Origin of the sequence: Salipaludibacillus aurantiacus (assembly GCF_900111295.1) — a bacterium.
In the GTDB taxonomy this organism is placed as follows: domain Bacteria; phylum Bacillota; class Bacilli; order Bacillales; family Salisediminibacteriaceae; genus Salipaludibacillus; species Salipaludibacillus aurantiacus.
The window spans coordinates 1-57,671 of record NZ_FOGT01000008.1 but is presented as its reverse complement, the minus strand read 5'-3'; the positions used below and the strand labels follow the sequence as shown (position 1 = coordinate 57,671).

General features: G+C 36.7%; 49 protein-coding genes and 1 pseudogene. 10 read left to right on the top strand and 40 right to left on the bottom strand.

Going from position 1 to position 57,671, the window contains the following annotated elements; genetic code table 11:
• Positions 1-279: 279 nt before the first annotated feature.
• The 3 genes from BMW59_RS11165 (at position 280) to BMW59_RS11155 (ending at position 3,491) form a co-directional block, all read left to right on the top strand.
• Positions 280-1,428, top strand: coding sequence for a YheC/YheD family protein (locus BMW59_RS11165; protein ID WP_177174315.1), 1,149 nt, complete (start codon positions 280-282; stop codon positions 1,426-1,428).
• The gene (locus BMW59_RS11160; protein ID WP_093051824.1) at positions 1,385-2,512 is read left to right on the top strand and encodes a YheC/YheD family protein; all 1,128 of its coding nucleotides are present in this window, start codon (positions 1,385-1,387) and stop codon (positions 2,510-2,512) included. Before BMW59_RS11165 ends, BMW59_RS11160 begins: the two co-directional genes overlap by 44 nt.
• 250 nt (positions 2,513-2,762) lie before the next feature.
• Positions 2,763-3,491, top strand: a complete 729-nt coding sequence (locus BMW59_RS11155; RefSeq protein ID WP_093051821.1) for a hypothetical protein — start codon at positions 2,763-2,765, stop codon at positions 3,489-3,491.
• Between the two features lie 138 nt (positions 3,492-3,629).
• Here BMW59_RS11155 and BMW59_RS11150 read toward each other — a convergent pair whose 3' ends face one another.
• A complete protein-coding gene (locus BMW59_RS11150; RefSeq protein WP_093051818.1) occupies positions 3,630-4,910 on the bottom strand; it encodes an MFS transporter in 1,281 nt (426 codons plus the stop codon).
• A 251-nt stretch (positions 4,911-5,161) separates the two neighbouring features.
• On the opposite strand from BMW59_RS11150, the gene BMW59_RS11145 reads away from it, so the two are divergent.
• The 3 genes from BMW59_RS11145 to BMW59_RS11135 all read left to right on the top strand — a co-directional run bounded on the left by BMW59_RS11145 (position 5,162) and on the right by BMW59_RS11135 (position 7,289).
• Positions 5,162-6,004, top strand: coding sequence for a protein-glutamine gamma-glutamyltransferase (locus BMW59_RS11145; protein WP_093051815.1), 843 nt, complete (start codon positions 5,162-5,164; stop codon positions 6,002-6,004).
• A 193-nt stretch (positions 6,005-6,197) separates the two neighbouring features.
• Positions 6,198-6,419 carry a YjcZ family sporulation protein gene (locus tag BMW59_RS22360; protein WP_093051812.1) on the top strand — a complete coding sequence of 74 codons (222 nt, stop codon included), beginning with the start codon at positions 6,198-6,200 and terminating at the stop codon, positions 6,417-6,419.
• A gap of 231 nt (positions 6,420-6,650) precedes the next feature.
• Positions 6,651-7,289, top strand: a complete 639-nt coding sequence (locus tag BMW59_RS11135; RefSeq protein ID WP_093051809.1) for a hypothetical protein — start codon at positions 6,651-6,653, stop codon at positions 7,287-7,289.
• A gap of 301 nt (positions 7,290-7,590) precedes the next feature.
• Here the strand turns inward: BMW59_RS11135 and celB are convergent, their stop codons facing one another.
• From celB to BMW59_RS11110, 5 genes are all read right to left on the bottom strand, one after another.
• Entirely contained in the window at positions 7,591-8,952 is a 1,362-nt protein-coding gene (celB, locus tag BMW59_RS11130) for a PTS cellobiose transporter subunit IIC (RefSeq protein WP_093051806.1), read from the bottom strand.
• Between the two features lie 19 nt (positions 8,953-8,971).
• The gene (locus BMW59_RS11125) at positions 8,972-9,472 is read right to left on the bottom strand and encodes a hypothetical protein (protein ID WP_093052187.1); all 501 of its coding nucleotides are present in this window, start codon (positions 9,470-9,472) and stop codon (positions 8,972-8,974) included.
• Between the two features lie 10 nt (positions 9,473-9,482).
• The gene (locus BMW59_RS11120; RefSeq protein ID WP_093051803.1) at positions 9,483-9,803 is read right to left on the bottom strand and encodes a PTS cellobiose transporter subunit IIA; all 321 of its coding nucleotides are present in this window, start codon (positions 9,801-9,803) and stop codon (positions 9,483-9,485) included.
• 124 nt (positions 9,804-9,927) lie between these two features.
• The gene (locus tag BMW59_RS11115) at positions 9,928-10,251 is read right to left on the bottom strand and encodes a PTS cellobiose transporter subunit IIB (RefSeq protein WP_093051800.1); all 324 of its coding nucleotides are present in this window, start codon (positions 10,249-10,251) and stop codon (positions 9,928-9,930) included.
• Between the two features lie 343 nt (positions 10,252-10,594).
• Positions 10,595-12,520 carry a BglG family transcription antiterminator gene (locus tag BMW59_RS11110; protein ID WP_093051797.1) on the bottom strand — a complete coding sequence of 642 codons (1,926 nt, stop codon included), beginning with the start codon at positions 12,518-12,520 and terminating at the stop codon, positions 10,595-10,597.
• Positions 12,521-13,296: 776 nt separating this feature from the next.
• Between BMW59_RS11110 and BMW59_RS11105 the strand changes: the two genes are divergently transcribed.
• Positions 13,297-13,686 carry a DUF948 domain-containing protein gene (locus BMW59_RS11105; RefSeq protein WP_093051794.1) on the top strand — a complete coding sequence of 130 codons (390 nt, stop codon included), beginning with the start codon at positions 13,297-13,299 and terminating at the stop codon, positions 13,684-13,686.
• Between the two features lie 503 nt (positions 13,687-14,189).
• On the opposite strand, the gene drt5 is transcribed toward BMW59_RS11105, so the two are convergent.
• From drt5 to BMW59_RS11045, 13 genes and pseudogenes are all read right to left on the bottom strand, one after another.
• A complete protein-coding gene (gene drt5, locus BMW59_RS11100; RefSeq protein ID WP_093051791.1) occupies positions 14,190-15,953 on the bottom strand; it encodes an antiviral reverse transcriptase Drt5 in 1,764 nt (587 codons plus the stop codon).
• Positions 15,954-16,403: 450 nt separating this feature from the next.
• A complete protein-coding gene (locus BMW59_RS11095) occupies positions 16,404-16,928 on the bottom strand; it encodes a GrpB family protein (protein ID WP_093051788.1) in 525 nt (174 codons plus the stop codon).
• Between the two features lie 86 nt (positions 16,929-17,014).
• Entirely contained in the window at positions 17,015-17,377 is a 363-nt protein-coding gene (locus BMW59_RS11090) for a cupin domain-containing protein (protein WP_093051785.1), read from the bottom strand.
• Positions 17,378-17,594: 217 nt separating this feature from the next.
• Entirely contained in the window at positions 17,595-18,656 is a 1,062-nt protein-coding gene (locus BMW59_RS21750; RefSeq protein WP_245733083.1) for an IS3 family transposase, read from the bottom strand.
• Positions 18,548-19,141, bottom strand: a pseudogene (locus BMW59_RS11080) (transposase); the annotation flags it as partial. The pseudogene BMW59_RS11080 and the gene BMW59_RS21750, both read right to left, overlap by 109 nt.
• A 201-nt stretch (positions 19,142-19,342) precedes the next feature.
• A complete protein-coding gene (locus tag BMW59_RS11075; protein ID WP_245733072.1) occupies positions 19,343-20,410 on the bottom strand; it encodes a serine hydrolase domain-containing protein in 1,068 nt (355 codons plus the stop codon).
• Positions 20,411-20,918: 508 nt separating this feature from the next.
• Entirely contained in the window at positions 20,919-22,463 is a 1,545-nt protein-coding gene (locus BMW59_RS11070) for a recombinase family protein (protein ID WP_093051776.1), read from the bottom strand.
• Positions 22,464-22,795: 332 nt separating this feature from the next.
• Positions 22,796-24,298, bottom strand: a complete 1,503-nt coding sequence (locus BMW59_RS11065; RefSeq protein ID WP_177174314.1) for a recombinase family protein — start codon at positions 24,296-24,298, stop codon at positions 22,796-22,798.
• Positions 24,288-25,709, bottom strand: a complete 1,422-nt coding sequence (locus tag BMW59_RS11060; RefSeq protein ID WP_177174313.1) for a recombinase family protein — start codon at positions 25,707-25,709, stop codon at positions 24,288-24,290. Before BMW59_RS11060 ends, BMW59_RS11065 begins: the two co-directional genes overlap by 11 nt.
• Positions 25,696-25,845, bottom strand: coding sequence for a hypothetical protein (locus BMW59_RS21745; protein WP_177174312.1), 150 nt, complete (start codon positions 25,843-25,845; stop codon positions 25,696-25,698). Before BMW59_RS21745 ends, BMW59_RS11060 begins: the two co-directional genes overlap by 14 nt.
• Before the next feature lie 89 nt (positions 25,846-25,934).
• Positions 25,935-26,066 (bottom strand): hypothetical protein, encoded by a 132-nt coding sequence (locus tag BMW59_RS22265; RefSeq protein ID WP_281244263.1) that lies wholly within the window; start codon positions 26,064-26,066, stop codon positions 25,935-25,937.
• Between the two features lie 582 nt (positions 26,067-26,648).
• Positions 26,649-26,882, bottom strand: coding sequence for a hypothetical protein (locus BMW59_RS11050; RefSeq protein WP_177174311.1), 234 nt, complete (start codon positions 26,880-26,882; stop codon positions 26,649-26,651).
• Positions 26,883-26,901: 19 nt separating this feature from the next.
• Complete coding sequence (locus BMW59_RS11045) at positions 26,902-27,204, bottom strand: hypothetical protein (protein ID WP_093051763.1); 303 nt, start codon at positions 27,202-27,204, stop codon at positions 26,902-26,904.
• A 355-nt stretch (positions 27,205-27,559) separates the two neighbouring features.
• Here BMW59_RS11045 and BMW59_RS11040 point away from each other — a divergent pair, with 355 nt between their 5' ends.
• Positions 27,560-29,407: an AAA family ATPase gene (locus tag BMW59_RS11040; RefSeq protein ID WP_093051760.1), complete on the top strand. Its 1,848-nt coding sequence runs from the start codon at positions 27,560-27,562 to the stop codon at positions 29,405-29,407.
• A 144-nt stretch (positions 29,408-29,551) separates the two neighbouring features.
• Positions 29,552-30,406, top strand: coding sequence for a putative phage abortive infection protein (locus BMW59_RS11035; RefSeq protein WP_093051757.1), 855 nt, complete (start codon positions 29,552-29,554; stop codon positions 30,404-30,406).
• Between the two features lie 312 nt (positions 30,407-30,718).
• On the opposite strand, the gene BMW59_RS11030 is transcribed toward BMW59_RS11035, so the two are convergent.
• Positions 30,719-31,528, bottom strand: a complete 810-nt coding sequence (locus BMW59_RS11030; RefSeq protein WP_093051754.1) for an HNH endonuclease — start codon at positions 31,526-31,528, stop codon at positions 30,719-30,721.
• Positions 31,529-31,817: 289 nt separating this feature from the next.
• Here BMW59_RS11030 and BMW59_RS11025 point away from each other — a divergent pair, with 289 nt between their 5' ends.
• Positions 31,818-33,302: a recombinase family protein gene (locus tag BMW59_RS11025; RefSeq protein WP_093051751.1), complete on the top strand. Its 1,485-nt coding sequence runs from the start codon at positions 31,818-31,820 to the stop codon at positions 33,300-33,302.
• Here the strand turns inward: BMW59_RS11025 and rlmD are convergent.
• The 20 genes from rlmD to BMW59_RS10935 form a co-directional block, all read right to left on the bottom strand.
• Positions 33,299-34,675: a 23S rRNA (uracil(1939)-C(5))-methyltransferase RlmD gene (gene rlmD / locus BMW59_RS11020; protein ID WP_093051748.1), complete on the bottom strand. Its 1,377-nt coding sequence runs from the start codon at positions 34,673-34,675 to the stop codon at positions 33,299-33,301. The two genes, BMW59_RS11025 and rlmD, sit on opposite strands and share 4 nt — an antisense overlap.
• Positions 34,676-34,966: 291 nt before the next feature.
• Positions 34,967-35,962 carry a metallophosphoesterase gene (locus BMW59_RS11015; protein ID WP_177174310.1) on the bottom strand — a complete coding sequence of 332 codons (996 nt, stop codon included), beginning with the start codon at positions 35,960-35,962 and terminating at the stop codon, positions 34,967-34,969.
• A 17-nt stretch (positions 35,963-35,979) separates the two neighbouring features.
• Positions 35,980-37,782: an ABC transporter ATP-binding protein gene (locus BMW59_RS11010; RefSeq protein ID WP_093051742.1), complete on the bottom strand. Its 1,803-nt coding sequence runs from the start codon at positions 37,780-37,782 to the stop codon at positions 35,980-35,982.
• Positions 37,783-37,791: 9 nt separating this feature from the next.
• Positions 37,792-38,970, bottom strand: coding sequence for a nucleotidyltransferase domain-containing protein (locus BMW59_RS11005; protein ID WP_093051739.1), 1,179 nt, complete (start codon positions 38,968-38,970; stop codon positions 37,792-37,794).
• The gene (locus BMW59_RS11000) at positions 38,963-39,439 is read right to left on the bottom strand and encodes a lasso peptide biosynthesis B2 protein (protein ID WP_093051736.1); all 477 of its coding nucleotides are present in this window, start codon (positions 39,437-39,439) and stop codon (positions 38,963-38,965) included. The genes BMW59_RS11005 and BMW59_RS11000 overlap by 8 nt, the downstream gene beginning before the upstream one ends.
• 24 nt (positions 39,440-39,463) lie before the next feature.
• A complete protein-coding gene (locus tag BMW59_RS10995) occupies positions 39,464-39,772 on the bottom strand; it encodes a lasso peptide biosynthesis PqqD family chaperone (RefSeq protein WP_093051733.1) in 309 nt (102 codons plus the stop codon).
• Positions 39,769-40,701, bottom strand: coding sequence for a phosphoenolpyruvate carboxykinase (ATP) (locus BMW59_RS10990; protein ID WP_093051730.1), 933 nt, complete (start codon positions 40,699-40,701; stop codon positions 39,769-39,771). The genes BMW59_RS10995 and BMW59_RS10990 overlap by 4 nt, the downstream gene beginning before the upstream one ends.
• A gap of 79 nt (positions 40,702-40,780) precedes the next feature.
• Positions 40,781-40,936: a paeninodin family lasso peptide gene (locus tag BMW59_RS21390; protein ID WP_143051223.1), complete on the bottom strand. Its 156-nt coding sequence runs from the start codon at positions 40,934-40,936 to the stop codon at positions 40,781-40,783.
• Positions 40,896-42,884 (bottom strand): asparagine synthase-related protein, encoded by a 1,989-nt coding sequence (locus tag BMW59_RS10985; RefSeq protein ID WP_093051727.1) that lies wholly within the window; start codon positions 42,882-42,884, stop codon positions 40,896-40,898. The genes BMW59_RS21390 and BMW59_RS10985 overlap by 41 nt, the downstream gene beginning before the upstream one ends.
• A 313-nt stretch (positions 42,885-43,197) precedes the next feature.
• Positions 43,198-43,329, bottom strand: a complete 132-nt coding sequence (locus BMW59_RS21385; protein ID WP_143051222.1) for a paeninodin family lasso peptide — start codon at positions 43,327-43,329, stop codon at positions 43,198-43,200.
• A gap of 37 nt (positions 43,330-43,366) precedes the next feature.
• Positions 43,367-45,304 carry an asparagine synthase-related protein gene (locus BMW59_RS10980; protein ID WP_093051724.1) on the bottom strand — a complete coding sequence of 646 codons (1,938 nt, stop codon included), beginning with the start codon at positions 45,302-45,304 and terminating at the stop codon, positions 43,367-43,369.
• A gap of 92 nt (positions 45,305-45,396) precedes the next feature.
• Positions 45,397-46,431 carry a UDP-glucose 4-epimerase GalE gene (gene galE, locus BMW59_RS10975; RefSeq protein ID WP_093051721.1) on the bottom strand — a complete coding sequence of 345 codons (1,035 nt, stop codon included), beginning with the start codon at positions 46,429-46,431 and terminating at the stop codon, positions 45,397-45,399.
• Positions 46,432-46,495: 64 nt separating this feature from the next.
• Entirely contained in the window at positions 46,496-47,557 is a 1,062-nt protein-coding gene (locus tag BMW59_RS10970) for an acyltransferase family protein (protein WP_342740112.1), read from the bottom strand.
• A gap of 61 nt (positions 47,558-47,618) precedes the next feature.
• Complete coding sequence (locus BMW59_RS10965; protein WP_093051715.1) at positions 47,619-49,559, bottom strand: hypothetical protein; 1,941 nt, start codon at positions 49,557-49,559, stop codon at positions 47,619-47,621.
• 122 nt (positions 49,560-49,681) lie between these two features.
• Complete coding sequence (locus BMW59_RS10960; RefSeq protein ID WP_093051713.1) at positions 49,682-50,671, bottom strand: glycosyltransferase; 990 nt, start codon at positions 50,669-50,671, stop codon at positions 49,682-49,684.
• Between the two features lie 79 nt (positions 50,672-50,750).
• A complete protein-coding gene (locus BMW59_RS10955) occupies positions 50,751-52,544 on the bottom strand; it encodes an ABC transporter ATP-binding protein (protein ID WP_093051711.1) in 1,794 nt (597 codons plus the stop codon).
• Between the two features lie 80 nt (positions 52,545-52,624).
• Positions 52,625-53,812: a glycosyltransferase gene (locus BMW59_RS10950; RefSeq protein WP_093052181.1), complete on the bottom strand. Its 1,188-nt coding sequence runs from the start codon at positions 53,810-53,812 to the stop codon at positions 52,625-52,627.
• A gap of 2 nt (positions 53,813-53,814) precedes the next feature.
• The gene (locus BMW59_RS10945) at positions 53,815-55,071 is read right to left on the bottom strand and encodes a glycosyltransferase (RefSeq protein WP_245733068.1); all 1,257 of its coding nucleotides are present in this window, start codon (positions 55,069-55,071) and stop codon (positions 53,815-53,817) included.
• Positions 55,068-56,489, bottom strand: a complete 1,422-nt coding sequence (locus BMW59_RS10940) for a hypothetical protein (RefSeq protein WP_093051709.1) — start codon at positions 56,487-56,489, stop codon at positions 55,068-55,070. Before BMW59_RS10940 ends, BMW59_RS10945 begins: the two co-directional genes overlap by 4 nt.
• 55 nt (positions 56,490-56,544) lie before the next feature.
• On the bottom strand, positions 56,545-57,570 hold the full coding sequence (locus BMW59_RS10935) for a glycosyltransferase family 2 protein (protein WP_093051706.1): 1,026 nt from the start codon (positions 57,568-57,570) through the stop codon (positions 56,545-56,547).
• Positions 57,571-57,671 lie beyond the last annotated feature (101 nt).

The window sequence follows — 57,671 nt, the reverse complement described above, 5'->3', positions numbered from 1 at the left end:
CCTTATTGTTACGTTCCCAGCCGGGCTGCTTTACGCAAAGTTCCCTCTCTAAAATTTGGCGTCTTACCTACGTATAATCAACTTTTCTTACGTGTCTATCCCTTAAAAAAACTCGCCGCAAAATCCGACTCTTCCCCATACACGATCACCCCTACGACAAGTTCATCAATTTACTCCCACAGCATATAAAAGCCCTGTCCCCTTCCAGAAAAATTAATATATTATAGTAGCACTCTCAAGTGCTATACAGGCATTTATATGAGAAAGGAGAGTAAAAAAATGTCTACCTCTTCACCAGTAATAGGCCTATTATGCAGAGCAAAAATGAAGAAGAGTCTGCTCAGGCAGAAAGTGTCTTTCCGGGCGAGGCTTTCATACAGGGCAGGCCTTCAAACTGGTGCCACCGTTTATTTCTTTACGGCTAAAGACTTCATAAAGCAGAGAAACAAGATCAAAGGCGTCTATTATGATAAGAGCCAAAAGAAATGGAGAAGAAAACTGTTTCCCTTCCCTGACATCATTTTCAGGCTGGGAGGCACTTATACGGCAAATAAATATCCGTCTTTTAATCGTTCTCTTAAATCCCATAAAACCATTGTTCTCAACCGCCTGAAAAGTTTTGATAAATACACCCAGTACAAGGTTTTACGAAAAAAATCCTCTACTGCCTCCGCCCTGCCTATTACGAGGGAATTATCCCTCAGTAAGAAACAGCAGCTATTTCAATTTATCAACAGACATTCCAACGTTTATATCAAAGCAAAATACAGCTTCCAGAGCAGAGGCGTCATGAGAGTGCGTAAAAAAGGAACCAACTCATTTGAATACCTCTATTTTTACCGAAAGCGAATCAAACGGGGAACCGTCTCGAAAACGCAGCTTATGAAAACCTTAACAAGTTTCTTCAAACGGAAAACTCTGTTTATTCAAAAAGAAATTCCGATTTTCACACACAGCGGAAAGCCATTTGATATCAGAGTGGAAATGAATAAAACACCGGAAGGAAAACCAAAAGTGTCAGCCTATTGTGTCAAAGAGCATCCGAAAGGTGTGTTTACTTCAAAAAATTCAAATAGTTACAAGTTGAGAAATTTTTTCCGAATGAAATACAATTACTCCGATCAATACGTGACTTCTTTAATCAAAAAAATTGACCAGGTTTGTTATACCACTTACGAGGTACTGGAATCCGGTTACGGACCGCTTGGTGAAATCTCAGTTGACTTGGGGTTGGATAAAAAAGGGGAATTATGGATTATAGAAGCTAACTTGTGCAGCGGAAAACGCGCCTTCTACATGACTTACGGATCTGCCAATGTTAAGAGATCTTACGTTGAGATGTTTTCTTACGCGGTTAAAAAATTAAATCGAAAGGAGTTCCAGCATGAGAGAGGGAAATCGAATAGGTATTATATTATCTTCGGCTAAATATAAGAAGTTGAGAAACGGAGACACAAATATGCGGAAGGCAGCCCTGCTCTATATGAAAGCTGCCAGGGGAAGAAATTGCTCTGTATGCTTTTTCCGCCTTCAAGATCTGAAAGTCGGGAAGACATCAGTCACATGTCTTATAAAAGAGCGCTGGAGGTTCAAGTTAACGACAGTTCCGGTTCCGAAAGTCATTTACAAACGTGTCGGCCACTCGAGAAAACATCTTCCTCTTTTTAAAAATTTAAAGAGAAACGGAACAATTGTTTTCAAATATTACAATAATAACTATAAATGGAACGTTTGGAAAATAGTCAACAATCACAATACTCTTTCGAAAAATCAGCCGTTTACCAAAATTGCCTCTGTAAGAAGCGTTAAAACAATGATAGCTGATTATCCAAGCGTTATTATAAAACCGAACAGAGGGGAAGCCGGCCGCGGAATTATGAAAATAAATAAGGCTGGAAAAGGAAAGTGGGCCTTATACACTAAAAATAAAAATGGCCTATGGAGAAAACGTTATTTTACCAATCAGCTGCCGGGAATTCTCGTTAAAAGGATTAAAAAACGCAAATACCTCGTTCAGCAAACAATTGATCTGGCGACATATAAAGGCTCACGCTTTGACTTAAGAGTTGCAGTCCAGAGAAACACAAATAATCAATGGCAAGTGACCTCCGTCTTTGGTAAAGTGGCTCAAAAAGGACAATTACTCACAAATATGAGCCAGGGAGGCACCTCTTATACCCTTGATCATATCCTTCAGGCTCATCCGACCTTACAGACTGAAAAAGTAAAACAGAAAGTTCATAACTTAGCACTGAACCTGGCAAAACATTTGGGTCATTATAAGCCTGGCATGCATGACCTTGGATTTGATATCGGTATTTCTAAAGATGGTAAACCTTTCTTATTTGAGGCCAACCACACGAATGACTATCCGTTTTTTTCAATTAAAAATGGCAATCTGCTACACAAAGACTGGTACGCGGTTTATAAAACACCGATCGACTTAGCTGCCTCCTTACTGCCTGGCAGGAATAGTGCCAAACGGAAGCTGTTTTTGAACAGAATAAAGTAAGAAGAAGGCCTAATAAAAAGGAAACAGACATTCTTGCATAATGGATGTCTGTTTTAATAGGACGAAAAACAATTTAACTCTTTCTTTGTTCAATAATGATGAGCATCATACTTCCCAAGAATGTATATGTCATTTAAACGATTATGCTGAGCTTTTGGGGTAGTAATTGAAAAATCATTCTTTGAAGGATAGAATGGAAACCATTGCAGATAAAAGCTGTCGATCCTATTATTTAAGCCGGGGGTAAAATATGTTCTTTTTTAAAAACTACGAACAAAGCATTCTGGAGCTGCCAGTAAAAGAAACATATACAAAGGAAGACTTAATGACTGACTCTTTCCTTTACGCAAAAGACAACAAAGCAGAGGTTTTCTGGGCTCCCTTTGAAGATATAAACAGGGAGGCTAAAGTGATTATACTGGGAATTACCCCAGGATGGACACAGATGGAGCTGGCCTATAACTACGTACGTAAAAACATAGGTTCAGAAGAAAGAGACATATTGATGCGCCATGCTAAAAGACAGGCTAGTTTTGGCGGCAAAGGCATTAGAAAGAACCTCGTTGACATGCTTGACGGCATAGAATTGAATAAGCACCTTAACATTCGCAGCTGCTCAGAGCTCTATGGAGAGATGAACCACCTTCTGCACTCCTCTTCATTACTCAGATATCCCGTGTTTATTAATAAAAAGAATTACAGCGGCTCTAATCCATCTATGCTGAAGCATCCCTTACTTTTTCAAATGATTCATGAACTGTTCGTCCCCGAGTTAAAAGAGGTGAAAGGTGCTGTGATCATTCCAGCTGGTAAAGCTGTGTCAGACGTGCTGCGTTTTTTAGTGGACGAAGGGACGATTCGGAATCAATCCATTTTGTTTGATTTTCCTCATCCATCCGGAGCGAATGGCCATCGTAAAAAGCAATATGAGGAAAAGAAAGAGTGGTTTAAGGAACAGTTAAAGGCACATTTCCATTAAAAAGGAGCTTGGGCTTGATCTATTTTAATTGCTTCGTAAATGGGGAGAGGGGAAGCCAATAGTTAATTTAATAGACTTCTCTGGCCGCATCCCTCTAACCTACCCTTCCCACGGCCGGTACCTTCGCATCCGGGATAGTTATTCCTCAGTCACTTTTTCGGTCGTTTTTTTATGTGTGACCTCCGTCCTCTTTTCCTTAATAGACATCACTCCAATTAAGCCGAACAGTGAGAAGATGACCGGCGTGAAGAAACCGAAGTAATACCCTTGAGCTATATTACCTGCCGTTGACTGAAAATGATCGAGTATATATCCAAAAATGCCCGGGAGCAGTACGGCACTTAGAAATCCGCCTGTGTTCGCAAACCCGGAGACCATGCCCGATTCTTTTACAGGAAAAGAGTGGCGAATCGCTGCGAACGTTAAAGAATTTGAACCAAATCCAAAGCCAATAAGAAAGAAAAGGATAACCAGCAAGTAAAATGGCGGATGGGCTTGAAACAAAAGAAAGGCCGACCATAACAATAGAACCGCAAAATGAAAAACCATATAAGGCCGTTTGATGGTGTTTAAACAGCTTGATATCCAGCCAATTAAAGGGGCGCCAATAAGTGCTCCAACGAGACTGATCATAATCAGCCGGCTTGCCTCTATACGTGTCATTCCATAGATTTCCATCCCGTACGGCACGGCCCACGACCCGATAAATCCGATATACCCTCCGACAAGCCCGAAGTGGCATAAGAATAATCCCCATGCTTGCCGATTCGAAAGCATTTTTCGCAGATTGAGCATCACAGGCACTCTCTCGTGCGGAACGGTGCTTGGCTTCACGACTGCCGATTGGTTTGATTTTTTTATGAGGACAAAATAAAGAAACACGCTGCATAGACATAATAGCAGGCCTGCTGAAAGAAAGGCCCCCCTCCAGCCAAGTATAACAATGAATACGGAGAAAGGAACGGTCGCCAAAAGAAACCCAAGGCTTCCAGTCATCCCCGCAAAACCGATTAACCGCGTAAATTCCTTTTCATTAAACCAGAGACTCAATATTAATATCATATTTACCCATATGGTCGCATCCCCTATTCCCGTTAGTATTCTGGCAAAGAACAGGACAGCTTCATGGGTGCCAAGACTGTAGATAATCGTGCCTGCCCCTGTTAGTGCCGTACCTGTAATAAGAAAAAAATTAGGTCCATAACGGTCCGCGAGGATCCCCATTGGAATCTGTAAACCCGTATATACGAGGAATTGGATACTTGTCACTAAACCAATCGTTGAAGCCGTGACACTGAAATCTGTCATCAGCTGGTCTGTAATTAATCCGGGAGCGGTTCGCTGGCTCGACATTATCAAATAAGTAAACAATACAGAAGCAAATATAACCCATCTGAACTTACTGTTTTGTTTGTCCAATTACATCTACTCCTGTCAGCTTTTACCTTATATATATGGGTTAAAGGGCACAGTAGATGTATTTTCTTAAGTGAAAACTTAAAGAAGCAGCCAGTAAATTCTGGTTGCCGGGGTTCCATACTATGAGGCATATACATAAATTCCAGTTCATAAAATTCATAGGGATGTTTTTTAGTTCCAACCAAAAAGGATAAAGCTTATGTCTAAAAGCAAGCGGAGGCATGAAAAGCAAGCTTGGAATGGAGGATTAAATGATACAAATATCAGGGGCCCCGTTTCAGCCAGATGAAAATTGGAAGCTTGACAGTATTGAAGAATCAATCATCCAGCATATGCTTCACGATCCGACCGTTTATTCTTATGCTTCAGCGGATGAATTATTGTTTGAAGTGAACATGCGAAAAAACATTATCAAAAGTTCTAAAGAGATGAGTGAAAGCGAAGCACAGTTTACGACTTTTGAATATGCTACTTGCAACCCCCGTTACTGGAATTTAACAGCCCAAGGAGGATTTCTTTTAAGAGACGATGTGCAACCTGCTGATGCCATTCTTGATATATACCGGAACAGTTCGCTCTATGCATTTGAATGTGCAACAGCTGCTGTCATTCTCTACTATCATGCAACTTTGAATAGTATTGGCAGAACCTTATTTAATTCATTGTTTCAAAACCTTTATCTTTATAGCTGGAACACTGATCCCGACCTTGGTATTGTTACTTTTTATTCCACTAATTATATCCCAGGTGATGTGGTTTATATCAACAACCCCGATTTTCATGATAATGCCCCTTGGTTCAGAGGCCTTAATGCTGTTCTCCTGAACGATGGCAGGTATTTCGGGCATGGATTTAATATAAGAACTAAAGAAGAAATCATTGATATTCTCAATGACCATAGAAATCCAGGCAGTCAGCAGTCAGCTTATATGACAAATCTAGTGACAAGGCCTTCATTTAACTCTTTAGCCAGTCTAGTCAGCCAGCAAAGAAGCTATAGAGCATATAAAATGTACTATCCGGTCATCCACCATAACGACTCTTCCATTTCTTATGTTAATTATTTATATTATCTCTCTAATGGAGTGTATTAAAAAAGTGAATCCAATGCCGAGTATAAAAGCTATTTCATACTCGGCATTATTTAGTGATAGGTCTTTTAAATATTAATTAGATACCTCGCCCTACCCATTATACTCACCCATTTTTCATATAGACGGGCTCCAATCCACTCGCCGGGAGTAAGATATAGGTATAAGCATACTAACAAAAAAAGGAAGTGTGAAGATGTATTCTAACGTAAATGCACAGCCGAATATCGGAGCAAATATTTCTCCAAATGTTCCCCCAAATATTGGTCCAATGCCGACAATGCCGACCTATACAGCCCCTGCTTTTGGTTATGGATATGAAGCACCTGCGTATCCGCGACATAATTTCACTATCATTGTCGTCCTCTTTATCTTATTAATCATTATTGGCGCAAGCTACACATCAAAAAAGTGTTAACCAATCCTCTATAAGTATTAAAGCTCCTGTACAGTACACACTTGTACAGGAGCTTTTTCAGGTCTAAAAAATGAAATAGTGCCAGCTAAAAAACATTTTCATACTTCTCATTTCAATCATTGTCCAGACCAAATCCCTGTCATACGCTATGAGGCATATACACAAATCCCAGTTCATAAAATGCATATGGATGGTTTTTCAGTTTTTACTCAGAGAGGATGAAGCTCATTCATGTCTAACAGTAATGTGACGCATGGTTATAATGAAGGCTACGGAAATATTAATAATTTCAAATCGCTGTTAGAGGAAAAAGGGTTTGTTGTGCAGGAAGGATTGCTTCGCTATGAAGATATATTGAAGCTATGCAGTTTAGGAATTATAGAGGATTGTTTTGGCAATCATGCCGGTGCTCCTTATGCACTTTACTTACTTCCGCCAGCTCCAAACCAGAACCCATCTAAAGGTCAGAGGCCTCCAAAAGGCTATGACCCTCAAAACCCTGATAATTATCCAGCCAATATAGCCTATTTATCACCTGGGGCTAACTTTAAGCTTCGCCCTGATGAAGCAATCGTGTTAGTTGGAAAGACTCCTCCGCCTGCCTATTATTTCAGTTTTAGAAGTTATATTAGTTTTGTCCAAAACAAACCAGAAAAAGATTACAGCGACTATCTTACAGTCGGCAATGAAGAAATTGGCGAGTATCACAGGCTTCTTAACAGCCTGGGCGATCACTTGTTGGCCCCGCCCACTTGGATGTCATTTGGGACCGCGCCCTCCTTTTTACTAAGAAAAAAGAGTCAAGCCGAGGTACCCGTAAAGGAAAAACTCACAGGAAAGATCTCGCAGACAATATCTCTATCAAAATAAGCAATAAGGAAATAAGACTGTAAAAATAAGAACTCGTTTATGGATTGACAATGTAAAAAAACACCGATGCGCACCGGACACTTTTCACCATTACAAAAAATGCCCCTCAAACGATCAGGTTTGAGGGCACATCTGAGTCTTAACTATTTTGGAAAACCTCAAGGTCAATGGTAAACTGAAGTTTATTTTACTCGCTATATTTAGACAATCCTTTCTGTGTACTTACAAAAAGGATTGTCAAATAGCGAGGTTTTTGTTCTAACTGAACTTTTTGACCGGAAATGAGACTGAACTTTAGCATTTAAAGAATAGCTTCACCCTCACCTTTTTCTTGCTTAACTAACTTCTTATCGTACATTTTAATGAATGGGAACCAAATGATAAATGCAATAATTGCAGAAAAGAATGCCATGAAAGCCGCCATTAAGCTTCCTCCTGTACTGATAAATGCGCCTATTCCTATCGGAGAAGGCCAAGGCATTTGTGCAATTACAGGTTCCATAATTTGCAGCCTAATAGCCCAATAAGCCAGGGATGCTGTTACCATTGGTGCTAAAAAGAACGGAATAGCCAGGAATGGATTATACACAATAGGCAATCCAAAAATCAGTGGTTCGTTAATATTAAAAACACCAGGAACAATAGATGCTTTTCCTAACACTTTTAATTGTTGTGATTTAGCTAAAAATGCAATGAATATAACTAAACCTAATGTTGCTCCGGAACCACCTATAATTACGAAAGCATTGTTAAATTCACCCGCAAGTGGAATATTTGCACCTTCCGCGTTGGCTTGCATATTGGAAAGTATAATTGGTGTTAAGAATCCGACCCAGATTACATTAAACCCATGGATACCTACAATCCAGAGTGCATGGATCAGGAAGTAAATAACTAGTACACCAAACCAAGTATCTGTTATATTAACAACAAATCCAAATGGAACAGCAATTACTTGAAATATATCTGTACCTAACGTAATGAGAATACCATTAATAAATAACACAACAATAGCAACTAAAAATGCTGGAACTAAAGCTGTGAATGATCTTGATACACCTTCAGGTACTGCTTCCGGCATTTTAATAATCCAGTTGCGTTTTACACACAGTCTGTATAGCTGTACAGCTATAACAGCCATAATAATAGCCGAGAATATTCCTGTAGAACCTAAGCGGCTCACACCGCTCCAAGTCATTTCCCACCCATTAATAATCGGGGCCCCATTATCCATTTGTTCAACCAGTGTGATTTGTCCATTGACAAAACCTAATTGAGGGATTGTCATAAACAAAGCAAACATGGATAATAATGCACCATTGATCGGGTTTAGATTTAAGCCTTCTTCTTCAGCATTTATTTTTGTATATTCATAGCCTACAACGAGACCAAAATACAATGCTAATATCCCCATGGTAGCCGAATTTGCCAACATATACAGATCACTGATTCTAAAAAACGTATTATTAAAAAAGCCTTCTAAGAATGTGAATGTCTGTGGCAATACGTTCAATACCAGAAACATGGAACCAACGATTACGAATGGAATGGAAGCCATCCCTGCAGCCATTATTGCACGTACAAAACGCCAAGATGAAATTGTGCTCAACGGTCCCATTAAATACTTTTCCATGAGACCAAATAGTTTGTTTTCTGATGCCATCCTACTCCCCCATTTCTATTTAATTAATAACCTCTTCATATTGCTTGATACGTTTATAATGCTTGTCTTCATTATGTTTAATCTTATTTAAACGTCTAAGAATTTGCGTGCTTAATAAAATTCCAGTCATCAATATAAAGAAGATCATAAGTTTAGATCTTGATTCATTTATAAGAAAAGGATAAAGTTGAGTGAAAGACGATGAAAAATAGACTGGTAAAAGGAGTATGACATTTGTCACGAGCAAGGTTTTATAACAGTACCTCGTATATTTAGCATCATTTGTATGATCGCTATACACTTTTACTTGTTCTGCAATACTGATTATTAAGACAACAAGTAAGATTAAAGGTAGAACAAATAATGCTGATTGACTCATGACTAATGAAACGAACCAGTATAGATTTGTAAAAAAGAACAAGGCTGAAGCATACCTCACCATTAAATACCGATTAAAGTACATTGATTTCAAACTTAATTCTTTTTTATTTTTTTCTATTGTCCTTCCATCGTTTTTCATAACTATTCCCTCACTTGTTTTCGACTTTTTCATAGAGATGTAACATCTCTGAAGCAATATCTTTCAGTGTCATAACAGTCATTAAGTGATCTTGTGCATGAACCATTATGATTTCCATGGTGATGGATTCACCAGAAGAATACTTCTGTAATAATTCTGTTTGCGATTTATGTGCTAACACTATTTCTTCATTCGCTTCTTCTAACTTGTTTTCAGCATTTTTGAATTCATTATTTTTCATCAGAGTAAATGCTTCGTGTATGATAGTTCTTGCTTGTCCGCTGTGCAAAATAATCTCAAACGCTACACTTTGAATTTGTTCCTGCTCCATAGGTATCTACAGCTCCTCTTTACTAGTTGTCAATTCTTATTTAAAAGTAGTTAGAGGGCTTAAACGCAAGGTCTAATCCCCCTAGTAAAAAATGTTCTCTTTATTGTGAATTAACCAAAATAAATCATTCTTCCGGAAGTTCTTGTAAAATGACGTTTGCTAATTTTTCAATTCCCATAGGAACAGGAATGTATGCTTGCGGCGGGATGTTGACAACCGGCTTACCAGCCCGGTCTCCAGTTTCTTTAAGTTTTTTATAGTGCATTTTTGTTTGCGGGCTGATTAAAAACAAATCAAACTCACTATCTTCTATCTTCTGTGTTCCTTCACTGGTAGAAACTGCGTCTACTTTAATATCTTTTCCTTTACTATCAAAATACTCCGTTGTCTTCTTAGCCATTAAAGAAGATGACATACCAGCTGCACAAATAATTAAAGCTTGTTTCATTTTAAATTCCTCCATTGTTCACTTATTTTTTAATAAACATTTCCTGTAGCCAGTTACCATGTGGTTAATTTCTATTGCTAAAATGTGTTCCTTATTTCTATATTTTTAATTTACTACGAAAGCGGTTTAGTTTGTAGAGAACTTTTTTCCGTTGTCAACGGAAAAAGACATAAACAGACACAAAAAGACACAAAAAAACAAATGGGTGCATTGAACAGCACTCCATTTGTTTTTTTGTGTCACGTGTGATTGACACCACTAATCAGCCTGCTTCAATTTCAGATAAAAACATACCTGCACCCCATTCCTAAAAAATTAAAGAACAGAGATTTGAGATGATTCACTACTCCACACTCTTTATGACACTTTTTAAGTGATCATACATTTTGCATTGTAAAAAACTGGTCACTTTGTTCCGATCATCCAGTAGCTGCATCAGTGAATTATACATTGGTTTTAAGTTTTCTTTATTGTTTTTGGCAATATTCAATAAGACAACGATTTGAACGGGCTTATCTATCCATAGAACCGGTTTTTTTAATGTCATAATCGACCAGAATGTCTCCTCAGTCTGGGGGTCAAGGGGGTGAGGAATAGCTACCAGGTTTCCAAAACTTGTTGGTGAATAATTCTCCCGTTTTAGTACTGAATCCACATAGGTATGATCTACTTCGTCAGCCTCCGTTAACTTCTCACATATATATTTAATGACATCTTCATAGTTTTGAAAATCCATATTTAAATAGGTGTACTTTTCCCGCAAATAGGTTTCAACAACGAAATTTTCCTGTACTACTATTTTTTCTATATTCATTATATCGTTATCGCTCAGGATAGTACTCACTGTTTTAACAGGAACCGGCATTTCCTCACGAATTGGAATCGTACTAATAATAAAATCAATGTTATGAAGAGATTGATTTAATAAATTATGATATTCTGTAGTTCCCATAATGTTTAGCTGATTTCCAAATGTGGTCTGCAGTTTATACTTCAGAAGTTGAGCACTGCCCAATCCTGATGCACAAACAATTAAACATCGGGGAATACGGTCCGTATTTTTCTTTTGCCGCTCCTGAGCTACTTCTATATGGAGTGCTAAATAACCAACCTCATTTTCATCTATTTTAATATTTAATTTCTCCAATAATACTTCCTTACCTATTAAAGCAGCTTCAAATGAAAGTGGATACCTTGCTTTAATATCTTCTAACATTGGATTTCTTATGTTCATATTGTATTTATAACGGTTTATAGCTGGCTTTAAGTGTAAACTTAATCCTGATAGCAAATCTTCGTCTTGTTGTAACTGAAGGTTAAACTTCTCATCAATTCTCTTTACCATTTCGGTGACGCTATCTGTGATTTTGTCATCAATCAGCGATTTGACCTCTTCATTTTTAATGTTGGAATTGGCTAATTTTGTACCTTGTAAATGAATGGTTATATAAGCAACTTCATATTTTGAAAACTCAACCTTCAGACTGGACTCTATATCCCTGACAATCTCCATTGCAACCTTATATTTATCCTTTTTTTCCAATTCTTTCATTTCACTTTGAACCATTTGTATAACATTATCTTCACGGATCCGCTTACAAGCTATGGCAATATGGGTAATTAAATTTTGTAAACTTATATCTGAAATGATCGTTTTATGATCCCGCAATTTTGCTAATGTAATATTTTGGATGGTCTTTACCTCTTCTTGAGGCAAAATCTCAAGCCAATCTTCAGAGCTGCCTGCGAAGTTGGATTTTTGATTAAAAATGTATTCTGAGATACAGAAGCGTATTTGTACTTCATTTCCCATTACTCTTATACCATGATGAGGTTTCTGTTCTATATTCAAATCATACTTTTTTAAAATTGTGCGAATGGTTTTTAACTCGTTTTGCAGGGTTGACCGACTAATATACAGTGTTTGCGCTAAATCCTCTACTTTTATATAATCTGAACTGAATAACAGCCTCTCCATCAAAAAACGTACGCGTTCTTCATGTTTAGATGGGATATCTTCACGATTTATTTCACTGTGATTTTCAAGAAAATCCTCGATCGTTTTTTCATTATCAGCAATAAGCTGGTAACCCTTCCCGCGGTAAGATTCTATACGGGCATCTATTTCCTTTAGTTCCTGATTTAATACTTTAATATCATTCCTTACCGTCTTAGAACTAACCAGTAAACTGGCTGCAAGTTCTGAACTTGTAATCGGTTCCTTTGCGTCCTGTAGTTTTTTAATAATGTTTTGCAACCGAGTATCCACAGAGATCCTCCCTTTATAAATTAAAGTGTGATTTGAATTTTATTGTTTTCTGATCCCTCGTTGTTTAAATATAAAAAACTGCAGGACGCCCCTATTCAGGGGCTCCTGCTTATTTTTTAACTATCTGCGAGACGCACTCCACATTTGTTGAGTACAGGTCGCGAACAAAATTATTATAGGTAGTGGTGTTTGCCTAGACAGTGTAACAGATATCCGCAAGAGGATGTCTGTTTTCTTTAATTTTACTTTTAATAATAATTATCTTCCAAAAGTCTAGAAGAAATTAATTACACCATAGTTAGCGGAGTTCTTCACTTTGTCTATACAATGAGCTACAAGCACGGGTTGTAAATGCTCAGCTTACTTTTTTAATTTCCTTTTCACAATAAATAGTGGAACTATCTCAGTATTGATGGAAAGGCATTTATTGAATCAAAGAAATCCTCTACTTCAAACAAATTCTTAATTTCACCCTTAATATAAAAACCATACACCAAATTTGTATACTCATCAATTTAGTAGCCACTTTAATATGTTTTTCCACTGTTCACAACCCCCAATAAAACTCCTATTAAACTGTTGTCTAAAGTCCATGTAAACAAATACTTTACTTGTCAGATATGCCCTGCTTACCAAAGAGATTATTTATATAGTAATTCACAGTAAATGTTAATATTGAGTAGAAAAAATGATCATTTTTATACTAATAAGTGTTGTGATAAGGAATGTCCGAACCTCCACCCTCATAGACTGAGTGAAGAAGGGAGGTGGTCTAAATGATTGCGTGGAGTGTTGGCATTGCAGCTGTTGCATTTGTTTTTCTCGTCGTTTTTTTGGTTTTGACATTACGAAAACTAATGGCAACACTGGCTGAAACAAAGGAGACGCTATCAGACGCCAGGGAATCTGTAAACAGCATTACAGATGAGGCAGAGGAGCTAATACATGAAGCCAACAAAATTTCAGTGGATGTAAAAGGAAAAATGGAATCTGTTGATCCATTAGTTGATTCGGTTCGTGATATGGGGGAGATGCTGCACAGTGCAACAAGTTCAATGAAACGAACTGCTTTAGAAAAAGAAAACCGAAAAACCATTCATACACAGGAGACAGATGATACGCAGGATAAAAAGAAGGTCCGTCCGGTCCGAATTAAATTGAAGTAAGTAGAAAAATTATATATGCCCCCACACTGATAAAGCAATAATGCTATGAGTACTGGCACTTTTCCACATTTTAAAACTAAAAAAGTGTCAGACCCTTCTTAACTACAGGATCTGACACCTTTTGTCGTTCCATTATAGTTTACACATTACTCTTCAATCTCGACTACTCTTGTATTATTACCTCCTCAAGTCTTACACTTTCCTACTTTTTATTTTTTCACTAACCATGAGACACACTCCACATGTGAGAACTGCTGGTCGCAGACAAATTAAGAAGATGTAGTGGTGTTTACTTATTCTACATTCAGACAGTCTTTTCATTAAGCTGTCTGTTTTTGTTTAAATTTATCTAATTCAAATCACACACTACTACTTGTTGAATAGTGGTTCGTTTGTTCATAAGGCTAGGAGATAAATGAAACATTCCAAATCGGAATTGGAAACCACGTTTTTAACCTTCCATACTGTAAGCTTGTTGGATTCGAGCTTACACTGTTTTAAATCTAGAATGGTAAATCATCGTCGTTAATATCATTTGGTTTTACAACGTTCACAAAAGGGTCATTAGCATATCCAATGTTTTCTTCTTCTTCGATTTCCTTGTTTTGGTCCTCGCTTCCAAGCAGGTCGAAAAACTCATCCACTCTATTATTATTTTCAAAGAAGTTAACTCTTTCACGACCATCTGAAAAAATATTTGAAATCTTTTCTTCATCCAAAGTTTTTAAGACCTTTATATAAATCTCCATCATTGGATTAGACCTTGCAACGTAATCGTATGTTTGATTACGATTACTTATTTCATGGCTGATTAAACCTACGAGAGAACTAATTACCATTTCAGGAGCGCTTCCTCGAGCCACCTTCTTCTTAAGTTCTAATAATCCAAAACTATTTTCTTGCACTTCTAAAATAACACACTTTACAGCACTAGTTGAGGAACCATGATTATAAATATTTAATAACAGGTCAGCAATAGACTCGTTTATATTAGTAAAATCAACTATTATTTTTGTTAACCAAAAAAGTTGGTATTCATGAATTAGATTTTGTTCATTTATGTATTTTTTAATAGTAGTTATTACTTCACTATCAAGGTACATAAAATTTCTGTTAATATTATGATAGAGGTTTTTTGTTAGGTGCGGAGCTTTCTCGATTACTAGTTCCACTAGTTCAATCGTTTCCTCTTCGTTAGTTGATAGTAAATTAAGAATTAATTCCATGTCGTCTTCTTGAAGTGTCCTAGCATCATGGAGCTTTTCCTTCAAATAAGTCTCTTGTTTTACAGTTAATTCAGGCTTTACATCATGCAAATCACCTGTATATGAGTCGACTACTGTAGCTCTTTTTTGAAGAAGCTCTTTTTTAATCTCTTCAATTTCTCTAATAACATCTTCCTCAGTTTTTAATATTTGTGATTTCTCTTCATTTAAAGATAAACCTTTTTCACCAATAAGTTGTTGAATTTTAATCACATCATTACGAATAATGTGTTCATCATCAGAAAACAAGAAGATATCATCCATAAAGCGTGCCATATATTCTGATTTTAGTTCTCTAGACTTCTCAATAAAAGTTAAGAAAGAATTTCCTATAATTTTAGTTGGAATTAACCCCTGAGGTACACAACTGGTGCTTCTCCCAAAGTTTATATCCCTTAGGAAAGAACCTAGTTTTTGGGATTCCCTTTGGTTTATAAGCCTTGAAATATAACTTACTAAGTCATGATGATAAATATTATTAAAACAATTAGCAATGTCTAATTTTGCCATATAGTTATATTTTGATTTCTTTTCATAAATATCTTCTTTAAACAATTGGTACTCTTCTCCATTAGAAACTAATTTTCCGTCCTTAAAATAATATCCATAACTTTTTCTATTCTCTAGGGAATGTCTCTTAAAATAAGCCTTGTTCCTATATACAAAATCATATAAAAATATTTGAGAGATAGGGTCTAACAAGAATGTCTGTCTTAAATGGTTTAAATCTTTCGAAGCATAGACCAAGGGTTGGACTAAGAAGGAATTATTAAACTTTTTATCTATTATATTAATGTGTTTTTGACCTATAATGTTTTTAACCTCTTGATACTTATCTTTCTCTAGAATTGATTGTAGCCAATTTTTTTCAAAAATATTGTCGTTGATAAACTTTTTTATTTCTCCTAGACCAAACGTACTTAATACTCTCATCGAGTTTATAGGGAATAAAGTCCTGAAATGGTCTTTATCAATGAATTCGAATAAAGAATTTTCTTGCATAACTTACTATTCCTCCTCGTTAGTACTTAATATTTATACCAAATTCTCAATTAAAATGTGAAATGGCTGAAGAAAGATAAGATAATAAAGTTCCTATTCCTTTTTATTGGGATATACTGTATATTTTATCATATTAATAATGCCCAAAAGAAAGAATATAAGACAATAACAATATAGCCTCCAGTACTATTTGAGATAATAAATCAATTTGTTAGAAAGAAAATAGAAAATAAAGAACAAAAGGAACTGAATAAGTCCCTAAGTAGTTCCGATATTGTGGAGAAAATATTAAATAACAGTTAAAATATCAAGTAAAATCGCACTTACTTTAACACCATTAATAACAGTACAAAAAGCATCCAAAAAAACGCTTGGGATTAAATGCCCAAGCGTCCCGTTTTTTATATCGTCTTCTTCAACTAAAGCTCTCCGTTTGTTGAAGAAGAATGTTTATAATTTACTTAGTATATCATCAACAAACTTCTTCTTTTCATCGGTGTAGGTACGTTCATCCTTAGGATATTTTAATGCCAAACTCTTTTTTAATGCTTCATATTCTCTTGCTTTATCAGGATTATCATTCAAATAATCTCTAAAAAAAGTATGCTCTTTCCACCATGTTCCGTTATGTTCAACTATGTGCATGATATGTGTCTTAGTTAGGTTTTCTAAGTTAGAGAATTTAGCAAAAACTACTTTTCCTTCAAGACGCACTTTCGATAAATGGTAATATCCATTTTCTTTTAAACTCTCTTTATCGAATTTCTCAACTTTATCTAAAGACTCCACTCCAACGAGTATGTCGATAATAGGTTTAGCTTTAATACCTTCAATAGCTGTACTTCCAAAATGTTGAATATCTTTTATGTTTTCTCCAATGATGGATTGTAACATTTCTTTCTCTTCGGCAAATAGATCTTTCCAGTTTGACGAATGAGTTACCAACTTGACTTCTCCTTTATTTACCCCTAACATTCAAGCCCCTCCCTAATAACATTCTATTCTTTAACAAAAGTGTACTGCGCTGGTTTAGTAAGGCTCCCGTTCCTGGAAGTGTGAATTTAGGTCAACTCTTTCTGAGGCATGAAATCAGATGGATTTAGTTCTTCTGATTCTATTACTATTGCAGTAAGCCCTGAATTAGTGAAAGTTTCGTGTCCTTCACCTTCATCCCAATAGACAGCATCACCTGCTTTAACACTTATTTCTGACATATCATCATTCCGTACCCAGCCTTCACCAGTAACAATAATAAGTAATTGAGGAACTACCGTTTTATGAAAGCCAATAATTCCGTCAGGCTCTAAATACATGCAACTAATTTGAGCAGCTGATTCCGTTTTTGTTATTCGAGACATTATAAAATTAGAGTTAAAATGAGTGACTTTTTTTCCAATTTCATTATCGAACCTATAAAGTTGCATATTATAATCCTCCTTGCAATAGACCATTGTTTTTACGAACTCTTGTATTACTAAACTCCTTCATATACCAAGTCACTCTCTTATGGTAATATTTAGAATATTAGAATAACAGCCTGAAATTTCATGGAAAATTATGCTATAATATAACTAAGAAAAAAGGCAGCGATAAACCATGAACAGCCCCCGTCAAGTAGACCGTGGAAATAATAAAAATGTATTAAGCGGCCTTAGCTCTGTATTCACAGGGGCTGAGGCCGTTTAGTTTTTCCTGGTAACGATCATGGTTATAAAACTGTATGTAATCATAAATATCTTTTTGTAGTTCTTCGAAAGACTGGTACGAACCAAGCCTGTACTTCTCGCATTTTAATTTACCCCAGAACGACTCCATTGGGCCCTTATCAATACAACGCCCAACACGGGACATGCTTTGCTTCATTTTTGCCTTATCGACCATTCTCTTAAAGTGGCGGGAGGTATATTGAAAACCTCGGTCACTGTGGATCAAAGCCTTTGAGTTAGGTGCTGCCTTCAGAGCTTTTCTTAGTGTTTTAAATACAAGATCATTGTTGTTCGATTTCCCCAGTACATAAGAGATCACGCTGCCATCATGGAGGTCCATAATAGCACTAAGGTAAGCCTTGCGGTTACCATACTTCATTTCCGTCACGTCCGTTACCCACTTCTCGTTGGGCCGGTCTGCCTGGAACTCGCGATTCAGTACATTTTCGGCTGTGTGAAGAGGAGAAGAGTATTTATAACGCCGTTTCTTACGACGAATGATAGACAAGAGGTTGGCCCTTTTCATGAGACGCAGAATACGTTTATGATTCAACGGCTCCTTAAAAATCCGGTTCATCGACATTGTCATTCTCCGATAGCCGTAAATCCCTTTCAACTTACGTTGAAGAAGGGTGATCTCGCTCATCACCCTCTGATTTAATTTCTCTCTGACTGAAGGTCTTCGTTTCCTCCACTTGTAATAGCCCTGCCTGGAAACTTCCGCAATGTCACAGAGTAACTGGACAGACAGATTTTCTTCTGTGCTTAGTTCAGATATGGCAGTGAACCGATCATGGTACCGGGTTTCACTCAGTACCGCCTCCTTTCGATCTCCTCCAACTTTTTTAAGAACGCATTCTCCGCGCGAAGACGCTCGTTCTCCCTTTTCAGCTTCTTCATTTCCTTTTCTTCTTTTGTCAGCTCTTCTTCCGTTCTTTGCTTTCCTCGATTGTCCTGAAGTGCTTCTTCGCCACCTTGAAGGTACTTTCTTACCCAGCTGTAAATCTGTGCGTATGAAACCTTGTGGACCTCCATTGATCTGGCATAGTCTTTCCCGTGAGCCAGACAGTCTTTAACGATTTCCACCTTTTCCTCGAAACAAACATTCTTTCCCTTGGTCATAGAGCGACTCAATCCCTTCCTGTCGTCTTTAAGTGCTTTATGACCATTATAAAGCTCGACCCAACCCATGAGAACGTTTCTGGTTGAGATCCCATATTTCCTTGTAACTTCACTTTGCGAAAATCCGCCGGAAAGATAGTCATGAACGGCAGCCTGTTTCAGTTCGGCTGAGTAAGATTTATGATTTTTTATCGGTTCAAGACCAGCAGCGCCGGACTCTTCATACAAGAGCCTCCATTTTTTGAGAGTACTTACATTCAGATCATATTTTCTGGCAACCTCCTTAGGCTGGAGATCCCCATCGTTGTATTCAGCGATAATCCTAAGCTTTTCTAATGCAGTAAAGTTTTTTCTGGACACAAAAACTCCCCCAAAGGTAAACAGATTTTGTTTATTTCATCTGTCTACCTTTAGGGGAGCATATCACCATTTATCGCTGCCTTTTTTGTATGTATGCTTTATTTAAGAATATACTTCTACTGTTTAACATCAGTCCCCATTTCGGATGCAATTATAAAAGCAAGCATATGCAGCTTCTAGGATCTTCAACTATTGCTCCCTTTAGTTCAATAAGCACGTCATTATTGTATCGCCAAATTTTCGAACATCGTGTAAATAATCAAACCCATTAGGAGAACCAAAACTATTAAACGCACGCACTGCCACAAGATTATGCTGAGGTATAACCAAGAGAGTTACTCCCGTATAGCCTAAAATTTGAAAGGAGCCTTTAGGTACAAGTCCACCAATTTCTGATTTTCTTGCAGGCAAGTCTTTTACAAACCATAAATAACCATTTTGTGGGAGTTCCGCATCTATTGAATTTGGACTTTGAAGTGATGTAGCAATATCTATGATTTCATTTGATACAATTTGTTCTCCATTTACATATCCCTGTTTAAGATGAAAGTATCCCCATTTAGCCAACTCTCTTGATGATACATACATATTCATCCTATCACCGTCTGTACTCTTACTTGTAGTCCAATTTGGGTCATTAGGTTTCCGAATAACATCAACAAGTTTTTCATTTATATCTCCGTACCATCCAGTCTCCGTAAATTTTAGAGGTTTAAATACGTTATTAGCAACTATCTCAGCTACCGATTTACCAGTTGTATTTTTAACGATTTGCGTCAACATATTAATTCCAATACCTCGATAAGCCCAATTCTCACCAGACGGAAATTCTCGGTATATCTCCCCATTAATACTCTTTAAACCATGCGTATGCGTTAGTAAGTGTCTTATGGTAGTCTCATTTAATATTGCAATTTCATTCGGTGGAAGGTATTTTATTATTGAGTCATCTATTGAACCTATGTACCCTTTATTAACCGCATAAGCAACTGCAAAACCTATGTAACTTTTTCGAACTGATGCGACATGAAATCGTGTGTCTTCCTGGATACGTCTCGAATCAGGTTCCTTAGAATGCTTCCCCCAATATTCTTCTGTAACTATTCTATCGTCATGAATAATAAAAACAGATGCACCTGAACAATCAACTTCTTCAGATGTCTTCCTGACATTAGACACAACCGAATCAAACTTTGTGTTTTTCTTTCCGTTAATTATCATTATTTCACTACTTTCCTTTGTTGCTATGATTGATAATATATTCGACATTATAAAAAATAAATCCTTGCTCCTTGTTCCACTATCCTCCCCGTTTGTTTAAGTGTATTTTTTCACAATCTTTGAATATACTTTATATATTCTAACATAAAATTCCAATACCTTTGTAAATTACACAAGAATTAACACACCAAATAGCATAGTAATTAGCAACCTTTTTAGCAGCGTATTTTTTACCATGACAATAACTATTGTCACTATGTTATTTATTGTGCGATTTGATATGCGAATTAAAGTGTTAATATCCAATAAACACTGACATATAAGGAAAAATAACAGACCAAATCGCATATTTGGTCTGTTAATTAGTGTGCTATTTTAAATGTTTCTCCACCGAAACAGAACTACTTAATAAGTCCTCCCGTATTTTTAATTGGAAGTACTAAAGATAAAAGTGTAACAATAGAGGGTCTCCTTCTTTGTCAGTCGTACCGTAATTTCTAAGGAAGGGTTATTAAGACAAAATATCTTAAATGAAAAACACGAGCCTAAGCTCGTGTTATGAAGCAGTGTTTATTCTTTGTTCGCTCGGTTCCTCAAAGCTATAATAAATCTTTGGTGTTCCGTCTTCCTGGACTTCAATTTTGTCGATAATTCTGTGGACAATTTCCATGGCAGTCTGACCAGCGAATAAGAAGTCAACAAAATCTCTTTCAAGGTTTTGCTGGTCAATGTTATTTTGCTCCTGACCATTTTGCAATTTTTCTAATTCCTTTTCGAAAATGTTAATTTCTTCTTTTGCTTTGTCGATTGCAGCAGTACATGATTCCTGGTCCATTTGCTTCTCAACGTACAAGGTAAGAAATTCTACTTTTCTATTATTCCTAACTTCGATGCTTGCCTTTACCTTGTTGATTTCCTGCTCGTATTGCCTTAAGTGGTTTGCTATTTTTTTATGAAGTTCCTTCTTGATTACTGCTTTATCTATACTGCTTGTGAAGGCTTGAAAGTCAGACTTAATAATATTCAGGAGGGAGGCTTCTTTAATAAGGTGAGATTTACAGCCCTTATTTCCTTGGTCTGCGTGCTTCCCGCAGATATAGCCTTTTCTGTTTTTCCGATACCACATTCCAGTCCCACAATCTGCGCAAAAACAAAGGTTAGAAAAAATTTGTTTCTTAGATACAGTATGATTGCGTTTCCTTTTCAGCATAGAGTCCTGAACCATATTAAATAGTTCCTTACTTATGATAGGTTCATGCACATCTTCTACAATATATTGGTCTTCTTCAGAAAGTTGTTTTCTTTTCGTGGTGGTTATACTAATGGTCGTAGTTCTCCCCTGAACCACTGTTCCAATATAGTGGCGGTTCAACAGCATTCCTCTCACTGTATTCTCTTGCCATTTAAGACCTGCATTCTTTCGGTTGTTTACCTGTGCAGGAGTCGGCACCCCTTCAGTTGTTAATTTGTCAGCAATAGCTTTAGGGCTAGCTCCATTCAAATAGTCATGATAAATCCGCCGAACCACTTTAGGAGTATCATCTTCTCTTATATAGAGTTTTTGGTCTTCAATACGATAACCATAAGGTGGAGTAGAATTAATAAACTTACCCTGCGCCATTTTTTTCTTAAAAATGAATTTAATCTTCTCACTTGTATTCTCTGATTCCATTTGTGCAAACATAGAATATAGCCCATACCATCGGTCATTACCTTCCATTGTATTAACTAAATTGTTAAGTGTAACAATATGTATCCCATTTTTGTCAGCTTCATTTTTCACTCTGTGTGATAATTCAGCATTCCGTGCCAGACGGAATAAATCTTTTACAAGCAGGATATCAATTCTTTTATTCTCAATATCCTCTAAGAGTTCCTTCATAGAAGAATTTAACTTTGTCCCGGATTCCGGTCCAATATATAGTTTCTTTAAACTCCATCCTTTTTCTTCAATATATTCTTCAATAAGCTCCCTCTGGTTCTCTAATGAAGAATGCTGTTCTAATCTGTCCGTTGATACTCGTACGAATGCTCCAACTCTATAGCTCATGAATACCGTTCCTCGCTTTCGCTTGATTTGTCTTGGAATGGATAAAGTCATCTATTTTGGTGTCTATCAAGTGTTTTAAAACTCCCTCAAATGTTCCTGCTTTTTGTCTAAAGTGCTTTTCTGTTCTCATTTTCTTCTCCCCCAAATTATATATGTATGTAATGATTATAAGTTCGATATTCTGTCCATAATGACTATTAAGCGTTCGATTTACTATTCAAATAGCCATGGCAACTTGAATGGAAAATCGAACTGTCTAAAAAGGAATGCTAATCTGACTAGGCTTATTCAGTAAAAGTTCTACCCTTGGTGTGTGGTTGGATTCCCTGTAACTAACCGACGTTCGATTTTCTATCCAATTTATAAGAGAATGGTTCGATTCTCTATCCAATGATGTTCGTCACGGTTTGTACAGGATTCATTTTAAAAACAATATCAAATGTAAACTTATTATCTTTTTCCTTAATTACGGTGATTTCTTTTATGAAATTTAACAGCAGAACTCTTTGCTCTGTTTTTTCAAATTGGTTTAATTTTAAGTCCTGAAAAGCTTTCATAAAGGTTTGCACTTCTTCCGGTTCCAGAAGAATACTAATCTCATGAATGGAGTTTTGTAGTATATGAACTTGGTTGTTAAAGTGGTCCTTAGCATTCCTGAAAATACTTGAAAGAGAGTTGTTTTTTTGGCAAGCAACTTCACCATTTGCTTCAATCAGGCGAATTTGTGATTCCAGTGTCTTTATCTTTGTATTGAGTTTCTCTCTATAAATGATAAGTTCTTCTTGTACAAACTCTTTATTTAGTTTCAGCGATAAAGCAAGTTTGTTTTCTACCTGAGTAACTAGTGTTTGGTTGACTGTTTCCATATCCATCTCATAGGAACAGGATTTACACTGGTACTTCATGTAGTCATATTGCTTTTTACTTTTCTTAGTTGAGAAATTCCGGTGTTGCAGCAAGTTCCCACAACTATGGCAACGAAGTAATCCACTAAAGATAAATGGAGTATCCAGCTTGTTATATATACTTTTAAGCTTCCGGTTTCCATCAATAAGATAATAAAGGACGTTGGGAACTATTCTCTGGTGATTGCTTTTTATAATCTCGTTACTTTTTGCATTATTCCTACGTCTGTTTTTAAAATTCCAGCTGAAATGTCCACCCTGATAAACTTTATTGTTTAAGATATTATGGACCGTATTTCCTCTCCAACACCCGCCTGAAGGAGATGGAATATTAGCATCATTTAGAATATTGGCTATTTTATTCACGCTATGTCCCCATGCCGCCAGGTGGAAAATGAGTAAGACAATAGGAGCTTCCTCAGTTTCAGATAATTCTTTATTAATTAATTTGAACCCAAAAGGAGCTTTTGAACCAGGACGCTTTGAACTTTTCAAATCCTTTCCTTGTGAATCTAATGCCCTTATTGATTTCGCTCCGGATTCAGCATTGGCAATTATTAGCTGTAATTTCACATCCAAATCAGATGGCGACCATTCATTCTGGCTTGTGGTCGTGAAAAACTTTAGATGCGGTTTTATAGCAATGACATCATAGTAAAATTCTGAAACAAAAGAATAAATCATCCTGTCAATTCTTGAGAAGTCGTAGAAAAACACAGCTTCTATATCTTCTTCTATTATTTTTCTCTTCATTTTTTGCAAGCCGGAACGGCGACTAGCTTTCTTTTTATAGGCACTTACTCCATCATCTTCAAAAATAAAAACATCAGGAATATAGTAACCTTTACTTTCAGCTAAGTCTTTAATAGCCATCTTCTGTATTTCAAAAGAATTGTTTCCTTCTTGATTCTGTGAAGACCGGCGAACTGATGCTACTGCTAGCCGTTTCATTCGCTTATTGTTTTGATTATTATCTGCCATCGAATACCATCCTTTTAAGTTTGTTTGTGTCAAGGTAATCATTGTAGTAAAAGTTAAGCTCTGCCGTAGTATGGTGAATGTAGCAACTTTTAACCACAGAAGGAATCAGGTGAAACAGTTCCGTATCATTAACCTGGTTCTGGACCTTGGAAGTTAGCTGTTTAATATTTAGTTCATAGTTCTCTAAAAGAAGCTTATTTTCTCTAAGCTGCTTCCTTTTAACTTTGGCAGCTGAAAGCTCATTTAGTTCACCTTCGAAATTAATAAGATTCATGATTTTGTCTGGCGGTCCAGTGGCAATTTGAATCTCTAACTCTTTAACTTTATTATCCAGAGCTATTATTTGTTCAGAGAATTTTTGTATCATTCTTTTTACCAACGCACCAGCTTTCTTATCCATTTGCTCGGTTTTTAAAGAGTTAATCATCAGAGAGGCATATTTTATAAGCATCTCATTATAGCTATCTACATTAACCTCAACTTTACTGTGACCTTTTCCCCTACACGTGTAGGTTCCCGATTCCCCGACCTTACTTTTTCGATACCGCATCTGCTTTTTACAAATACCACACATTGGGGGAAGCAAATTCTCATTAGTCCGTTCCTCGATGTTCTCTTGAAGAACTCTTTGATAAGGTTTTATAATTCCTTGCACTTCTTTAAAATCGTCTACACCTATTATTTCCTCCACATACGCTAATCTTGAAAACCGTTTGCCGTAAATTTCACTTCCTGTATAAAAGGGGTCTGCAAGAATTCGAGCAATATCAGAAACCTCTTTTTTTAAGTGCTTTGATTGTCTAAGTAAGAACTCCGCATAATCCTTGTGTCCCTCAACTTTCTTTGCAGCTTGATAAAGAGCAAAAATACTTTCACGCAGTTCAGGCTTTGCCACGTATTCCTTTGTACCATGTTCATATAAGACGTCGTAGCCAAATTTTTTAGGAGGCAGCTTTCTGTGATTATCGAGAACCCGGCGGGAAATGCCTTTCCCTTCTTCCTCAATTAAAACACCGTTGAAACCTTCAATTAAAAAGTCATAACTGAATGGGAAATATCCAGCGTCCGTAGAGGTAAAGATTACCTCGACATTATTGGATACAAACAAATCCACAAGCTCCAAATATTCATAAAAACTTCTCGTTAACCGGCTCCGGTCGTAAACATAAATGGTGTTAACTTCCTTTCTCTCAATGAGTGAGATAAGCTTAACCATTTGCTCACGGTCCCGGAGTTTCACTTTATTAGCTGAAACTCCTAACTCATTCAGTTCAATGTATTCATCCTCAGCGAGTTTCGCTCTGTATTGCTCATCAGCAGCAAGCTGCATCTCCAGACTTTGATTGTCTGTACTGACTCTCCTTAGGAAAACATTTACTTTTGTGGTTGGCTCTTCTTTAATCCATCTCATATGATTCATCCTTCTCATCGTATCTCTTTTTCAAGACAACGGCTTGGTGGGAAAGAGGAAGATTTAAATGATAGAGGAGCTGTCGTTCTATTAACCTCTCAATCCATTGACTCCCTAGTTCGTTCGACTCTTCCACAACCGTTATCTTCCTGACCTTGTATTCCACGAGTTCCACCTCCAGGTTTTATGAACATAATTGCCTGGAAGCGAATGTTATATACGCTCTTACTTCTCGTCCTTATCAAAGGTAAGTTCGATTTGGTGATTCACTTGTTCCCGTTCCACATCACTCCGCGGGATAATTAATTGATACGTCTGGCTTCCCGGAGCCCCCATTCCTTCCAATGATTTATTCATTCAGCTTCTCTTCCCTTCAGTTTATTTATTTCCCAAAACCTTCTAAGAACTTCAGAAGACACATTATGACGCTCACAAGCTATTTCAATATTCTTAACTCTTTTATGGAAGGACGACTGATTTTTCATTGTCATTCATACTCCTTGTGTTATGTTTGTTTCTCGTGTGAATAGAGTGAATTTTTCTTTCCGTATTGTTCCGAACTTTCTCAGCAGGATGTTTATATATGTAGTACATGATTTGTTGGCTCCTCTTGATAAGTAATTTTGTTTCCCAAGCTTGGTAAGGTCATAATACAAAATTAAAAATCAAAATGGATAAAAAATCGAAAAAACTTTTTAAAAAACTAAAGAAATTTTTTTAGGAGAAAATAAACTAGAAAATCCCACAAAAGGTGATTTAATTTTGGTATATTAAAAGTTTTTAACCAACAAAAAAGTGAACCTCAGGTGGTGCGGTTCACTTGAATAATACCCCTTATTATTAAAAATACTTCTTTGATTAAGCCTTTCTTTAAGTTATTACGCCTTACATCTTTAATAGTAAAACCTACTCTTAGCATCAAGGTTAAAAGAAATTTTATTAAAGTTGCTCTGATATTGTTTTTACAGAATACAACGGTACTAATACATCCTCATTATTATGATGAACATTTACATGGACAACATTCGTTTCAGTATCAATATCATATAACTTTCCTATCACATCACTTGTTTCTGCAAAAAATTCTATTCTCACATCTTTATTAATCAAATTATTTAACTTCATAATTAAACAACCCTTTAAATAATATTTATTAATATTTGGTTGATACACCGTAAGTTGATAAGTGTTTTTATAAATTAATATCTTTATAACCGGAGATTGAACCGATAGAACCATAATTTCCTGGGTTACCATAGTTTCCTACATTTCCATAGTTACCATATATTCCGAAATTAACATTTTTGTAAGGAGAATTTTCATTATACATTATTCGATTATCATAAATAATTTCACCTAAATAACTTCCTCTCATATCTATAAATATATCTTCTTGTTCCCGATAATGACCAATATTTTCGCCACCTGGAGAATGTAGCTGCCCATTTACAAAATTAGCAATATGCTGACCTTTACTATTAAATAAAAATAGCACGTAATTCCCTCCCTATATTATTAGTAAAAATAATTGTAATTGTGTAATTCTACTATTGTTTCCAAAAATCCTTTTTAATTACATTTCATTCCAATTCAATGCTCAAAATTAATATTCTCACTTTAAGTTAAGGTAGAGATAATGTGATTTAAGAGACTTATTTGCTCCCTAAAAAATTCCTTCGTTTTTTTAAGCCAATCATCAAAGTAATTATTTGATTATTTTGTTTCTCAAATGAAATGATTTTTTCCTTAAATAACAAAAACAAAATGTAAATTTATGTTAAAATAAATGTTGAATTAAGCTTTTGAAATGGACAATAACTAAGGAAAAATGCTCCAAAAAGGAGGTCTAAATGAAACTTAAAGAATGTAAAATTAAAAATTTTCGCTGTCTAAAGAATTTCGGACCGGTTCCTTTATACAATTTAACAATGTTAATAGGAGAAAATGATTCAGGAAAAAGTTCAGTTTTGGATGCTTTAGAAATGGCGTTAAATAATTTATTTCCTAACGAATCAGATTTTTATTATATAGAAGGCATTCCGACAGAGCCTATTCAAATTGAATTGAAATTTGATGTTTCGCCTTCAGAAACAATTGATTCAAAATTTTTGAACTCTTCTAGTGATTTACTCTATAAAGTTACATATGACAAGCATCAAACTAAAAATGAAATACAAGGACAAGCTTATACTAATGAACTGTTAAACCAGGATTTTTCTAAATTAAAAACACCTGAGCTGAAAGCCATCCTAGATGTCTTAGGAATTGTAACAGAAGGAAAGGTTAACAATAATCAAAGAGTAGAGCTGATTGAACAATATTTAAATGAAAATACACTCGAAGTTGAAGAAAAATGGACAGTAGCTCCTAAAGAAATATTAGATATTATTCCCAGGTTTGAAAAATATTGCTCATCAGATTATGAGACACCAGAAAAATTAATTGAGAAGACTTTAAAAGATGTATTTAAGTCGGAATTATATACAAAGAATCCGGACACGGGAGAAACCATTGTGCATGAATCCATTACAGGATTTGAAGAGAAGGTGAGGGAGAAACTGAATGAAAAGGTTGGGGAACTTAATGGATTTGTAAATACATATAATAATCAAATATCAAATGTTTCAGTTGAACCTATTATTGATTTTACAAATGGTTTGAAAACTGGAAAATTATTGCTCACTGAGGATAATGGCGGTACTTACTATTTAGAAAACAAGGGGGAAGGCACCAAGAAGAGGCTCTTTATGGCAATTTTGGATTGGGATAGACAAATAATGTTAGAAAGTGTTACCAAACCTGTAATAAGAGGTTATGATGAGCCGGATAGTAATCTGCATTACGAAGCACAAAGAAAAATGTATTATAGTATTAGGGATATAACCTATCAAGCACAATCGCAAATCCAGGCAATAGTTTGTACTCACTCCTTAACAATGGTTGATAGAGCCCCTTCAAAAATAATTAATCTGATTAAAAAAAATCTGGAGGGTCATTCGAATGTTGAGTACTTAAAATCTGGTGGTGATAGTGATATCGATGAATTTTTAAACTCCGTAACAAGTAACATGGGTATCACAAATAGCAGCATTTTTTATGAAAGGTGCTTTTTATTAGTTGAAGGTATTACTGAAGAAAACGCATTGCCCATTTTATATCATAAATACTTTAATAGAACATTATCTGAATCTGGCATAAAGATAATAAATATAGAAGGTAATGGAAGCTGGTATAACTTTGTAAGGCTAATGGGGAAAAATAAAAGTAAATTGATGCTTACATTATTAGATTCTGACAGCAAGGAACCAGGGACTAGTTGTAGTTTAACACTTGCAAACCTAAGAAGTATGGGATTCCAAGAAGATTTTATTGATAAAAATGTATTTTATATAGGTAGTAAAGAGTTTGAAGATAGTTTTTCAAGTGAGCTTTATTTAAAATGTCTCAATCTCCATTGGAAGAAAGCAGATGGTAGTTTGTGGACTCTTGAAGAAATAGATTTATTCAAGGCTGAGGAAAAGTTTTCAGATAAGATTGTTAATGAAGCAGCGAAATTATCACAAATCTTTGAACCTGGGAAAAAGTGTACCAAAGAAACATTAGCTATAAGAATGGCTGAATTAATTGATGCAAATGACGTTCCACAAGAGTTACTTGTTTTATTTGAAGAAGCAAATAGGATTACTGGGATTCAATAGATTTTTAAACTGAACCTGTATTTTAAGCAATTCATCATAAATATAAAATGCTATCATCACGGGATAGCATTTTTCTGTTGGTAGAACGTAGATAATAAGTGCTGTTCCTCTTTTAGTTAAATTAAAGTTAGATGGAGGAAAGACATGACAAAATACTTGTTAGGTGTAATTAATAATAAATACTTCTTAATTTTAATGTTTTTAGCAATAAGCTTTCCGATATTTGTTAGCTGGATAGTAAGTTTGGATAACTTTATGTGGTATGAAATGGCATATAATAATGACTGGATAAGTTTTCTAGGTAGTTACTTAGGGGGAATATTCGGAGGGTTATTTACATTATTTGGTGTATTGATAACAATTAAAAAGCAGGAACAGCAAGGGAAGAAGGTCGATTTATTCCAATTTGAAAATTCATTGTTTCGTCTTCTTTCTTTAAAGAATGAAAGTGTAAATAATATTGAATTTGAGGTAAACCAAAAGGAAAGAGTAAAGGGTAAAATGGGTTTTGAGTGGATTTCAAGGGAAATAGATGAAATATTTAATGGACTATTAAATGAAGAGTATAAAAAATATGGGGTAGACGTTGAAATAGATTTAGAATATCACATTATAAACCAGACAATCACCGAGTTATATTCAAAATATGGAACAATATTAGCTCATTATTTTATAAATGTATCCTATATTTTAGAGTCGATTTCTCAACTAGAAGAGAATTCACTTAAAGTAAATTATACCTCAATATTAAAAGCACAATTATCACAAGCAGAACTTAAAGTAATTTTTTATCATTCAATTGTTCCTGTAGGACACGACCTATTGTATAACCTTGTTAATGAAAATGCTCTCTTCGATACTTTTGATAATTCATTCTTAATTGACGCGGAACATTCAATATTTTTCGAAAAGATAGATGAATTTCTAGGGTCTGAGTTAAACGAAATAAGTTTATTTTTAGATAATGATAATTACAATTCTGAGGAACATTGGGAGTGAACTTATAGATTAAAAACATTTTATACCTTCATTGGAAATGGAGATAAATTGTGAAAATCGATTGGAAGAAAAATATGTATTGGAGAAGTGAATACTAAGTGTGACAATGTCCAACTTTTTTATTAATAACATGAAGTGAACAGCACCGGTGGTTCACTTAATTTCTAATAGAGTTTAAAGTATTCTTCTCTCAGGCAGCCTTTACAATAATTTTTAAAACGATAAAAAATAGCTTTTATAACTGATAGTGCTTCATTATTTTTCCTTGGGATATCAAGTTTACCTCTTTTTAGGTCATCAACCAATTCACCCTTAAAATAAGTTCCAACAAGGAACATTTACAGCGCTAGTAGCTGTGGACCGTGCTCCTTTAGAAGAATTGCAAGTTTCACAAAGTAGTTGCATATTAGAAGGGTCATTTGTACCGTACAATTCTAAAGGAACAATATGGTCAAGGTGAATCTTATTTTGGCTTCTTATCAAATTTGATAAATCACAGCGGCATATAACACACGTACCTTTATCCCGATAAAAAACAGCTGACTTCAGCCACTCTGGAAAGTATTGTCTCTTTATTCTTCCCTTTTTAGTTACATATTCAGGGTATAGTTTTTTTATGTAGTCCATTTCATATTCGATGAATTCTGCCAGCTCCAAATGAAAATCCCGAAGGAACTTTCTATCTTGGAAAACAAACTGAAATGCAGAGTGAATTACTAACTCAGCTATTTTTTCGTTATTATCAGAAGAATATTTCATCCACTGTTGAACTATTTTAAAACAGTCACAATCAAAATGCCCTCCATTATCATCACACTCACTAAAATCTGGCGTAGGAAGGTCTGTAGTAAGTTTCACTTCAGCAAGAGTTCTTTCAATAAAATCAAATACTTCAGGTATATCCAAAGCATCTTTTAGGTTGTGTATCTCCTCATCAAAATCCGGGAAATAATTAAGATAATGATGAACTGCTGTTAGTTTTTTCGGTTTAATTACAGCTTTAATTATTTCCTCTTTGAATTCATTAAATACTGAATCATAATACTCCCAAAAGTTAGTGACAGCAATTCCAGCTAAGCCCATTCCAGAGCTTAACGCTAAATGTTGGTCTTTAACAGCCATTAAAATCCTCCCACACAGAAATTTTTATTAAGCTATCCTCGCCTTTAAGTACTTATTTTCACGAACTCAAGTCCAATTCAACATTTATTTTAACATATATTTACATTATATTTGTCGGTAGTTTAAGATAAAAAATCACTGTGAGTTTAGAAACATATTTGAACTTCTAATCAATTTACTTATTTCACCATATTTTTCTAAATAACTATTTGATTATTCTGTTTCTCTTTTGCCAATGATTGTGGTAGGTAAACACTACTGCATCTCAACAGAATGGAGTTGAGATGGCATGAAATGTGCTGTGTACATCAGGGTGTCTTCTAAAAAGGAAGAGCAAAAAACATCCTTAGTGAACCAACAGCGATTCTTTTACAACGTAATTGCTGAAAAGAGGTGGGAGCTTTATCAATTTTATATTGATGTAGAAAGCGGAACAAAAGATAAAAAACGAGGAAATCTGAAGCGGATGATTGAGGATGCAAAGAAGGGTTTATTTGATGTGATTATCTCTAAAGAGCTCTCAAGACTCGCACGGAACGGCAAGCTTTCGTATGAGATTAAAGATGTGGCAGAAAACAATGGCGTTCACATCATCACCTTCGATAATGCAATTAATTCCACAGAAGGTAATGTTCATATGTTTGGTTTATATGCGTGGGTATATGAGCAAGAATCCCAAAGAACTTCAGAGAGAATTAAAGCAGCATTATTCTCCAAGGCTCAGAAAGGAGAATTTATAGGTTCCATTCCACCTTATGGATATCAAGTAGTTAACAAAAAGTTAATCCCGACAAATGATTATAAACCCGAAGTCGTCAAAAATATTTTTCAGATGTATCTCTCGGGAATGGGTTTTGACTCTATTGCACGCACCTTATCCAATCAAGGTTATCCCACTCCTGCAACTGAAGCAGGCAAAAAAAATGCAGGACAATTTTGGTACGGGTCTTCTGTAAAAAGCATTCTGAGAAACCCTCACTATACGGGAGATTTAGTGCAGCATCGTGAAACTACTCGGAGTGTCACAACAGAAGCGAGAGAAGCAGTTTCAAAAGACAAGCATCTTATTATTAAAAATGCTCACCCAGCTTTAATCACCCATGAGGATTTTGAAACAGCTCAAAAGCTCATGAAAACGAGAAAGACAAATATCACCAAGCCTCAAAAACATTTATTCACAAACTTTCTTTATTGCTCCGATTGCGGGTCTGGGATGTGGTATAGACAAAACAGAGCGGGGTATATCTGCGGAGGTTATGCAAGACATGGTAATATCGCTTGTACAACACACACCATTAAAGAACAGACGCTTGTAGAGCGAATTTTATCCGATATTAAAGAGATACATCATCTCATTACGGATGAATCCCAGCTATCAAAATTAAAGAGTGAAAGAAAAGCACAAAAGACTCAGAGTCAGGTTCAAGTCACTAAAATCTCAAAAACAATTCAATCATTAAAATCCAAAAAGAAACGTTACATTGACCTGCTTGCTGAAAATGTGATTACGGAGAATGATTACAGGGAGATTTCCACTGAACTAGAAGTTAAAATAAAACATCAAGAAAAGAAAAGGAGCGAACTCGATGAGTCGCTCCACGATGAACAATTATTTAAAGAGCTGGAAAGTGTGAAAAAAATAATTGCTCAGTTTCTTCCTTTAAAAGAGGTTTCATCCGATTTATTAAGTCACTTTGTAAACAGAATCGAAGTGAACAAGCAAGGTAAACCCTTTATTTCGTACCGTTTCTCCGTGTTTTCAAAACAAAATTAATCGTCTTTTAAAACTATCTGCGACACGCATTCAATATGCCCCGTCTGCGGAAACATATCGACAGGCTGGACTTCCTGTGTCGCGTAGTTTTTTTCTTCTAAATATTTCAGGTCACGGGCCAACGTCGCCGGGTTGCATGAGACATAGACGATCCTCTCCGGCTTCATCGCGGTCATCGATTCAAGAAGGGCTTCGTCACACCCTTTCCGCGGCGGGTCGACTACAATCACATCAGGGTGAAGGCCCTGTGCCTGCCACCACGGCATAACACTTTCCGCTTCCCCGACAACGAACTCGGCATTATCGATATGGTTCAGCTTAGCATTCCGTTTCGCATCTGATACCGCTTCAGGCACCACTTCCACTCCGTACACCTGCTTCGCGTTCTGCGCCAGGAACAGGCTGATCGTGCCGATCCCGCAGTATGCATCAATCACTGTTTCTTTACCTGTGAGCTGCGCAAATTCCAGTGCTTTATCGTAAAGGACTTTTGTCTGTTCCGGATTCACCTGGTAAAATGACCGGGCAGAGATGGCAAATTTAATCTCACCGATGTAATCATAAATGACTTCTTCGCCCCAAAGCACTTCTGTTTTGTCGCCAAAAATAACATTCGTCCGCTTTGGATTAATGTTTTGAACAATCGAGGTAATGTTCGGCAACTCATCTTTCAGCGCCTGAATGAGATTTTTCTTATTAGGCAGCTCTTTTCCTTTCGTTACAAGAACCACCATCAGCTGGCCGGTATGTTTCGCATGCCTGACAACCACGTGCCTTAAGGTGCCTTTATGGATGCGGTCATCGTATCCGCGAATGCCGTACTGTTTGGCCAGTTTTTTCACAAGCTGGACAACACGGTCGTTGTCTTCACGCTGAATGACACAGCTTTCCATATCGACAATCGTATGGCTCCGCTCCGCAAAGAACCCCGCCACAAGTTCGCCGTTATTCTCGCCCACCGGTACCTGGGATTTATTGCGGTAACGCCAAGGGTCTTCCATGCCGAGTGTCGGATGCACGGGCACGTTCAGTCCCCCGATCCGCTCGAGGACGTCTTTTACCTGTTTCTGTTTATACTCCAGCTGGCCTTCATAGCTTAAGTGCTGAAGCTGACACCCGCCGCATTGTTTAAAGATCGGGCATGGCGGCTCGACTCTCTCTGGGCTCGTTTCCTTTAATTCCATCAGGCGGCCAAAGCCGTAATTTTTCTTCACATTAATTACTTTCACATCTGCTGTCTCGCCTGGCAGGGCGCGTTTTACAAACAGCGGATAACCATCCACTTTCGCTACACCTGACCCGTCGTGGGTAATATCCTCAAAGGTCACCTGCACCATCTCGTTCTTTTTCACTGGCGGCTGTTGTTTGCTCATAGTCCTCTTATCCTTTCCGTTCTGCATTTATCTGCACTTGATTGTACCACACCTGTAGAGCAGAAAAAATGTAAACGGGACGAGGCTGCGGAGAGGCCAGCCAATTAACTTAGTGAGGGAACCAGTTCTCATGATTCAGGGAAATACTTATTAGAGTAACTTGCTGGGCGGGTTAACAGTGAAAAAACGGAGGAATAACCAGCTGTATTCACAAACCTGTTGAAACAACTGGTTTTTTAAGGGAAGATAAATTAAAGGGGGTAAAGAATACCCAGTTTATAATGGGGCATTCTATTTAGACTTTAAAGTAAGAAGGTTTATTTCAGGAGGGTTTAAAAAGCGGAAGTTTAATAAAGGAAGAGCTTCGCTGCTGCCGAGGCCCGCGCTCACATACTGTTTTAGCCCCCGGTATTCCCACAGCCCCTTAATGCGGTCCTGGGGCGGGAATAATCCGCTTCGCTCATAATAAGGCTCCGGGACAAACGGCGCGCCTACAAACGGCAGACGAATCTGGCCGCCATGATAATGCCCGGCGAGCATCAGATCAAAGTCTCTTAACAGAGAGTCCGGGTCATCCATCAGAAGATCAACCCGAAAGTCTACAATAGGATAATGGTACAAGGAAATCAGGACATCCTCTTCGCCGGCCTCATCCAGCACTTGCATCTCTTCAAGCAAATCCCTTTGATGATTTAAATAGTCCTGGTAATGCTCACTCTGCTCGATTTTTGCCTGCTGGTCGATTTCTGCCAAGCTTTTCCCGGGGTCAACGAGCGATAACTCGAATTCTGTAAAGTGAACGTGAGCCGAACCAACCTCTACCGTGTAGACAGATTCCAGGAGAGTGACACCTTTGTCTTCCATCCCTATAATAAATTCATGTTTTTCAAATGGCGTGTGGCGGCCGTACCTGTAAGGTTCAGGATCGGAATTTCCATGGACAAATAACGCGTGGTCTTTATTCGTAATGCCGTCTATTAACGAGTAAAAAGGGTGGAAACTGGTCGTGTTGCCTGTCTCCAGCATATCCCCTGTAAAGACGATTACATCATAGTCAATTCCATTAATCTTATCACTCAGCCTTGACTGGTTCTCTCCAAAATATTTTTCATGCAAGTCGGTCACCTGAAGAATTCGAAACCCTTCCAGCTCAGAGGGGAGGCCCTCAATTTCTATATCCTGTTCTGCAAGGATAATCCGGTTGTTATCCCAGATCGTAAAACTGACGACTGCTGTAATGAAAAGCAGCATTATAATAACCAGGACGCTCCCCCTCTTCTTTCGCATGATCATATCTCCTAACGTTACAGGGTAGCGTTCACCTGGCTTTTTAACAAGTTGTTAAATACCCCCCGTTTTTTATCAGCCAATTGCCCGAATTTGCCTTTTTCGATTAACCTTCCTTCATCTAACACTAATACCTGGTCTGCATTTCGGATCGTTGAAAGCCGGTGGGCAATAACAATAATCGTCATTTCCCCTTTCAGGCGTTCAAGTGCCTGTTGTATTTTCAGCTCATTTTCAGTATCCAGAGAACTAGTCGCCTCGTCTAAAATCAGCACAGAAGGCTTCCGGAGTATGGCTCTCGCTATCACGAGACGCTGGCGCTCCCCCCCGGAAAGTCTGATCCCCCGGTCCCCGATCAGCGTATCGATTCCTTCCGGCAGCTTTTTGACAAACTCTGCTGCAGATGAAAACTCGAGCGCTTCCCAAATATCCGTGTCAGTTGCATCCGGTTTCACCAATTTCAAATTCTCCTTAATGCTCTCATTAAATAGAAACGGGTCCTGCGGGACATAACTGATCGCACGTCTCCAGGCAATTAAATTTTCCCGGGTCAGCGGCGTTCCGTCTATCAGAACCTCACCAGACGCCGGCTCATTTAATCCCATCAACGTATCGATTAATGTGCTTTTCCCTGCGCCGGAACGGCCGACAACAGCAGTCATATGATTAGCTGGCAAAAATAGATTAATATTCTTTAACGCATACTTCTCCTCCTTTTCGCGGTAGCGGAAAAAAACGTTTCTGCATTCAATGCCTTTATCCATTCGAAGAGGTCTCACGTTAGCTCCATCTGCGTTCTCATAAGCCAGTTCCTGTGATTTTTCAGCTTCTTCCTGCAAGGAAACCACCGCTTTAAACGCCGGCAGTTTTGTCGCAATATCCTCCAACGAACCTTGAATACCCGCCACTTTCGGCCAAAGCCTCGAGAAAATGACGATGATGAGAAGCAGTTCTGCTCCCTGGGCTTGAAACAAATGAATGGCTATAAATATAAACACTGCTATTAAACAGGCTGAAGCAACTTTATAATAAAGCTGTGACTTTGTTTTTAACTTCGTATATTCCACCTGTTCCTGTTCCATCTGTTTAGTGATGGACCGGTACCAGTCCATCCGCGATTCTTCTAACGTATTGCTCTTAATATCTTTAATTCCGTTAATCTGGTCGGTGATTCCTCCGAGATACGCTTTTCCCAACGTGAAATTTCTCTGTCCCAGAGCATGGGACCGTTTCAGAAACTTTCTGTTCAGGAAAATGAGCACAAGACCGCAAATCATAACAAATGCAGTAATTACAGGTGACAGCCAGATCGCAATTCCAATTTGTATCAATGTGAAAATGAGTGAAGCAAAAAACTGTAAGAAAGAATGCGTGCCTGCGCTTGCCCGGGCAATTTCGGCAGTTAATAAATTGACGAGATCCGATTTCCTTTTTTTAATAAAAAACCGCCAGTTTGCGTTAAGCAGAGACTGATACGTTTTTACTCTCATATAACGGAAAAAGCCATGCTGAATCATGGCATTTTTGACGGTAATTTGCCGTTGCAGAAGGTTCTGGGCTACCGCAATTAATACAAAAATTAATAAAATCACCGGCAGACCGACCGAGGCTGGCACGCCCTGTAAAAATTCAAACAGACCGGCGACAGGCGTCCCACCAGCATCAAGTTCGACTACCCCGCTCATGCTGAGCATTGGAATCAGCAATAATATACCTATACCATCCAGCAGGCCGATCAGACTCATAGCAATGAGGTTGAAATAGAGGATTTTCCCGGCATATAAATGAATTTGCTTTAGAAAATAAAACACAGGTTTCATAGTATCCTCCTAAGTTACCGCTTGTTTCCTCGTTTTCCTCCATGCCCATAAAAACGGCCGCAATGGAAAATACAAAAAATGAAGCGGTTTTGGTAACGGCATTGTCTCGGCATCTTCGGGGTAAGGGTATAGAAAACTGAGCAAAAAAACGGCCTTCTGCGGGTAAGACATCAGTGAAAATAAATAGTGTTTATGGTACTCCGAGACCTCTTCCGGCACGGGATCCGTATGAAGGTTGACCATATTTTTAAAGTAATAAAATGCCCGATCCGCAAGTTTTTCAGACCTTTTCTTAAAGCGGAACGACCCTTTTCCTTCCGGTATGGCGGTATTCATTAAAATGGCCGATAAGCGTAATGCCTGCTCTCCAATATGAACGCTGCCAGATGCTTTTAATAACTTTTTCAGAAGGACCTGGTCGAGAGCTTGTCCTGTGAGCTGGTGAATATCACAGAGCCAGCGCAGTCTTGACCAGCCATGCCGAGCTCCATGTAAAGCGAGAAAGACAAACAAATCTTCTTTCCCGAGGGTACAGACAGGCGTTTCCGTAAAGGTGCCGGTCTTTCTGCGCGCCCATAAGTCGTTAAAATCAGGTTCTTTGCCTGGACCCGGATGAAGCCGCCAGTGAACTTCCAGTTTTGTTCCTTTATCAGGATGATAATATGTGACATGATGGTGGCGCCATTTCCAGTCATTTAAGACAGTTCGGATATAGTCTTCTTTCTCGTATCCATGTTTTTCAAGAAGCTTCTCTGCTGTCTCCAAATCCTGGCCTTGAATAAGAAAATCAAGGTCATTTGAGGTACGGAGAGAATAATCACCGTAAAGTTCCCGGGCAAGATGGGGGCCTTTTAAAAAAAGAAGCCGAATGTTATTTTCAGTGAACAATTTATTTATAAACGCTGTCTCTCCACATAAGTGGAGCATATTAAACGTATTTTGCTGATAGTAGTGAAAGAGCGTTTCGACCACAGAGGGAGGAAACACCTTTCCTTTCTGCTTTTTAATCTCAGGGTATAATAAAGGATAAAGCCGGTGATGCACACATAATTCTATAAACAGATCCCAGTTTATCGTTGTGAGGAGCCGGGGATTCTGGTAAACGTCATGGTTTCTCTCTTGAAGTAAGGCAAGTATAAGTTTTAATTCCTGTGGCAGTTGTCTTAAACCGAGTGCCTGATTATCCATAGTTTTCTCCTTGAATCGGTTTGCGGCTTTTTTTGTTGGCAAACATGCTTACGACAGTGAACTTATCCATTCCTTCCGAGCCGCAAATAAAGTAGGGGCCGCTCCGCAGCCAGGCGTGCGCAATAAGATTTCCCTTTTCGTCCTTTGCTGTGCCTAAATACATCGTGCTTCCAATCCGTCGCCTTTCCAGCATTTTCATGGCAGCAATGGCTTTGACAAGACATTTGCTCTCCCAAAAAGTATATTTGCTCATCATATGAATGGCTTGTGACACACGCGCCAAGTCTTTCTTTGCCTCTGAATCAGCAAGCAGCTGAGGCGTCTCCTCCATATACTGTCCTAAAGATGGCGCCACTTTAGAGAACGGTTTTTGTTTTAATATCCGGGCCCAGCCTAAAAACAAAAATGCTTCGATCATAAGCAGCTTTGATTCGAGGTTTAAGGACAAAAACGCCTTTATTTTTCTCATCTTCAAAGTCCTTCCTGTAAGAAACTAAACAGCGGCTTCAGGATCTTCCAGCTGTACTAACCCTTCTTCCGATAACCGTTTTAAAAAGGAAAACACGTGCTCTTTACACTCTTCGTGACTCACCTCGTACTCTGATAATAAGGTGTTAATCACCTTTTCAATTACGACAGGCTCCTCAACAAGCTCCCAAATCGCTCCGCCGATTTCTCCAAGGTTATAATACTTACCGTTTTTAATACTAAGCATGACCTTTTCTCCATCCATATCGCTGACAATATTTCCTTCGTTTTGGCTGACAATGTGTTTAAGAGATACTGGCTGGTTTTTAATCATATGGCCACCTCCTCAGTAATTGCAGATAAAATGCGTGATGATAACTCCTGGGCAGTAAACGATGAAACAGGGCGGCGGATCTGGTAAAAGTCTATTTTTTTAACTATACTGGCGCTCATTTGAAAGTGCCATTCGAGTAACCCGGAAGGCCGGATTATAAAATTCCGGTACGTATGATAGAACAATTTATGGAACCGTTCTAAATGGTCCACAGGCTCCAATGCAACCTCTTTCGCTTCTGTTTTTACCAGCTCATAAACACCGGCAAGAGGCAGCGGTTCTGAGGCAAATCGGTCCGGTACTGGAACAGCGAACTTCGTTTCCCTGTCAATGATCGGACGTAATTGGGTGGAATCCATACCAAATGCGGTTAAGCTTTCCTGCCATAGTTTTTGCTGCGGATAAGCTGGCGTCACTACCGGATAGCCTTCTTTGTTTAAAGAAACCGGGATCACATCGTCACTTAGGAGTTTATATCCCCGGTTTAGAAACGCTGAAGCAAGTGTCGATTTCCCTGCTCCCGAATCCCCCACAATCGCATACGCTTTGCCGTTAATGGCAATCGCGCTGCCGTGTAACGGAAGAATACGCCTTTGCAACAGGATCGCTCCCATACATGTGCCAAGCAGGAAAAGGCGGAGATAATCGTCTGATCGTTCGTTTAAGGCCTGGACGCCTATATTTTGCCCCTCAGATATAGAGAAAATGGCGGTATCCGGAACCTTGAACATAATAAGATTTTCATTTATAACAAAATGGCCAGTTGGAGTTGCTGATTCTGCCCATAAGTCATTAAGATCGGCTCTGCGAATATAGATGTCCACCACCTCATTTGGCCCTGAACGCTTAGGGAGCTCAGGCAGGCAGAAGTCACTGGAGATATTAAAGCCGAACGCATGGTAAAAAGGTTTTAGTTGAGTTTGGCTCATTTTTTTGTTCCTTTCTGTTAGAGTCCATCAACCTGAAAGTCACCCTTATACAGCTTTGTATAAGGGCGCCGCTCATACCCTAACTGCACATATTACTTTTATTGGATCTGCCGTCATGTGTTTCAAAATCCTGATTGTTTGTACAATAGCTGTCATCAATAGCATTACCAGGTCCGCCTTTAGTCATTGACAGATCAAGTACTTCCAATGAAGGCTCTTTCCATGTCTTTTTCATAATAATCACCCCCTTTTTCCACTTGCTGTATGAACCGGGAAACGATTAAACTGCGGGTCAGAATCTTAAAATCATTGCTGAAAACGAGGTTTGGCGCTGGTACGTTTGGTAAATCCGATAACGCCCGCTTTAAGACATTCACATCAATAAAATACGAGGTCGCGGGATTATCAACGAGATGCTGTAACTCTGTTACAAAGGCATTCCATTCTGGTTTCATCCTCTCGATAACATCACCTCCTTGAAAACCTCTCGTATGCTGGTTCAGTCTGATTGAATCAGGAAGCAGGTCTTTTGTTGCTCTCCGGATCAGGGAGCGTTCCATCCCCCCTGTCACGTACTGTTCATGGGGAATTGATAAGCAGAAACGTATCACCCGCAAATCGTTCGTCGGATCTCTCTCCCACATCGCATATCTAAGCGATAACTTGGTGGTGATGACTCCGGTTTTATTCCAGGAATAATGGTGAGTAAAATGTTGGTGCCGTAAGTAAGTTTCGTCATATCCATGATTGTCCAGCAATTGACTTCCTTTAAGTTTTTCAAATACATCCGTCTTTTTTGCCAGTTCAGGACTGATAAACTGCGCAAAAGGTAATTCATCTGATTGCCGGGTTTTCCTCGAACGGAGTCCCCTTTTTACAATAAAAGGTATCACGACTGACTTACCAGTTTGGAAATGGCGGCAATAGTCGTCTATTTCGCGATATAAGCGGCTCCACTTCCCTTTTTTTAACAGATTATTATAATAATCAAAAGTTAACTTCCTGGATCCCCATGAGATGGAATGATTTCCTCTCGCGCCGTTCAGAAGAATTTTTATGCCTTGCTGTTGAGCTTCTTTATTAATCCCCATCGCCCAAAACGAATTCCCGAAAAATTTATAGGGCATTTCCATCAATTCAAGAAAGCTGTCTACTTCAGATAAAGGGCTTTTTCCTTCAAAACTCAAATAGCTGGGGTTTATATTTCCGATATGAGCTACTGCTTGACGTATAAATATAGATTCATCAGGATTCAAATAGTGGGGTGTCCAATCCTGAAATCCTTTTTTAGGAATAAAACTGAATGTGTGAAGCTGCTTATTTTCTTTCTTTAACTCCCGGGCGGCAAAACCGGCGACTGAGCCGGAGTCCAGGCCGCCGCTTAATTGTGAACCGACTTTGCCATAAGTACGCAGACGGTCCTTAACTGCCCTTCCGAATACATCCCTGAATGCTTCTTCATATTCTGCATCTGATTTTAATTTTATTTTTTCGTTTAAATTTAAAACATTATATCTGGAAAGCCTTACTCCCCTCTCACATACAGAAATACTGTGAGATGGAGGAACCTGCATGATCCTTTCATAAACGGTATGATTCATGTCTACTGCCTCGACCATCCCTGGAATAGCGAGAAACTCAGCCATCCACTCCTCCTTAACCTTCTTGTCAATCCCAGGAAGTGTAAACAACGGTGCTATAAGAGTGGAGAATGCCAACCGCCCTTCTTTAAAGCAGTAATAAAGTGTACGAGCTCCGGAGAAATCTCTTGCTCCAAATAGCCTCTGCTGTCTCTCATCCCAGATCATAAATGCAAAATCACCGACTAACTGTTTCGGTGCCTCTTCTCCCCACTTTGAATAAGCTAATAAAATCAGCCTGCTGTCAGGGATGTTTTGTCTATACGCTTTTTCAATTTGTAATTTCTCACACAGTTCTTCTCTGTTATCAATGATGGCATCTGCCGTAATTACTAACTGCCTCTCATAATCGTAATAAGGCAACGGTTCACCAACTGATTCAGGGGTTATCCATTGAGCATGGCATCCAAGAAACGCATTAGATTTTTGCCAGCCTCGGACATCATCAGCCGGAAAACACTCAAACCCCTTCATCAAGTCGGTGGTTTGCTCATTGGAAACAGGGCTGTTATTAAAATGGATCAGACCGGCTATTGCGCTCATGGTTCCCTCCTTTTACCCAGCAGCAAAGTTAGTTTTGTCATATCTTTTTCGATTTTTGTGCTCAATAAAGAACAAAAAGTGTATAAAAAAATTCACTAACTACAATGTGTTGTGAATAAAGAAAGCATTTGTTCGTTATGGAGAATGTCGTCTTATGTAAAAAATATCACTCATTTACGCTAATGTCAATTATTTTTTTACAAAAAAAAGCCTGTATCTTTTTAAAACGGCTCCGGTCTCCACGGCTGCCGTTTTAAAAAAAGATACAGGAATCTAACCAACCTAATTAAGTATCATTTATACCTACTTATAACTAACTGAACGTTATATCACTAAAACTTGTTCCTGCTGAAAAGTCATTGTCCAGATGCTCTCCTTGGTTTCCTAACATCGTCATATTTAAATCAAGCTCTTGCAGTTCAGGTTCTTTCCATTCCTTTTTCATACAATCACCTCCTTTCAGCATTCTTTCAGATGGCGTATTAAAACTTTTGGAGAAACCGGTAGACAATGAGGGCACGCATGATATTTTTATAATCCGGATCGGTCGCACAGTGCTCCTTAGGCCCTTCACATATTTTAATTAAAGCTGCTTTAAGGAGATTTCCGTCGACATACTTTAATATTCTGTCATCGTTGCACATCTGACCGAGTTCCCTTGTTAACTCCTGCCACCGGGGTTTAAGCCTGTAAACCCAATCGGCGCCCTGCACACCTCTGAAACGCTGGTTTAACCTTACTTTGTCAGGCAGATAGTGCTCAGTTGCTCTTCTGATAAGCGATCTGTCCACGCCATCTTTTACAAACTGTTCTTCCGGGACAGATAAACAAAAACGGACGACACGTAAATCATTCGAAGGGTCCCGCTTCCACGTTTGGCTGCTCAGCGACATCTTACAAGTGAAGGTATTGCCTGCATTCCAGGGAAAAATATTTTCAAACAGTTTTCTTCGATCCTCATACATATTTGATTTCTTAAACCAGCCAGTTTTGTTAATACGATGTTGAGCCAGTTTGTTATAAATCCCTGTACGTTGTGCAAATTCTTCGTTTATTAATGGCGGAAGAAACCAAGTATCATTTTTAGAGAAGAATAGATCAAGCATTGGGTGTCCCCGTCTTAAGATAAGCGGGATCCGTCGTAAACGAGGCCCGCCTACAGTGAGACTATAATGATTTAATTCTTGGAAAAGCTTTATCCATTTAAATTTGTTTAATAAAACCGCGTAATAATCGAGAGCTGAGCCCCATGAGATAGAAAAGTTGCCTCTGTCCCCATTCAGCAGCACCCCAACCCTATGTTCAGCAGCTTTTTCAAACATTCCTTTAAGCCAAAATGAGTTTTCATGAAACTTATAAGGCATCTCTACAGTTTGAAGCATCTCATCGATTTCGGAATAAGAATCTTTCCTTTTAAAATCAAAATAATGATCTTTTATACCGCCGATATGCTCGACCGTTTCTTTAATAAACGGCCTTTCATCGGGAATTAAATGCCTGGGTGTGAAATCATCAAAGCCATCTACAGGGACGTAGCTGAAGGTGTGTAACTGCTTATTTCCTGCCTGCATCTGTTTTGCTGCGAAACTTGTAACCGCTCCTGAATCCAGCCCTCCGCTTAACTGTGAACCAACTGGACGAAAGGTCCGCAATCTGGAATTGACTGCTTTCTGAAAGACTTCCTGAAAGGCTTCTACATACTCCTCATCTGATTTAAAATGCAATGTTTTTTCAGGATGCAAGGAACAATACCTGGTCAATTTCATTCTGTTGTTTCTTACCGTAATACTATGGGAAGGAGGCACTTGAAAGATGGTGTTGTATGGGGTGGTATCCGCTCCTGCAGTATCTATCATTCCGGTAATTGCAAGGTATTCAGCCAGCCACTCTTCATTCAGACTCTTTCTTATATACGGCAAAGCCAGCAAAGGCTCAATTGTCGTACAGAAGGCGAACCGCTGGCGGCCGAAATAATAATAGAGTGTTCTTGTACCAGTGAAATCCCTCGCACCGAACAGCGTCTTCCTCCTGTCGTCCCAAATCATAAAAGCAAAATCACCTATTAAATGTTTCGGTGAGTCTTCTCCCCATTTTTCGTAGGCCAGTAATATTAACCGGCTGTCCGGAATGCTTTCTCTTACTTTTTGATCCACCTGAAGCGCACCAAATAATTCCTCGCGGTTATCAATGATTGCATCAGCTGTAATCGCTGTTTTCCTGTCTTCGCAGTAAAATGGGAGCGGTTCTCCGACTGATTCCGGTGTGATCCACTGAGAGAGGCACCCCAGGAACGTGCTCTCTTTGCACCATGCCTTCATATCATCCGCAGGAAATTGTGCCAATGTTTTCATCATGGCACCCGAGTGCTCTTCTGGCACCTGCTCATTATAGAAGTGCTGTATACCAGCAATTGCGCTCATCGGTTCCTCCTCATCACAAATACTTCTGTTATATACTTTTATAAAAATAAAAAAGCATCTCACTAATTGAGATGTTATGATTACGTTTCATATTAAGAAGTAGATGCTTGTTTTCTTGTTTCATACCCATTAGGGTTACTGGTTTGCCATTTCCAAAAATCCCTGCACATATCATGAAGATCTTTACCAGCTGTCCAATTAAGCTCCTTTTCTGCTTTGGCCGGGTCTGCGTAACTGACTGCTATATCACCTGGCCGCCTGGTCTGAAGCTCATATGGGATCGACTTTCCTGTTACCTTTTCAAAAGCTTGAATGACTTCAAAAACACTGTAGCCTTTCCCTGTACCAAGATTATAAGCTTCAATCCCTTTATTCGTTAATATAATCTCAAGAGCTTTTAAATGTCCGATTGCCAGATCAACGACATGAATGTAATCTCGTACCCCTGTTCCATCATGGGTAGGATAGTCATCTCCAAATACATTTAGTTTTGGGAGCTTTTTCGCTGCCACCTGGCTAATGAACGGAACCAGATTATTAGGAATGCCATTAGGATCTTCACCAATCTTGCCACTCCTATGAGCACCAATTGGGTTAAAGTAGCGTAATAAGGCAATACTCCAATTTTGATCAGATTGATAAATGTCTCTCAAAATTTCTTCAATCATTAATTTTGTCCTGCCGTATGGATTTGTTGCTTGCAGCGGAAGGTCTTCATGTAATGGGACGCATTGCTGCAGTCCATAGACAGTAGCAGAGGAACTAAAGACCATGTTGTTGACCTCAAACTTCTCCATCACATGACAAAGATTCAGTGTTCCCGTGATATTGTTATGATAATAAGTAAGAGGTTTGCTAACCGATTCTCCAACTGCCTTTAACCCTGCAAAATGAATCACTGCTGAAATCTTATTTTCAGCGAACACAGCTGTTAACCCTTCTCGATCCAGCAAGTCTATTGCGTACACAGGAAAATCTTTATTACTAATCTCACGAACACGCTCTAATGCTTCAGGCTTGCTGTTTGAGAAATTGTCAACAACAACAATTTCATACCCGGCCTTAAGTAACTCGACACATGTGTGAGTTCCAATATAGCCCGCACCGCCAGTGACTAGTATTTTCATAGTTATTAAGAACCTCCCTTTTTTATTAAATATATTTTACTTTCTAATTTACTAGTATATATTCTTACATGGCTAACTTCTTAATACCTTTTTTGCCCACCCTACTCTCAACTTTGAAAGGCATCACCCGACCTACTAAGTATGGACCTAATTTAAATCGATTAAATAGATACCCTGTTAAAATAGAGAAAAAGATTGTTAATAAAAACACAGCAAAAGAATAAGTAAGAAGGTTAAAAAAAGGTGGTGGTTCTATATATCTGAAAAGAGTGATAAAAAGCACGTTCAATAAATAAATATTAAATGAATAGTTGCTAATCATTACGACTACTTTTGGAACATTCCTAATTCGGTTCGAAAAATATATGATTAAAAATATCATTGAGCCAGCATATAAAAGCATATCAAGTCTTTGGGATATATATTGCAATTGGAAAGTACTGTTATTTATAAATATAACGATGAATGAACAAAAAGCTATAACAGCCAGCCATTTAAAACTTAATTTGCTTAAAATCTTGTGATAACTTTTTGCACTATAATACCCTAGAACAAAATAGAAGAGCCAACCAACAAAAGGCACCCTATACCCTATATGCCAAAAGTAACTCGCGAAATTATTATTTGGAGGCTCTAACAAATTAAAATTAAAGAAAGCCAAGTAAACAAAATTAATTAGAAATGCCGTCGGTATAATTAACTTGGGAGACATAACATCTAAATACTTGCTAAAAAACTTATGAAGTAAATAAAATTGAAATATTATTAAAATAAAATATACCGATGATTTCCCCAAGAAAACATTTTCAAGTAAGCTTATAGTAAAGTTTTGAATTGTCCAAATTTCCAAATATAAGATCACATAAACAACATTCATAAATAAAAAAGGTAACAGCAAAATTTTTACCCTTTTCTTCATAAAACCCTTTGGCAGGGTATTACTATATTTATTTGCTAATAGAAATTCTGATAAAAAAACAAAAACCGGCATTCCGAAGAGCATCATCATATACAATACATAAGTTGCTGAGTGATATAAGGTATTTTCATAAAATACAATATACCCGCTATAAAAAGCATGACCTAAAGTGACAGCTAAACACCCTATACATCTTAGCCAAAATATCTCATTTATAAAATGGTTTCCATTCTTAATTGATAGCCCTCCTTACTCAATTACATTAGCTCTAACTATTCCTTATCTCCTTCATCCTTGTCTTAAATCGATTTTTAAACAGTATTTTTATACTTACTATTTTTCTCTTAGTACGTCTTAAATTATTTAAAAAAACCTCCAGTTTAGGGGTATGCAACTTTATTGATGCCTCCCACCAGATGTATTTTAATTTTGGTTTTTCTAAAACGAGTACCTTAATATAGTCAAATATATTTATTTTAGGAACTAGAGATTCATGCACAGATGAAGATGGATCATCATCATGCAACACTTTTGAATATAGTCTTGCTATCTCTTTTGTTGGGTATCTGTAAAAGTATTCAAGGTTTTTAAGTGTCCAGTCCTTTATTTCCGACTCCTCTAATTTAATATTACTATTGATTATTTGATTAGAAAATTCTGCAACAATATTTTGTTGAGTGTCTAACCCCCAACTCATTAGCGCCTTATTAACTTTTTCCTTTAAAACAGGGTTTATGTTGTTATTTTCCTTTGAATATCCAAGGAGAGTACCATGGTCAGCATAAACAAAAGACTCAAAAACCGGAATAAAATTTACTGGTCTATTAGTAAATTGATATAAAAATTCATTATTTGAATATTTCTGATTATTCACTAAATGATAATAGAACCCATGTAATTGTACGTCTTTTTTTTCATAATGAAGAATTTTAGATAAAGAATATTGTAATCTCCCGTGCCATCCTATATCCACAATTCCGATTGAGGAATAATCAAAAAAACCTTCTTGATTTAAATATTCCATAAAAACAGTTCTTCTATCTTTTGAATTTCTATAGATATTCTGCCTCAGCATTTCATCATTTTTAATATAGTTTTTAATAGTGCCCAAATCATAATTATTTAGCTTTTCTTCTTGTTTTTTTGTTATTCCATAAGATAATAACCCTTCTTTATAATAATCATAATTGCACTCTAACCTATTAAATATTTTGTTTAAGGTAATTGATTTCTTATCGTAAAAGATCCAATCAAAAGAGAAATCATCTATTTGGTTACATATCCCCGCTAAGTGCCACGCTTTCCTTGAGGCATACAGGTATCTGCAATCTATGCTAGTAAAATGCTTTTCTTGAATTACTTTTGCAATTTTCAACAGAATTTGACCGTCTCTGGATAGAAAATATAGCCTTCTTAATCCCTTATCATTTGCATTTTTTAATATTTCATAGACGTGTATAAATAATAGTGGTGCAATAATACTACTTGAAACATTAATTAAAGCTTTTTCACCTTTATCAGCTTGATAATTTAACCTCACATTCTTTGAGGTACCAAAATATTTTAAAACCTCATCACTATTTGAATTTATCTTTCTCTCATATAAATTAAGATGAGATTTCGTATAGTAAACCGTGTGAATACCTAATGATTCTGGCACTTTAAAATCTGAGTTATAATTGTCTCCTGTATGGCATAGCTCGTAAGCATTAATTTTTAAATCTTTTAACACATGTTTAAATAAATTCCCGCTTTTTTTTGTTAATCTTAGCTCAGATGATACAAATAACGTGTAATTTGTTATCCCCACAACTTGAGTAATTATTTTCTCGATAAAGTGTTGTTCAAAATAAGTATCAGTTATAATAACTGGTTCTCTTTTGGTTAATATTAAATTACTGTTTTCTTGTATAGGTATGAGATTTTTAAATTCAATCTCATATTCAACCCTAATAATTTCCAGTATTTTTTCCTTCGAGAAATTTAAAACTTTATTTAATTCCTGATAAATGTCATAAATATTTATTTCCTCATAAGGTGATAATTTTCTAGCCTGAATTTCAGCCTCCACTCTTAAGTCAAAAAAATTAATTGAATCATCTATAGCATTCACTTCTTTTAATTTTTTCTCTAAAATAAAAAAAATATCTGTGGGTTTCAAAGTTTTCCTTGTTACTAATGTGTCAAATAAATCGTACGAGTATATCAAAATATTCGCCCTCCTGTATGTCCAGGATGTTATAATTTTGTTTAAGTTTTTCCATATGTTTCAAGCTGCCAAAAAACCTCCTTTGACTATGTAAAGGAGGTAATAGATTAATTTGTAGCTATTCAATTTTTCATACTTATTATTTGGCCTTTTTTATCAGACAACTTAATTAGTACTTTATATGAGGAAGAGTTCATTTTAGTTAAAGTTAGTATAAATTTCACTTTATAAGGTAAGTTTTTCAATTGAATAATTTGAGTATAGTAATGATTAAGAATTTTTGTAACAGTATAGTATTCTTCTTTAAATTCTCTCTCTCTATTATTTAAAATAATTAAATTTAATATTCTCATAGCATTATTAGCCAACTTATATGCAACTAGATGTCTCAATTCATTATAATATAAATCAATAAATTTATACATTTCGTCATAGATTATAACACTGTCTATTCTGATATTTTTCTTTGCTAAATCCATTGTGCTATTCTCTCTTTTTATATAATGGTACAGGGGCTCCCCAATAGTGCAAACTTGATTACTTTTATTTATAACTTGATAAGTAAAATCTGTATCTTCATGGATTATACCTTCTTTAAATCTGATATTTTCTAGTATTTCTCTTTTAATTAACTTAGTCCAGACCACTTCATCGTACAACTCCGATTCAAGCATTGCTCTCATAGCCTCACTTTTATTATGAATGAGTAGAGAATGACCACCATTTACTAAAGTTTTTGTTTTGTAATGGACAATACTTGAGCAATTTCCTATTTCACATTTATTTTCTTTGCACATTTTATAAAGTAATTCATACATTCCCGGTTCAATCCAGTCATCGCTGTCTACAAAACCTACGTAGTCACCTTGCGCTATCTCTAATCCCGCATTCCGCGCACTGGACAGACCTCCGTTTTTCTTATGAACTACCTTAATTCTTTCATCACTTTTAGAATATTCATCACAAATCTTACCGCAGTTGTCAGGGCTTCCATCATTAATTAATATTAATTCAAATTCTGTAAAAGTTTGATCTAATATTGAATTAATACATTTTCGTATATAAGGTTCAACTTTGTAGACTGGAACAATGATACTTATTTTAGGCTGCACAAATTTTTACTCCCTTCTTTATTTCAGTTAACAATACCTTTCTTATTAAGAACGACCAACCGAGAAAAGCCCTTTTTCATCACCTATTTGAGACTTGATCTCTAGTCAAAATAAAAGCCTTTTCTTTCCTTTGGTTTATTGAAACTAATTTTCCGTTGTTTATTTTAAAGAGGATATCGCAATTTTTAATTGTACTTAACCTGTGAGCAATAATAATTACCGTTTTTTCACCTTTTAATCCATCAATAGCTTTCATTATTTCTTTTTCTGTCTCATTATCTAGAGCTGACGTTGCTTCGTCCATGAATAGGATCTCCGGATTGTGGTATAGTGCTCTTGCAATTCCTATCCGCTGCCGCTGGCCTCCTGACAATCTAACTCCCCGTTCGCCAACTTTTGTATTTAATTGATCGGGCAAAGATTTGACGAATTCTTTTAATTGTGCTTGTTCTAAAGCTCTCCAAACCTCGTTTTCATCTATTTGAGCCTCTTCAATCCCAAAAGCTATATTCCCACGAATCGTACCATCAGAGAGAAATATTGATTGAGGGATATACCCAATTTTTTGCTGCCATACAGATTTTTGGTCAATTAGTTGTTTACCATCAACTAAGACATCGCCTTTGCTTGGATTTAATAATCCTAGTATTATATCGACTAATGTCGTTTTTCCAGCTCCTGACTCCCCAATAAATGCTGCAGACTGACCAATTGGTATGGTTAAAGAAACATTTTTAATTGCTTCTTCTTCCTGTCCAGGATAACGAAAAAATACATTCTTTAACTCTATAGACCTGTTAAATGTACGTTTACCATAATTAATTACTTGTTTTTTAGTGTTAGAGAGCTTTTCATTTGAGGTATTTTTGATTAAATCATCGTAAATGATCGTTAATGCAGGACGATTGTATCGAATGGCTGTAACCATTGCCACGACACGATTTATAGATGGCATTAAACGGAAGGCGGCCATAGCAAACAGAGCCATAGTAGATACTATCTGTGCAGTCGTGGTGCCTTGCAGCATAATAATTAACATTGTCAAAAGGACCACAGAGACTAGTAACGTTTCTATAAACAAACGCGGGACTTGTTCCAACATCTTCATGTACCGGCTATTATTAGCTTTGATTTGACTCTGTCTGGTATACGCATTAACAAAGAAGTTTTCTTTTCCTGATACTTTTACTTCTTTACTGGCTCCAAGTCCTTGATTCACCCATTTAATCATCGTCCCGTTAACTTTTTGCTGTTCTTTACCCAGGTCGCTAATCTTTTTCCGGAATATCCTAAAAAATATAAAAACACTTCCGCCTAATAAGACCGAAGCTGTGAATGTGGCTAATGGTGCCGTTATAAATAGTAATATTAAAATGCAGCCTATGACCAATATTTCTGTAAACAGTTGGAAGCCGGATAAGATAATCCCTTGAAAAACCTTTGATACCTCTCCATTTACATTTCGTAAAAGATCAGCCGTATTACGCTGCAAGTGAAACGTATATGGTTTTATCAAATATTCTTTTAAAAGATTTCTTGATAGTTTGACTTGCTGGTTTAAAATAACTCGGTATTGTACGTAGTGAAATAAAAGTAAATACAAATTTTTCAAAATAAACACTGCTAATAATATAATGACAGCAAATATTAGAAAGGCAGAAGTTGATTGAAAGTTCATTGTTACATACAAATAGTTTAAAATCGCTTGTTCTTGAACAACTTCCGGGTTAGTGATGATACTTACAAACGGAACAATAAGACCAATTCCAATTGTTTCAAAAATAGCTGCAATAACCATCATTATAAATAATAAAATTAATTTCTTTTTTTCCCGTTTGTTAAAGAGCCTTAATACTTTTTTTATATCTTTCATTTCCTCACACCTTTAATATGTGACTTATGATTTAAATAGCGTTTAATCAGGTGGATTTACATGTTCGTCTGAAACTTTTATTACAGGGAATGTATTTTTTTAAGTTCATCATTTTTCAAATGACCGGTTTCATTATTCAACCTTATTTCGAAACTTCTTGATAACTCCTCATTATCTATTAATCTTTTTAGTCCTTCATAAATGCCATCTTCACTTATATTTACAATCAGCCCAGTCTCACCATTTTTAATATGTTCCCCCGCTCCAGTAAAATTTGTTGTTACGATAGGTTTGTTTAAATGTCTGGCTTCCGCAAGAGTAATACAATATCCTTCATGCCTGGAACACTGAACATATATATCGCACTGATCCATATAACGGTATGGATTAGTATCTGAGCCAAGTAAAATAAATTTATTTTCAAGGTTGTATGTTTTAATTAATTTTTCATAATCATCGCGGTATTTACCTTCTCCTACACAGTACCATCTGACGTTATAACCCTCACTTATTAACCGGGCCAAAGCTTTAATAGCCAAATCCAGCCCTTTTTCTTTAGTTAATCTCCCAACAGTAAGTATTCTTTTACCATCAAAAACATCATCGAACCCTTTTCCTTCTTTTGCTAATTGCTTAATTCTATTAGGAGAGATTAAATTATAGAAAACTTCTGTTTTTTTCTTAATGCCAGGAACGGTTTTTATTACTTTATTTTTTGCTTCTTCCGAGACGACAAAAATCTTATCAAACTTGTCATAATTTTTATTAGCAAATGCTTTATCAAACCCTATTTTTGTAATATCAAAGTGGATCCATTGAACTTTCTTCTTAGCAGTTATTTTGTTTAAAACAAAATAGCTTATGAAGTCCATTGGACCTGCATAAGCTACCGCGATATCGTAGTCGTTATCAATTTGAGGGTAATTTTTTAATAAATAATCAAATAAAAAGCTTTTGTTCTTCTTAAACTTAGATACAAGATAATAAGTTGAAAAGCAAATAGATTTAATTAACTTCCCCTTTTTTATATAATCCATACTCGTAACTCTTGGAGGGTTATGGATTACAGGTTTAATAAGATCGTAGTTCTTTAAATAGCGCACTTTAACGTTTAATGGAACCGAATCTAGGAAACCTCCATATTCCTCAAGCATCAATATAGTAATATCATATTGATCTTCCGGCAGCTCTCTAACCATATCCAAAAGAGCTTTTTCAGTCCCCCCGATGTTCATGTTGATGAGCGTAAATAACACTTTCTTTTTCATCATTAGCTCACACTTTCATTGTAATTTACTAATTCATAGAACTTTGCCAGTTCTTCAGTATTCCCTTTCTTCTCGTTTCTTAAGTAAGAAATAATCTCTTCCTTCAGTTGTTTATTTTGAATAAGTTCAATAATTCCATTGCCTACAGCTTCTGCGTTCATGTCTACTACAAGCCCGTTTTTCCTTTGTACCATTTGATTATAAACAGCATCAAATTCTGTTGTAACGACAGGTACATTAAGCATTCTCGCCTCTGCTATCGCTAAGCCGAAACCTTCAAATTTAGATGTTTGAACGTAAATATCTGCACCTTTAATAAACGGATAAGGATTCGCTTCCACACCAAGCAAAATGAAATGGTCTGATAACCCTCTTTCTTTTATTTTGTTTTCTATCTCCTCTTGAAGCGGGCCTTTCCCTAATGCGTACCATCTGAAATGTATTCCAGCTTCAATTAATTTTTCACAGGCCGCTAAGGCAATGTCGTATCCCTTTTGAGGCGCCAACCTTCCTATAGTCAAAATTTTCAGGCCATTAAAATTATCTTGGAACCCTATTCCAATATCAGCCATTTTCCTGATGAATGCAGGATTATTTATATCGTAAACAACTTTAATTACATTTGCATATTCAGGAAAAGTCTCGAGGAATACTTTCTTTGTGGATTCTGAGACAGCAACAATACTATCAAATTTATCATAATAGTCTTTTTGAAATTGCTTTTCTTTTTCCTCCAAACGATAGCTGACATTGACCCAGGCTAATTTCCGTTTTGCTTTTATTTTTTCTGCTACATAAAATGTAGGAACGCCCTGGGCATAACTTATTGCAATGTCATATTTTTTTGGGTTTGCTTCAATCACACTCGATACACTTTCCCAAAATAAACGAGATTTCTGTCTGTTATTGTATTGTTTTTTTCTTAGTTGGACTGAATATTTTAATCTGGAATATAACATCTTTAAATCTCTTTTTTTTATGGAATATTTTATCGCTTTTTTAAAATTCAGATGTGTGAATTTAGTGTATTCCAATGGTTTTAATATTTTCACATCTTCCGGCACAAGCTCTTCAAGTATATTCCCATGAGAAAAAAGCATTAAATCTACAGAGTATGTGGAGTAATCAAGAAGAGACAGTAAAGTAACTAAACTTTTTTCTGCACCTGCACAATCTAATGAATCTATCACAAATATAATACTTTTTTTCTTCATAGGTATCGGATCTCCCAGATAAAAATTTTTAATTATTACTTTCAAGTTAAATATACTGCTTTTCTAATTCTCTTAAGTAAAGATTTTGATAAATCCATATAAGAATTAAACATAACCTTTACTTTAAAAGGTAGATTGCCTCTTAATAAATATATCTGTATAGCAGATAATTCCTTTATCTCTCTTGGGGATTTGCTATTTCTTTTCATTTTTTTGACCAAGCTAATTGATACAAACTTAATTCCGTTAAAATAAAAATGATTCTCAGGATTAAAAATTAAATCGTCTTTTCCCTGGTTATAATTTCTTTTTTTGGTAACTATATTGGTTGCTTCTTTTAAATTTGAAAGTGAATCATGTTGTACAAAATCTAATTCAAAAGTTTCTTTTATTCCGTATGCTGCTAAGACAGAACTATTACCTAAACATATATATTCTTTATTAATCGATTTTTCTTCTAAGCTTTTTTTAAAAAAATCTAAACTCTTAACAAATGATTGATTTTTATACGGTTTGGCATTATTCAGGAAATGCATACTATTATAATTTAACAGGACCTGAGAAAGTTCAATTGTTTGATTATGATCATCTGTTAAAAAAAATGCCTCACTATCACCTTTACTTAATTTTTGCAGTTTTAATTTAGCTTTTTTAAGATTATCAACATTTTCTTTTTCAAAAACTACCATCTGGACCGAACCTGAAGTTTTGAAATTAATTTTAATTTTATCGTCTATCTGTTTGAAATAAGGGTGGTCAATATTATATGTGTTTCTATAAAGTAGAAACATAAGATTTCTTGGGCCCTCGTTTCCTACAAATATGTTTTTCTTATAATATATACCACCGAGTAAATCCAGGATTTGTTTCACTTCATTTTTTTTTGAAGCAACTGACGGAAATAAAATTAAGATACGAGTATTTTTTTTCATCTTACAATATTCATAAGTAATAGCATCACACCATTTACTTTGAAGAGCATCCAGTCCTCTATTAACAAAAAAATTATAACTATAATTAACTTCACTATGTTCGAGCTTTACGGTTTTAACATTCTTATTGTATAGTAGGGCTGCTGTTAAACGATGAGCCCCATCAATCGGTACATTATTAGTTCCCACCGGAATTAATGTCTTACTATCATCAAATCCATTTTTTTTTATTGAATCTAAAGTTGAATGAAAAGATGATAAAAACATATCTATACCTTTCTTTTCAGATCCAACCCCTTCTTCATAATTATTAAATACTCGTAAATGCTCATCATAAAGTCTTAATCCCCAATCGCTTTTTATATTATTTTCTCTGTACCATGCGTAAATATATTTGGCCATGATGTCGAACCTTTTATGATTAATAATATTTATCGGTGCAACCTCTTTGACTTCTTGCGGTTCAATAGTCGCAGTTATTTTAATTTTTTCAACATTTATTTTTTTGGCTAAATCATCATAAGGTATCACATTATGCTTAATAATAATTAAGCCCCCTTTCTTAAATAAAAATAATATAAACCTGTTAATTGATGCGTTCCAATTCAGCAGGAGAAGGGGTAAGCTTTAATTGTCTGAATAACTTATATAACCCCAAAAGTCCTATATAAAAGTAGGGGTGAATAATAAACATCTGCAATTCCATCTTTAAGACATTATCCTTTACTATTGATTTATTAAAGCAATCATGTTTTTTAGTAATATAGTTTTGTATCTCTTTTCTATGGACACCACCAGGATCTTTCTGTCTATTTAAAAAAAGAAGCAGATAATGCTCCAGATGAGTTTTCAGAATCAGTCGGTATGATTCGTTTATTAAATCAGGATAGCGTGATTCGATAAACGCGTGCCTTTCTTTCAATCCTTTGATGATATCCAGGTTTCTCGGAGTGTAGGCGGCGACTATACTGTCATCCCGCTGGTAGTAATAACAGAGCGGCTCGTGTAAAATCACATATCTCTCGGCTCTCTCCATCACCTTATGCGCCCAAAACACATCTTCAAACAGCACCCCTTTTTCGAAAGGGATATCTTCTATCAGACTCGTTTTATAAAGCTTTCCCCAGGCAAAATTCTTCACCCGTTCATTAATGACCAGTTCAGTCATAAGCTCATAGTTATTCAAAATAACCGGCGGCTCATCTTTTGCGTAATAACGGTTGTCATAAAGCAGATAATCGTCGTGTGCATAATAAAAAGCTGATTGCACCACATCAGCTTCATACTTCAAACTATAGGCCACCAGCTTTTCCACCATGTTGTCTTCCAGCCAGTCGTCACTGTCTACAAAGAGAGTAAATTTCCCGGTTACGTACTGTGCCCCATAATTCCGGGCATCAGATAAGCCGCCGTTTTTTTTATGAAAGGCTTTGATTCTGCTGTCTTTGGCAGCATAGTTATCGGCAATTTTTCCGCAGTTATCAGGGGACCCGTCATCCACAAGAATAATTTCCAATTGTTTATAAGTCTGGTTAATAAGGCTCTGAATACATCGGTCAATATATTTTTCTACTTTATATACAGGAACAATGATGCTCACTAAGTGTTCCATTATTGTTCCTCCTCGTATATTATATTTAAGCCCATAATTGAGCTTATAAATTTCTTTACACCCAAGGCTTTTTGATTGGGCGTCTCAAGATATTTCTAGAT

Coding starts and splice junctions, on each gene's coding strand:
- BMW59_RS11040 (WP_093051760.1), top strand. CDS start 27,560: ATGAAACTTAAAGAATGTAAAATTAAAAATTTTCGCTGTCTAAAGAAT.
- BMW59_RS10985 (WP_093051727.1), bottom strand. CDS start 42,884: ATGAGCGCAATAGCCGGTCTGATCCATTTTAATAACAGCCCTGTTTCC.
- BMW59_RS11115 (WP_093051800.1), bottom strand. CDS start 10,251: ATGAAACAAGCTTTAATTATTTGTGCAGCTGGTATGTCATCTTCTTTA.
- BMW59_RS11095 (WP_093051788.1), bottom strand. CDS start 16,928: ATGTTAGGGGTAAATAAAGGAGAAGTCAAGTTGGTAACTCATTCGTCA.
- BMW59_RS21385 (WP_143051222.1), bottom strand. CDS start 43,329: ATGAAAAAGGAATGGAAAGAACCTGAACTGCAAGAGCTTGATTTAAAT.
- drt5 (WP_093051791.1), bottom strand. CDS start 15,953: ATGCAAGAAAATTCTTTATTCGAATTCATTGATAAAGACCATTTCAGG.
- celB (WP_093051806.1), bottom strand. CDS start 8,952: ATGGCATCAGAAAACAAACTATTTGGTCTCATGGAAAAGTATTTAATG.
- BMW59_RS11010 (WP_093051742.1), bottom strand. CDS start 37,782: ATGAAACCTGTGTTTTATTTTCTAAAGCAAATTCATTTATATGCCGGG.
- BMW59_RS11160 (WP_093051824.1), top strand. CDS start 1,385: ATGAGAGAGGGAAATCGAATAGGTATTATATTATCTTCGGCTAAATAT.
- BMW59_RS11035 (WP_093051757.1), top strand. CDS start 29,552: ATGACAAAATACTTGTTAGGTGTAATTAATAATAAATACTTCTTAATT.
- BMW59_RS11105 (WP_093051794.1), top strand. CDS start 13,297: ATGATTGCGTGGAGTGTTGGCATTGCAGCTGTTGCATTTGTTTTTCTC.
- BMW59_RS11135 (WP_093051809.1), top strand. CDS start 6,651: ATGTCTAACAGTAATGTGACGCATGGTTATAATGAAGGCTACGGAAAT.
- BMW59_RS11025 (WP_093051751.1), top strand. CDS start 31,818: ATGAAATGTGCTGTGTACATCAGGGTGTCTTCTAAAAAGGAAGAGCAA.
- BMW59_RS11000 (WP_093051736.1), bottom strand. CDS start 39,439: ATGAGAAAAATAAAGGCGTTTTTGTCCTTAAACCTCGAATCAAAGCTG.
- BMW59_RS11060 (WP_177174313.1), bottom strand. CDS start 25,709: ATGAGATGGATTAAAGAAGAGCCAACCACAAAAGTAAATGTTTTCCTA.
- BMW59_RS10950 (WP_093052181.1), bottom strand. CDS start 53,812: ATGAAAAAGAAAGTGTTATTTACGCTCATCAACATGAACATCGGGGGG.
- BMW59_RS11120 (WP_093051803.1), bottom strand. CDS start 9,803: ATGGAGCAGGAACAAATTCAAAGTGTAGCGTTTGAGATTATTTTGCAC.
- BMW59_RS11015 (WP_177174310.1), bottom strand. CDS start 35,962: ATGCGAAAGAAGAGGGGGAGCGTCCTGGTTATTATAATGCTGCTTTTC.
- BMW59_RS22265 (WP_281244263.1), bottom strand. CDS start 26,066: ATGAATAAATCATTGGAAGGAATGGGGGCTCCGGGAAGCCAGACGTAT.
- galE (WP_093051721.1), bottom strand. CDS start 46,431: ATGAAAATACTAGTCACTGGCGGTGCGGGCTATATTGGAACTCACACA.
- BMW59_RS11030 (WP_093051754.1), bottom strand. CDS start 31,528: ATGGCTGTTAAAGACCAACATTTAGCGTTAAGCTCTGGAATGGGCTTA.
- BMW59_RS10980 (WP_093051724.1), bottom strand. CDS start 45,304: ATGAGCGCAATTGCTGGTATACAGCACTTCTATAATGAGCAGGTGCCA.
- BMW59_RS11065 (WP_177174314.1), bottom strand. CDS start 24,298: ATGGCAGATAATAATCAAAACAATAAGCGAATGAAACGGCTAGCAGTA.
- BMW59_RS11005 (WP_093051739.1), bottom strand. CDS start 38,970: ATGGATAATCAGGCACTCGGTTTAAGACAACTGCCACAGGAATTAAAA.
- BMW59_RS10935 (WP_093051706.1), bottom strand. CDS start 57,570: ATGGAACACTTAGTGAGCATCATTGTTCCTGTATATAAAGTAGAAAAA.
- BMW59_RS11145 (WP_093051815.1), top strand. CDS start 5,162: ATGATACAAATATCAGGGGCCCCGTTTCAGCCAGATGAAAATTGGAAG.
- BMW59_RS11075 (WP_245733072.1), bottom strand. CDS start 20,410: ATGTCGAATATATTATCAATCATAGCAACAAAGGAAAGTAGTGAAATA.
- BMW59_RS10955 (WP_093051711.1), bottom strand. CDS start 52,544: ATGAAAGATATAAAAAAAGTATTAAGGCTCTTTAACAAACGGGAAAAA.
- BMW59_RS11155 (WP_093051821.1), top strand. CDS start 2,763: ATGTTCTTTTTTAAAAACTACGAACAAAGCATTCTGGAGCTGCCAGTA.
- BMW59_RS11125 (WP_093052187.1), bottom strand. CDS start 9,472: ATGAAAAACGATGGAAGGACAATAGAAAAAAATAAAAAAGAATTAAGT.
- BMW59_RS10990 (WP_093051730.1), bottom strand. CDS start 40,701: ATGAGCCAAACTCAACTAAAACCTTTTTACCATGCGTTCGGCTTTAAT.
- BMW59_RS11090 (WP_093051785.1), bottom strand. CDS start 17,377: ATGCAACTTTATAGGTTCGATAATGAAATTGGAAAAAAAGTCACTCAT.
- BMW59_RS11165 (WP_177174315.1), top strand. CDS start 280: ATGTCTACCTCTTCACCAGTAATAGGCCTATTATGCAGAGCAAAAATG.
- BMW59_RS10995 (WP_093051733.1), bottom strand. CDS start 39,772: ATGATTAAAAACCAGCCAGTATCTCTTAAACACATTGTCAGCCAAAAC.
- BMW59_RS22360 (WP_093051812.1), top strand. CDS start 6,198: ATGTATTCTAACGTAAATGCACAGCCGAATATCGGAGCAAATATTTCT.
- rlmD (WP_093051748.1), bottom strand. CDS start 34,675: ATGAGCAAACAACAGCCGCCAGTGAAAAAGAACGAGATGGTGCAGGTG.
- BMW59_RS11070 (WP_093051776.1), bottom strand. CDS start 22,463: ATGACTTTATCCATTCCAAGACAAATCAAGCGAAAGCGAGGAACGGTA.
- BMW59_RS21390 (WP_143051223.1), bottom strand. CDS start 40,936: ATGAAAAAGACATGGAAAGAGCCTTCATTGGAAGTACTTGATCTGTCA.